This window comes from Xanthomonas sp. NCPPB 3959 (assembly GCF_056675575.1).
The window spans coordinates 114302-169554 of sequence record NZ_JBWWVR010000004.1 but is presented as its reverse complement, the minus strand read 5'-3'; the positions used below and the strand labels follow the sequence as shown (position 1 = coordinate 169554).

Sequence of the window (55253 nt, the reverse complement as noted above, 5' to 3'; positions counted from 1 at the left end):
GAGCCGATCCGCGCGCTGGATATCGACGGACGTCGCCGCCTGGCCGACACCTCGCGTCAACGCATCATTGCGGCCATGGAGTCCTAGCCCGCGATGCGTATGCTCATCACTCCTGCGGCCGACGCGACAGTGCCTGGCCCGATGAGCGCATGAACGTCTCCGACTACTCGCCGCCCCGCTGGTTGCGCAATCCGCATGTGCAGTCACTGCTGGGCAGCAGTGCGTTGCGCCGGATCCGCAGCCGCCAGTTGCTGGCCGCCAGCGGCGCGGTGACCAGCGAACATATTCTCGACGGCGGCGACGGCGTACGCCTGCAGGGCTGGATGAGCATCCCGCCCGGCGATGCACCGGTGCGCGCCACCGTGCTGCTGCTGCACGGCTGGGAAGGCAGCGCCGATTCCAATTACATGCGGCTCACCGCTGCGCGCCTGCTGGGCCTGGGCTATCAGGTGTTCCGGCTGAATTTCCGCGACCACGGCGGCACCCATCACCTCAATGTGGATCTGTTTCACTCCGATCGCATCGATGAAGTGGTCAACGCTGCAGGCGATCTGTGGCGGCGCTTTCCCGCGCCGCAGTTATTGGTGGCCGGTTACTCGCTGGGCGGCAATTTTGCACTGCGGCTCGCCTTGCGCGCGCCGGCGGCCGGTCTGCCGGTGGCGCGGGTCGCAGCGGTGTGTCCGCTGTTGGATCCGGCCGCCACCATGCTGCAGCTGGAAAAAGGCCCGCAGTTCTACGATTGGTATTTCCGCCGGCGCTGGCGCGAATCGCTGCTGCGCAAACGCAAGCTGTTCCCCGATCAGCATGGCTACGACGATGCCACCCTGGCGCTGGACATGCGCGGCCTGATGGCCTGGTTAGCCGAGCAGCACACCGGGCACGGCTCGCTGCAGGCGTATTTCGACAGTTATTCGATTGCCGGCGAACGCCTGGCCGGCTTGCAGGTGCCGGTCCACATCCTGATGGCCGAAGACGACCCGGTGATTCCGTTCGCCGATTTCGCCGGCTGGCATCTGCCCGCGCACGCACAGCTGGAAATCGCGCGCTGGGGCGGCCACTGCGGCTTTCTGGAAAATGCCCGTGGCGATGGTTTTGCCGAACGTTGGGTGGCCGAGCGGCTGACCGCGCAGGCCTGAGAGCGGCGACACCCGTCGCGCGAAGTCGCCAGGTGTGCGCGGATGGCGCGCTCCGAACTGCAGTGTACGAGTGGTGCCTGCCAACGAGCATCGGCCGCGCGCCTGGCGGCTGCGCAGCAGTGTTGATAGCCACTCCGAGTCGGCGTCCCACCGCGCATCGTTACAATAGGCGTTTGTCCTGGACACGCCGCCGCCATGCAAGACGCCATTCTTCAAGCCCTGCGCCGCAATGCGGCCGACGATGCGGTGGCGCTGGCCCGCGAGTGGGTCATCAGCGCGCCGGATAATGCCGCCACGCATCGCTGGCTCGGCCTGGCCTTGCAGCAGCAGGGTCAGCCAGCGCTGGCGCTGGCCAGTATCGAAACCGCGCTGACGCTGACGCCGGAAGATGCCGACCTGCATTTGCTGCGTGCCGGCTTGCTACTGGCCACGCGCGATCTGTCTGCGGCCGATGCCGCGTTGTCGCGCACCACCGCACTCGACCCGAACCAGTTCAACGCCTACTTGATGCAGGCGCATCTGGCGGTGGCGCGCGGCGATCTGGATGATGCGCAGCGGCTGAGCCGCACCGCGGCGCGGCTGGCGCCGGAGCATCCGCAGCTGCTGGCCGTCGATGGCGTGGTGGAGCTGCGCCGTGGTCAGAGCGACCACGCGCTGTCGCTGCTGACCCGCGCCGCCGAGCAGTTGCCGGACGATCCGCGTGTGCTGTTCGCGCTGGGCTTTGCGTATCTGCAGAAAGAACACTTCGCGTTCGCCGAGCGCGCCTTCGAGCGCGTGGTCGAGCTCAATCCGCCGGGCACCGCGCTGCGCGCCTTCATCGCCCAGCTCGCCCAGCGCCAGGGTCGCCTGGACGATGCGCTGGCCGCGATGCAGGGTGTGTTCGCCCAGCCCGGTGGCGACATCCCGGCGATGCGTCGGCTCGCGGGCGAAATGGAATTGCAGGCCGGTCGCCCCGACCAGGCCGTGGCGCACTTGCGCCTGGCGCTTGCGCACTGGCCGGCCGACCGGCGCACGCTGCACGCGCTACTGACTGCCTGGGAGCGATTGGGCGCGGTCGACGACGCACGCGACACTCTGGACGCGGCGTTGGCCACCTCGGTCAGTGCGCATGATCTATGGCTGGCACGGCTGGCGGTGGAGCCGGTCGGCGGGCCGCAGGCGCAGGCGGTGATCGAGCGCTGGCTGCTGGGCATGCCCGAGCATCTGCCGGCGCTGGAAGCGCTGATGCGCGTGCACGACATGCAAGGCCATGCCGAAGAGGCCGAAATGGTGGCGCGGCAGATCGTGGCGGTGGAGCCGGGCCGCATCAGCGGCGAGCAGCGCATCGTCGAAGCCTTGCTGGAGCGCGACCCGCCGGCAGCGATCGCCTGCGTCCAATCCTTGATCGACTCGCTGCCGGAGAACCAGCAGACCGTGCTGCGACCGTGGCTGGGCAATGTGCAGGACCGCGCCGGCCAGCCCGATGCGGCGCTGGCCACCTGGATGCAGTTCCAGCGCGAGCAGGCCCAGCACCGTCTGCCGTTGCCGCCGCAGGCCGCGAAGCAGCCGATGCAGTGGCCGGCGTTGGGTACGATTCCCGACGCGGTGACCGCGCGCCCGCTGTTCGTCTGGGGCGTGCCCGGCTCGCATGTCGAACGCTTGATCGCAGTGATGGGCGCGGCCACCCCGCTGGTGCGCGACGACCGCTACGGCACCACCCCGCCGTCCGACGCGCTGCAGAGCTATCGCAGCGTCGAACAGCTGGCCTCCGGCGAACTGGCGCCGCTGGCGCTGGTGGAAGGCTGGAAGGCGCAGCTGCCGCGGCGCGGTATCGACGACGGCAACGTCATCGACTGGCTGCTGTGGTGGGACAACACCTTGCTCACTGCACTGCGCCCGCACCTGCCCGAAGGCCGGCTGGCAATCGCATTGCGCGACCCGCGCGACATGCTGCTGGACTGGTTGTCGGCCGGTGCGCCTGCGCCGTTGGCCGTGCAATCGCCGCAGCAGGCCACCGACTGGTTGCTGGCGGCGCTGGAGCAGCTCGCCGTGCTGCACGAACGCGATCTGTATCCGCACCGGATCATCCGTCTGGACGGCATCGAGAGCGACCCCCAGGGCATTTCCACCGCACTGGAACAGGCCTTCGGGCTGAGCTTCCCGCTGATCGAGCCGCGCGGACCCGCACGTCTGGCCTCGGGCCGCTGGCGCAACTACCGCAACGTGCTGGGCGCGCAATTCGATCTGCTCACGTTGATCGCAGTGCGCTTCGGTTATCCGCAAGACTGAGCGGCGACCGAAATGGCTGCGCTCACTGTCGGGTGGGCGCGGCATTGTTCGCTGGCGTGATGAACCGGCAGCGATACACCCAACCGAGCGCATCAGAGGGTTCCATTGCGATGGCTTCCACTGCTGCGCAGACCCAGGCACCCTGATCAGCATCATCCCTCACGGAGACCCTGCATGCGCCTGACCAGCAACAGCATCGAAAACGGCAAGCCCATCGCGGTGGAGTTTGCGGCCGGCACGCCGGAGGGCTTTGCGCCCAACCGCAACCCGCATCTGGCCTGGAGCGAGGTACCCGAAGGCACGCGTTCGTTCGCACTGCTGTGCCTGGATCCGGATGTACCGACCGTGCCGGAAACCGTAGGCCGCGACGATGTGCAGATTCCGGTCGACCAGCCACGCACCGATTTTGTGCATTGGGCCATGGCCGATATCCCCGCTGAAGTGCACGAGATCGCCGCAGCCAGTTGCAGCGACGGCTTTGTGCCCAAGGGCAAGTCGCAGCCGGCCGGCCCGGCCGGTGCGCGTCAGGGTCTGAATTCGTACACCGAATGGTTTGCCGGCAATGCCGACATGGCCGGCAACTACCTGGGCTACGACGGCCCGTACCCGCCGTTCAACGACCTGCGCATGCACCGCTATTTCTTCCGCGTGTTCGCCCTGGACGTGGCGCAGCTCAGCCTGCCCGAGACCTTCACCGCGGCCGATGTGCTGTCGGCGATCCAGGGCCATGTGCTGGCCGAGGCGGCGTTGCATGGCACCTACACGTTGAATCCGTCGCTGCGCTAAGAGCGCCTAACAACGGCTGTGCCGCCGCCATGCGGGCGCCGTCGCTGCGGGCCGAGTTGCCGGGTGACACGTTGCCCGGCGGCTCGGTCGCGGCATCTATCAATCGATGACTTCACTCCTGCATGCCGTCCGCGTCCGACCTGACGACCGCTCGCTATCTGTTGGTAGTTGCTGTCAGTAGCCTGCATCTGCACGTCGCATCTGCGCGCGTTGATCGCATCGGCGATCACGCTGATTACGCCACGCAGTCAAAACTCGACTGCTAACCGCTGGCTTCGATCATCTGATCGAGCACATACACCGGTACGCCGTCCGCGCCCGCAGCGGCGGGGTAGCGCGTCACCCGCAGCAAGGTGCGGATGCCGGTTTCGTGCTCGAAGCCTTCGATCTTGCCCTCGAAGGTTTGCCAGCGCTGGGTGACGGGCTGTCCCGTTGCATCCTGTTCGCGCAGCTGCAGGCATTGGCGCGACGGGTCGGAGGCGCACGCCACCGTCTCGGCGGCCACTTCGATCAACACCGTCTGGCCGGGGCCGCCATAGCGCGTGTCTGCGGTGGCGACGCTACCGAAGACCAGGCGGGTGCCATCGCTGCGGGTCAGGGTCAGCCGTGGCGCGGTCTGCACGCTGTTCAACGCCACCGCGAAGCGGCCGGACAGCAGCTCGCTGGCGGCGCGTTCCTGCGCCATCCGCCGTGATTCGGCACACAGACGTTTGCTCGACACCACCCGGCCGATCTGCAACTGCGCCGCGGCCACGCTGTAATTGGCGCCCAGCGCATTGCAGGTCTGGCTGACCTGGATGCGTTCATCGCTGAAATCCAGTTGCAGTGGCGCAGTGCCCTCGACGAACAGGCTGCGCAATGCGGTGCCGTGCGCATCGCTGGCCTGCTGCAACTGCCAGTGCTGTGCGCGCAGGGCGGCCCGCAGCGGGGCATTGTCGGCGGCCGGTGCGGCTACCGCATCGGATTGCGCGGCAGCGCTGAGGGAGGAGCCGGGTGCGTCCGGCGAAGCGCCCGACCCGCAGGCCGTCACGCCCGCCGCCAGCAGTGCAGGGGCGAAGAACACGGCACGCATGGGCGGCTCCCGGTGATCAATGCCTCAGTGATACCGCCACCGCGCGGCCAGGGCAATGACGGGCGTCACTGCCTGGGAGCGTGCCACGCATGTCGCGCTCGCTTGAACAGGCATGCCGCGCGGCGACAGTTGAGGCGTCAGGCCGCAGCCGGCAGCCACAACAGCAAGGCCGCGCCAAGCACGATGCGATAAACCGCAAACACCGTGAAGCGATGCTTCTTGATGTAACCCAGCAGCCACTTCACCACCACAAAACCGGTGATGGTCGCCGCCACGAAGGCCACCGCCACATCGGCCCAGTTCTCGCTGCCGAAGCCGCCTTCCTTGTACATCTCCAGCAGCGCATAGCCACTGGCCGCGAACATGGTCGGGATGCCCACCATGAACACGAAATCCGCCGCCGCCGAGCGCTTGCTCAGGCCCAGCAGCATGGCCAGGAAGATCGCCGAGGCCGAGCGCGAGGTGCCGGGAAACACGCCGGCAACGACCTGTGCCAGGCCGACTGCGATGGCCACCTTCCAGGTCACCACGTCGCGCTCGGGCAATTTGCCGGCAAAGTGCTCGGCCACCAGCATCCACAGCCCGCCGATCAGCAAGGCCCAGGCCACCGGATGCACGGTTTCCGGCAGCTGCCAGCCGGCCTTGCGCACGATCAGCCCGACTACTGCCGTGACCAGGAAGGCCACGCCGATCTTGAGCACGTAGTCGCGATTGTCGCGTTCGTCCAGGCCGGTGGCCAGGGTCCACAGCTTCTGCCGCAGCGCCAGGCAGATCGCCAGGATCGCGCCGGCCTGGATGACGATATTGAAGAAGTCAGAACGGCGTCCGAGCCATTGTTCGGCGATCAGCAGGTGGCCGGTGCTGGAGATCGGCAGGAATTCGGTCAAGCCTTCGAGAATGCCCAACAGCAGGGCGGAAATCAGATCGGACATCGGACTGGGGGAGGGATGGGGGAGGCGTCAGGATAGTGCATTGCGGCATGCACCATATCGGTGCGAATTGCGATCAATTGGCACCATTAAGGTGCTATTGCAGCGTGAGCGACCTCTAGCGATACAAGCAAAATCAACGACTTGTGAAAGTATGACGCTTGGCACGGTCCCTGCTGTAGTACCGCCCACGAGCCACTTAACTTCCCCTGAGGTTTCTTCCGATGTCCGTGGAAAATGTTGAAAAGCTGATCAAGGACAACAAGGTCGAGTTCGTCGATCTGCGCTTCGTCGATATGCGTGGTGTACAGCAGCACATCACCTTTCCGGCCAATATCATCGAGCCGGCGTTGTTCGAAGAAGGCAAGATGTTCGATGGCAGCTCCATCGCGGGTTGGAAGGGCATCAACGAGTCGGACATGGTCCTGCTCCCGGACGCAGGCACCGCTTATCTGGATCCGTTCTTCGCCGATCCGACCATCGTGCTGACCTGCGACATCCTCGATCCGGCCACCATGCAGAGCTATGAGCGCGACCCGCGCGGCATCGCCAAGCGCGCCGAGGCCTATCTGAAATCCTCCGGCACCGCCGACCAGGCGTTCTTTGGCCCGGAGCCGGAATTCTTCATCTTCGATTCGGTGCGCTTCGCCAACGACATGGGCCACACCTTCTTCCAGGTCGGCTCGGAAGAGGCTGCCTGGAACACCGGTGCCAAGTACGACGGCGGTAACAGCGGCTATCGTCCCGGCGTGAAGGGCGGCTACTTCCCGGTTCCGCCGACCGACACCCTGCACGACCTGCGCGCGGAAATGATCAAGACGCTGGAACAGGTCGGCATCGAGACCGAAGTGCACCACCACGAAGTGGCCACTGCCGGCCAGTGCGAGATCGGCACCAAGTTCAGCTCGCTGGTGCAAAAGGCCGACGAACTGCTGACGATGAAGTACATCATCAAGAACGTCGCCTATCGCAACGGCAAGACCGCGACCTTCATGCCCAAGCCCATCGTGGGCGACAACGGGTCGGGCATGCACGTGCACCAGTCGTTGACCAAGGGCGGCGTCAACCTGTTCTCCGGCGACGGCTACGGCGGCCTGTCGCAGATGGCGCTGTGGTACATCGGCGGCATTTTCAAGCACGCCCGTGCGATCAACGCCTTCTCCAACTCCGGCACCAACAGCTACAAGCGTCTGGTCCCGGGTTACGAAGCGCCGGTGATGCTGGCCTATTCGGCCCGCAACCGTTCGGCATCGTGCCGCATTCCGTGGGTCACCAACCCGAAGGCGCGCCGCATCGAGATGCGCTTCCCCGATCCGTTGCAGTCCGGCTACCTGACCTTCACCGCGCTGATGATGGCCGGCCTGGACGGCATCAAGAACCAGATCGACCCGGGCGCGCCCAGCGACAAGGATCTGTACGACCTGCCGCCGGAAGAAGAGAAGCTGATCCCGCAGGTCTGCTCCAGCCTGGACCAGGCGCTGGAAGCGCTGGACAAGGACCGCGAGTTCCTCAAGGCCGGCGGCGTGATGAGCGACGACTTCATCGACGGCTACATCGCGCTGAAGATGCAGGAAGTCACCAAGTTCCGTGCTGCGACCCACCCGTTGGAGTACCAGCTGTACTACGGCAACTGAGTTCCACCGCGGTGATGGCGGAGGCCCCCCCTCCCACCTCCGCCATCGCCGCCCATGTTCGATAGGTCCATGGCCCATGCCGTGGACTTGCAGGGGTCTTGATAAGGGTATTGAGAGAGCACTGGATCGCGACGCGCGGGCCTGACCTCTCCCACGAGGCGGATGCACTGGCATCCGCTGGGGTCTGCGTGCTCGCGAACGAGCGGATGCCGGGGTTGGCATCCAGGGGAATGACACCGCCGGGCGGCGCAATGCCGGCCGGTTTTTTCCACCATTCGGGGTATGCGCATGAAATTGATCACCGCCATCATCCGGCCGTTCAAGCTCGACGAGGTCCGTGAGGCCTTGTCCGCAGCGGGCGTGTCGGGCATCACCGTGACCGAGGTCAAGGGTTTCGGACGCCAGAAAGGCCACACCGAGCTGTACCGCGGCGCCGAGTACGTCGTCGACTTCCTGCCCAAGATCAAGATCGAGACGGTGGTGACCGACGACCGGCTGGACGCAGTGGTCGAGGCGATCCAGAACGCCGCCGGTACCGGCAAGATCGGCGACGGCAAGATCTTCGTGACCGCGATCGAGCAAGTCGTGCGCATCCGTACCGGCGAGATCGGCGCCGATGCGCTCTGAATCCCCCACCCCAGGAGTCCTTATGAAGACAGGTCTTTTCGCCGGGTGGAAAGCCCGGTTCTACAGCGTCTGCATGCTGATGCTGTTCAGTGCGCTGGTGGTGGGCGGCATGGGTAGCGCGCATGCGCAATCCACCCCGCAGGTCACCCCGTTGCCGACCGAGCCAGTCACCACCGAACCGCTGCCGTCCGCGCAGCCGGAAGCCGCCCCCGTGGCGGCCGCCGAGGCTGCACCCGTGGTCGAGAAGGGCGATGTCGCCTGGATGCTGACCTCCACGTTGTTGGTATTGCTGATGGTGGTGCCGGGTCTGGCGCTGTTCTACGGCGGCATGGTGCGCGCCAAGAACGTGCTGTCGGTGCTGATCCAGGTCGCTGTGGTGTTTTCGCTGCTGACCATCCTGTGGGTGCTCTACGGCTATAGCCTGGCGTTCTCCGGCGAAGGTCCGTGGATCGGCAATCTGGACAAGGCACTGCTCAAGGGCGTGACCATCGAAACCCTGTCGGCCACCTTCACCAAGGGTGTCAGCCTGCCGGAATACGTGTTCGTGGCGTTCCAGGCGACCTTTGCCGGCATCACCGGCGCGCTGATCGTCGGTGCCTTTGCCGAACGCGCCAAGTTCGCTGCGGTGCTGTTGTTCTCGGTGATCTGGTTCACCTTCGGCTATCTGCCGCTGGCGCACATGGTCTGGGCCACCGGTGGCTATCTGTTCGGGCTGGGCGCGCTGGATTTTGCCGGTGGCACGGTGGTGCACATCAACGCCGGTATCGCCGGGCTGGTGGGCGCCTACTTCGTCGGCAAGCGTGCCGGGTTGGGACGTGAGGCGATCAAGCCGCACAACGTGACCCTGACCTTCGTCGGTGCGTCGCTGCTGTGGGTGGGCTGGTTCGGCTTCAACGCCGGCTCCAACCTGGAAGCCAATGCCGGTGCGGCGCTGGCCTTCCTCAATACCTTGCTGGCCACTGCCGCGGCGGTGCTGGGCTGGTCGTTGACCGAGAAGATCATCAAGGGCAAGTCGTCCGCCCTGGGTGTGGCTTCGGGCATGGTCGCCGGCCTGGTCGGCATCACCCCGGCCTGCGGCACGGTGGGTCCGTTCGGCGCGATCGTCATTGGTCTTGCCGCTGGCGTGCTGTGCGTGTGGGGCGTTACCGGTCTCAAGCGCCTGCTCGGTGCCGACGACAGCCTGGACGTGTTCGGCGTGCATGGCCTGGGCGGCATCATCGGCGCGATCCTGACCGGCGTGTTTTCGGCGGCCTCGCTGGGCGGCCAGAAGGGCGGCGATTACGACATCGTGCATCAGGTCGGCATCCAGGCATTGGGCGTGGGCATCACCCTGGTGTGGATCGGCGTTGTCTCGGTGGTGGGTTTCCTGGTCGCCAAGCTGGTGTTCGGCCTGCGCGTCACCGAAGAAGCCGAACGTGAGGGGTTGGACATCACCTCGCACGGCGAAGCCGCATACGAGTCTTGAGTATGAACACCCGCAGCCATGCCGCTGCGGGTGGCACGACGACCCGGCCGGGACTGCCCGCCGGGTCCGTTTTTCCCCGCGGCGCTGGTTGGCGCGGGTCAACTGCCGAGGTGTCTGCATGACCAGCCCCACGCCTGTCCCTGTCGGCGCGGATGTGCGCTGGATCGGTGTACGCCACCGCTCGTCGGCCCCGAATTCTTTTCTGCACGCTTCGTCTAGCGCGACATCCGCGCACGTCGATGCTGCTTGCACTAAATTGGTGCAATGGTGATTTCTTCTTCGATGCCATCGCTGGACAGCCTGGGCACCCCGGTGGCCTGGGCCGACCGCGAGGGCCGTGTGCTGGGCGTCAATCCAGCCTTCGCGCGCTGGCTTGGCGTCAGCGCACGGCGACTGGTCGATCAACCGCTGGCCGCGCTGGAAGTACAGGGCGATGCGCTCGCCCGCTTCCTGCTCAACGACGAACGCGATGTGCTGCGTCTGCATCGGCTGGCCCTGGGCCTGCCCAACGACGCACCGCGCTTTGCCGAAGGCTGGCTGTCGCGGCTGGACGACGGCGGCTGGCTGCTGGAAACCCACCCGGTCGACGAATTCCCCGCGCTGGATCCCACCCATGCACTGCCTAACGCCCTCAGCGCTGCGCTCAAGGGTCTGGCGCACGAGCTGCGTAATCCGCTGGCCGGGTTGAAGGGCGCCGCACAACTGCTGGCACGCCGTTCGGCCGGGCGCGACGAGGACGAGCGCGAGCTGATCGAATTGATCGGTACCGAGATCGAACGCCTCAATACCTTGCTCGAGCGCCTGCTCTCGCCTACACCGGCGCGCCCGCACGACCGCCTCAATATCCATGTCGTGCTGGAGCGCGTGCTGCGCCTGGCCGAAGCCGAGGGTGGCTGGTCGGTGCAGGTGCAACGCGATTACGACCCCAGCATTCCCGACATCCTTGGCGATGGCGATCGCCTCACCCAGGCGGTGTGGAATCTGGTGCGCAACGCGTTCCAGGCCGGCGCCACCCGGGTGACGTTGCGCACCCGCGTCGAACATGGTCAGCGCATCCGCGACCGCGTGCATGCGATGTCGCTGCGGCTGGAGATTATCGACGACGGCGGCGGTGTGCCCGAAGAGCTGGCCGAGCACCTGTTCCTGCCGCTGGTCAGCGGGCGCGCCGAAGGCAGTGGGCTGGGTCTTGCGTTGGCCCAGCAGGTCTCGCGCGAACACCACGGCACCCTGACCTACCGCTCGCGCGCCGGCCATACCGTTTTCACCCTGCTGCTGCCCGAGCTGGCCGGCGATCACGACAAGGAGCATCTGCATGGCTGAGGCCGCCGCCGCATCCCACCATATCTGGGTGGTCGACGACGACCGTTCGGTCCGCTTCGTGCTGTCCACCGCGTTGCGCGATGCGGGCTACGCCGTGGATGGCTTCGAGAGTGCCGCCGCTGCGCTGCAGGCACTGGCCATGCGGCCCACGCCCGATTTGCTGTTCACCGATGTGCGCATGCCCGGCGAAGACGGCCTGACCCTGCTCGACAAACTCAAGGCCAAGCACCCGCAATTGCCGGTGATCGTGATGTCGGCCTACACCGATGTGGCCAGCACTGCCGGCGCGTTTCGCGGCGGTGCGCACGAGTTCCTCTCCAAGCCGTTCGACCTGGATGACGCGGTGGCCCTGGCCGCACGCGCGCTGCCGGATGCCGATGCCGGCGTCGACGCATTGGTCGGCGTGCCGGTGGCGCAGGGCTCTGCCGCACTGATCGGCGACACCCCGGCGATGCAGGCGTTGTTTCGCGCCATCGGCCGGCTCGCGCAGGCACCGCTATCGGTGCTGATCAACGGCGAAACCGGCACCGGCAAGGAACTGGTCGCACGCGCGCTGCACAATGAATCGCCGCGCGCGCGCAAATCCTTCGTTGCCCTCAACACTGCCGCCATTCCTGCAGAATTGCTGGAAAGCGAATTGTTCGGCCACGAAACCGGCGCTTTCACCGGTGCCACCAAACGGCACATCGGCCGCTTCGAACAAGCCGACGGCGGCACACTGTTTCTGGACGAAATCGGCGACATGCCGCTGCCGCTGCAGACCCGTTTGCTGCGCGTGCTGGCAGAGAACGAATTCTTCCGTGTCGGTGGGCGCGAACTCATCCGTGTCGACGTGCGCGTGATCGCCGCCACCCACCAGGACCTGGAAGCGCTGGTTGAACAAGGCCGCTTCCGTGCCGACTTGCTGCATCGCCTGGACGTGGTGCGTCTGCAATTACCGCCGCTGCGCGAACGCCGCGGCGACATCGCGCAACTGGCCGAAAACTTTCTGGCGATGGCCGGTCGCAAGCTCGACATGCTGCCCAAACGGCTGTCGTCGGCCGCCTTGGAAGGCCTGCGCCACTACGACTGGCCCGGCAACGTGCGCGAACTGGAAAACGTGTGCTGGCGCCTGGCCGCATTGGCCACCGCCGACATCATCGACGTGGTCGATGTGGAAGCCGCACTGGCGCGTGGCGGCCGTCGCCAACGCGCCGGCCGCAGCGATGGGCAATGGGACGAGATGCTCTCCAGCTGGGCCGCGCAGCGCCTAAGCGAAGGCGCCCAGGGCCTGCACGCCGAAGCCCGCGAACGCCTCGACAAGACCCTGCTCGAAGCCGCCCTGCAACTCACCCAGGGCCGCCGCGCCGAGGCCGCCGCACGCCTGGGCCTAGGCCGCAACACCGTCACCCGCAAACTCGGCCCAGGACGCAAACGCCGCTGATCTAGCCTGGTTCTCTGCTAAAGCCTGCTGCGCTGGAAGAAGGAACGGCGCGTAGGCGATACAGGCTTACCGCAATCGTGCATCAGACCGCACGCGGAGTTGAGCCCCTCTCCCGCCGGGAGAGGGGTTGGGGTGAGGGTACGGGGCGAAGCCTACACGCACCCAAACGTCACTAGCGCTTCGCCCGTACCCTCATCCGACGCTACGCGCCACCTTCTCCCGGCGGGAGAAGGAAACAACGCGCGATCCAGGCTTATCGCAATCGCACATCGGTGCTACCGCGCATCCGTCGACCCGCACCTCAAAACAACCCGACCACCCACACCAACCCCGTAAACTCTCGATCAGCCGGCAAGCGCATTTCATGACACGTGAACATGTGCCCGCATAGGTTTCCAGCCTGATCAGGAGAACAGCTCGATGCGTTACCGGTCGTCCACGATCGTCGCCCTCACCGCTCTGGCGCTGGCCGCCTGCAGCAGCACGCCACCCCCGCCGAAGACACTGCCACCGCCCGTGGCGCGTGTTGTGCCCACCCGTCCGGTGCAACAGGCCGAAGCGGCGCTGGCCTCGGCCTCGGGCAGTCTGGTCAGCGGTCGGGTGGTGCTGGTGCCTGCGTTACAGGGAATCCGCATCACCGGCACCGTCGGTGGCCTGCGCCCGGGCGGTGTTGCCGGCTTCCATGTGCACGAGCGCGGCGATTGCAGCGCCGCCGATGCCAGCAGCGCGGGTGCGCATTTCAATCCGACCGGTGCACCGCACGGGCGCGCCGGTAGCAATCCCCACCACGCGGGCGACATGGACAATCTGCGCGCCGATGCCGAAGGCGTTGCGCACCTGGACATGATCATTGCCGGCATCACCCTGGGCGATGCCGCGCCCACCGATGTGATCGGCAAGGCGCTGATCGTGCATGCCGATCCAGACGACTATCGCAGCCAGCCCAGCGGCAATGCCGGCGCGCGTCTGGCCTGCGGCGTCATTCGCGTCACCCAATGGCGCACACCCCCTTCGCAGCCCTGAGTTGGGGCATCCATGGCCGCAACTGCGGCCTCTCTACAGGAGTTTTCCCATGCGCATTCTTCCCACGACGTTGTTCCTGGCCACCGCGTTGGTGCTGACCGCGTGCAAGCGCGACGAACCGGCACCGGCCGATCCCGCACCCGCACCGCAGGCCGGCACGCCAGCCGAAGCGGCGCATGGTGGCGAGCATGCCGCCTCCATGGTCACCGAAGCGGCAGCCACTACCACCGCAACCGCCGAGCTCAAGGCGACCAAGGGCAATGAGGTGAAGGGCACGGTGAGCTTCAAGACCGTCGACGGCGCGCTGCGCGTCACCGGCCAACTGAGCGGCCTCAAGCCCAACAGCGAGCACGGCTTCCACATCCACGAAAAGGGCGATTGCAGCGCACCGGACGGCAGCAGCGCCGGCGGCCATTTCAACCCGGCCCAATCCGATCACGGCACCGTCAGCGCCGACCCGCATCACGGTGGCGACATGCCCAACATCAAGGCCGACGCGCAGGGCAATGCCAGCATCGATGGCCCGGTCTCGAGTAACGTCAATCTCGGCAAGGCCGACCAGTTCGATATTGCCGGCCACGCCGTGATCGTGCATGCCGACGCGGACGACTACAAAACCCAACCCACCGGCAACGCCGGCGGCCGTCTGGCCTGCGGTGTGATCACTACCGACAACGCGCCGGCTGCGACCAAGTAAGCCAAAGAAACGGGCAGACAAACAAACGCCGCATTGATCGATCACTGCGGCGTTATTTGTTTGGTACACACCTGCCAAGCACTGGTGCTGGTTTCAGTGCACGGACCAGTTCAGCACATGGATGTAAGGCGCGTAGGCGCGTGCCATGTTTGTCACCAAAAACGCCGGTTTTCCAGTACGCGCCAACAGTTCAAAGTTCAAAGTAACCGGCGCGTTGCTTAAGCAGCCAACGCCTGACGCGGATCCTGCCCCGGTTCCACATGCACATACAGCACTGGCAGCCCATGCGCTTCCAGCACGGCGGCCATCTGTCGCTGGCGTGAAAGATACTGTTCGTACACCCCGCGCAGACGCTCGCAGTTTTCGCGGTCGTGGGTGTAGTAATCGCACCAGCCGGCCGGGTCGAACAGCGCGATGCGCACTTCGCCGTCGACATAACGCAGCACCGGCTCGGGCGGCTGTTGCAGCCATTCTTCGGTCTGCGGGGCGAGCAGGGCGGCTTCGATCAGCGGCCATAGCGGCGCCAACCCTTGATTGTCGTACTGCATCGAAATCATCGCCGCCAGATCGTTCGCGGTGAGATAGCGCGCGTGTTCGATGCGTGCGCCGAAGCTTTCCTGCGCCAGCAAGGCGGTGTCGGCCTGCGCCATGCCCTGGGCCAGCAGCACTTCCTCCATCGCATCGGCCACGGTGGCGACGATTTCCGGATCGCCGGACAGCAGGAACGGCAGCACGCGCAGGCCGCCGCCAGTGAGTTGTGCATCGGCCTGGAACGGCAACGGAATCTCGCCCTGCGCATCGGCACCGAAGGCCAGCACGCGCGGGCCTTGATCGCGTCCGGGTGCGCGCGCCTGCAGCTCTTCCAGCCGGCGATGCAGCGGCCAGCCTGGCCGCAGCACTTCGGCCGGGTCGAAATGCGCCATCGCCACGCTCAGCTCCAGCGCGCGGATCTCCGGGATCCACTGTGCCAGGTCGCGGCCGATACGTTCGGCCAGCATGCCGGCCTGCTCGGGCGCCAAGGCGCCGCGCTCGGGGGCGCTGCCGCCCGTCAATTCCAGCGCCATCACACCCATGGCGGTCACGCCGTGTTCGGTCTTGCTCATGATTCGCGGTTGGCCCATCACGGGGTCGAAGCTACACTGCGGCCATTATGCCTGCCGGCCCTGTGCAGGCCATGTCCCCGAGTCCTCCATGCCAGGTCAACCGATGCCAGCAGCCCGTCCCGTCGCCATCTTGGGCGGCGTTCGTATCCCGTTCTGTCGTCAGAACACCGCGTACGCGGATGTGGGCAACCTGGGCATGTCGGTGCGCACGCTGGGCGCGCTGGTCGAGCGCTTCGGGCTGCATGGGCAGCAGCTGGGCGAAGTGGCGATGGGGGCGGTGATCAAGCACTCCTCGGACTGGAACCTGGCCCGCGAGGCGGCGTTGTCGTCCGGCCTGTCGCCGCTGACGCCGGGCATCACCCTGCAGCGCGCCTGCGGCACCAGCCTGGATTCGGTGATCACCATCGCCAACAAGATTGCGCTGGGGCAGATCGATTCGGGCATCGGCGGCGGTTCGGACACGACGTCCGAAGTGCCGATCGTCTACGGCAAGAAGCTGCGCGCGCGGCTGCTGGCCGCCAACCGGGCCAAGGCCACCGGCGACAAGCTCAAGGCGCTGCTGCGTGGCTTCAAGTTCGGCGAGCTCAAGCCCGAGTTCCCCGGCGTGGCCGAGCCGCGCACCGGCAAGAGCATGGGCGACCACTGCGAGGACATGGCCAAGGAATGGAACATCGCGCGCGATTCGCAGGACGCGTGGGCGGTGGCCTCGCATCACAAGCTGGCGGCAGCGTATGAGCGCGGCTTCTTCGATTCGTTGATCGCCCCGTTCCGCGGTGTCTCGCGCGACAATATTTTGCGTGCGGACACCTCGCTGGAAAAACTCGCCACGCTGCGCCCGGCGTTCGACAAGACTTCCGGCCGCGGCACGCTGACCGCGGCCAATTCGACCCCGCTCACCGACGGCGCTGCTGCGGTGCTGTTGTCCAGCGAAGCCTGGGCGCTGGCGCACGGCCACACCCCGATGGCCTATCTGCGCGATGCCCAGGTGGCAGCGGTGGATTTCGTACATGGCGAAGGCCTGCTGATGGCGCCGACCATTGCAGTGCCGCAGATGCTGGCGCGCCAGGGCCTGACCTTGCAGGACTTCGACATCTACGAGATCCACGAGGCGTTTGCCGCCCAAGTGTTGTGCACGCTGCGCGCCTGGGAAAGCGAAGAATACTGTCGCAATCGCCTTGGTCTGGATGCGCCGCTGGGCCGCATCGACCCGGACAAGATCAATCCGCTGGGTTCGTCACTGGCCACCGGCCACCCCTTCGCCGCCACCGGCGCACGCGTGGTGGCAACCGCCGCCAAGCAGCTGGAAGAACGCGGCGGCGGGCGTGCGTTGATTTCGATCTGTACGGCCGGCGGCATGGGCGTGGTCGCCATCGTGGAGCGCTGACGCTGCTGCGCATGTTCGATTTGGCATTCGGGATTGGGGATTCGCTAAGGCGAAGTTCTTTTTGCGAATCCCGACATCCCCAAATCCCCAATCCCCAACCTGCAAGGACGCATGGATGTCGAACGATGATGTTCGTGAACCACCCACCCTTTACCTGACACCAGCGCAAGGCGAGGTATGGCGCGAAGGAGATGTGCTGGTGTGCACGCCGGGCGCCGATCTGCCGCCGCGTTGCGTCAAGTGCAATGCGCCGTTCGACGACTTGCCGCGTCGCTATATCTTTCATTGGCATCACCCGGTGATCTATCTGGCGCTGTTGATGGGCATATTGCCGTATCTGATCCTGGCCATCGTGTTGCGCAAGCGCAGCGCGCATCTGCTGAGCTTGTGCGCCCAGCACGAGCGGCGCCGCGTACGCTATGTCGTCATCACGAGGGCATCGGTCTTGCCGTTGCTGCTAGGCGGTCTTGCGCTGGATGGCGCGATCGGCTGGCTGGCCGGCGCTGCTGTGATGGCGCTTATGCTGTTGATCGGCAGACTGGGCTCGCGGGTGTTATCGCCGCAATCGGTTGACCATGAGCAGGCGCGTTTCCTGGGTGCCTGCGATGCGTTCTTGCGCGAGCTGCCAGCGCCGCCTTGGGCATCGCGCGATCGATGATCTGCGGTGCGGCACGTATCTGCAGATATTTTTGTAGCGTTCTTACGTTGCCGTCGCTGCAGATGTCATCGCAGGCCGGTGAATTTTGGTGGCAGCACTCCCGCTCAGACCCACAAAAACAAAAAGCCCCGGACATGCCGGGGCCTTTCAGTTAATCCACACATCGCCGCAGAATCGATCAGCCGTGATCGATGACAGCGTGATCGATTACAGCACGCGATCATCCGGTGCGAGCGGGTCGGCCGGCGGTGTTGCATACGCCGAGACGATCGGCCCACGCAGCGATTGCTGCGGCAAACCCTCATGCACCGGTTCGCCGCGTGCAGCGCGCAGGGCATTGGCATAGCAGTGCTGCGCCGACAGCAGATCGCCCGCTGCGGCAAAGGCATGCCCGAGTTCTTCCCAGGCCTCGCTGCCGGCGCCATTGGCTACGGCGCGATGCAGGAATTCTTCGGCCTGCGACCACTGCTGTTGGTGACGCGCCAGGCGCGCCATCGTCAATAACAGGCCTGGGCTGTCCGGATACTGGGTGAGCCAACGCTGCGCACTGGCGCGGCGCGAATCATATTTTTCCAGCGGCAGCACGCCGTACAGACGCACCAGCGATTCGTCCCATTGCGTATCCAGCGCCTGTTCCAGGCTGTGTACGGCCGCATCGTCCCAATGCAGAATCGCCGCGCGCTGTGCATAGGCGCCGACGACTGCCGGATAGGTGCGCAGCGGCTTGGGCAGCGCTTCCCAGCGTTCGGCCAGGGCATTCGCATCGCCGGCCTGCAACAGCGTCTGTTCGGCCAGCGTGGCCTCCAGCGCGTTGTAGGCATCGGGGGCCAGCACCGCCTGCTGCCGCAATGCGCCGAGTTGACCGTAGGCCTCGTCGGCACGGCCGATCTGCGCCAGGGCCTGCGTGCGCAGCAACAGCCCGCGTGCCGGCAGCGGTTGCGCGGCGGCACTATCGAGCGCATTGATCGCCTCGACCGGGCGTTGCCGCGCCAGATGCCGTTCGCCCTGCAGCAGCGCATGTGCGGTGGGGTCGCGCTCGGCCAGTTGCTGGGCCAGCGCATTGGCCGAGGCGTCATCGCCGCGCGCATCGGCCACACGGACTGCACTTGCCAGTGCGATACCGCTGACGTCGTCGTCCTCGCTGGCAGTGACCAGCAGGCGCTCGGCACGCTGCCACTGACCGTGATCGGCCGCGCGCAGGCCTTCGATCAGGCGGGCGCGGCCCTTCTTGCGGCGGTACTTGCCCCAGACCCGGAACGGCAGGCTGATCAGCGTCCACACCAGCCACAGCACCAGCAGCGCGATGACCAGGATCAGCAGCGCCTGCGGCATCGCCGCGCGGTAGTCGTTGCCGCCGACGCTGACCACCACATTGCCCAGGTCGTAACTGTTTTGATGCGACAACCATTGCGCACCGAGCACGCCCAGCGCCACGGCAACCAACAGGATCAAGACGGTACGCAACACTTTCATTGGGTGGATCTCCCTTCACGCATGGCCTGCAGTTGCAGCAGGGTGGTGCCCAGTTCCGGCAGGCGCGGACGCAGTGGCGCTTGTTGCAAGGTGCGCAGGCGCGTGCGGGCCTGGCGACGTTGTGGCGAATCCGGCCACAGCCGGGTGGTCCAGGTGTCCACGCGCCGCAGCGATTGGGCGAAGCCGGCGGCATCGCCGCGTTCGGCCGCAGCGCGGGCCAGGCTGACTTCGATCTGCAAGGCATCGCGCGCGGCGTTGCGGTCGCCGCCGACGAGCAGTGCATCGCCACGGCTGGGGCGAATGTCCACCAGCGGTGCGAGCACTTTCTGCCACCACGGCTGCGCGGCTTCGCTCTCTTGCGCGGTGTGTTCCGGCAGGCGCTGCAGATCGGCGGCGAGTGTGTCCAGCAGTTGACCGGCTTGCGCTTGCGGGCCAGCGCCGAGGCGGTCCAGTGCGTCGCGTTCCTGCACCAGCGCCTGGCGCAGATTGAGGTAGCCCGGGTCGTCCACGCCGTTGAGTGCGGCATTGGCCAGCGCATAGGCACGGCGTGCGCCGTCGGCGTCGCCGGCAATACTCAGGCGTTGCTGGCCGAGCCGCAGCAGCAGTTCCACTTCATCCAGGCGCAGCGCCTGCGCGCCATGGCGATTGGGATCGGCCAGTTTTTGTACAGTTTCTTCAAGCAACGCGCTGCGCTGGCTCAGCCCGAGCATTTCATCGCGTAAGACACGATTGGTCGCTGCGGCATCCTGCAGGCGTTCGTTGGCCAGGCGCTGATCGCGGCGCAAGGTTTCCAGCATCTGCTGCGTGCCATCCCAGCGTTGCTGCTGCGCCTGGGCCGCCTGCAGCTGCCCGCTTTGATAGGTCTGCCATGCGCGCCAGCCCAGAAACAGCGCCACGCCCACTGCCGCCACGGCAACCGCAAGCAGCAGCCAGGCCACGGGGAAGCGTCGCGTGGAAGCGGGCATTTCAGTCATTGGGACATCCTCGGGCGGTCACGACTGGCGCATGCGCCGCAGTCATCTGGTACAGCATGGCGTGCTGCAGCAGACGCCCGCAAGCGGTGAATGGATTCGGAGTTCAGCAAGGTCGTGATGGTGTCACGATAGCTGCAGCGGCGGCGGCCAATTGCTCGGGCAGTGGACCTGCGGCGCGCACCACATGCGTGAAGCCGGCGGCATGTGCGGATGCGCGCATGCGCTCGCTGGAGGCCACCACCGGATGGAGTTGCCAGGCATCGACCAACGCTGCGGGCAGTTGCTCTAACACCAGCGATAGCGCTTCGGCGCTGCTCAATGCCAACACGCTGCGTGGCAGTGCACTGGCCAGGGCCTGCACAGCCGATGCGCGCAATCGCAACGCAACGCGTTGATAGACATCGGCGCGCAGGACACAGGCGCCACGCTGCTCCAATGCCGGTGCCAGCATGCCGCGCCCGCCTGGCGCAGTGATCAGTGCGACTGTCTGCAATGGCGGCTCGAACAGCGGCAGTGCCAGCAGTCCTTCGCTATCCATGCGCGCAGGGCGCACCACTGCATCGATCCCGCAGGCCTGCAATGCGCGCGCGGTGCCCTCTCCCACGCTTACCCATTGCGCCTGCGCTGGCCGCTGCAGCGGTGAAAGACGCTGCGCGGCGTGCACCGCTGCCGGGCTGGTGAATACCGCGATCGGTGCCTGCAGCGCTTGCTCCAGCGCAGCCCGTGCCTGTGCGGTGTCGTTGGTCTGCAGCCGCCACGGCGACAGCGCGAGCAGCCGTCCGCCATGTCGGGCGGCGGCCCGCCGCAGTGGCGCGTGCTCACCGCTGGGTCGCAGCGAGATCAGGGTCCAGGCGTCGGTCGAGGAGGTGGGCCGGGTCATCTCACGATTATGCGAGAACGTTGCGGCGTCAGGGCAAGATGGCACCGCGCCGATGTCGCCGGTGGCGATCTCATCGGACCGGAATGCCGTCAATCGCAGCAGCGTTTGCAGGCGAAATCGCCAGCGTTCATGAATGAGACGGGCGTCTCATTTCGTAACCTCTTGTAAATCTCGTGGATCCGGCCACGATCCGCCTCGACAGCCACGCCGGAGTAGTACCGTGATCAAGTCCTACCTCATCAACATGCAGCGCAGTAGCGACCGTTTGCAGGCCATGTCGGCGCGGTTCCAGGCGCTGGGCATGCCGTTCGAGCGCATTCCCGCCTTCGACGGCGCCACGCTGACGCCCGAGCAGATCGCCGATTTCGTGCGCGAACGCCCGCTGGAGGGTTCCGGGGATGGCTTCAGCACCGGCCCGCGCAAGTGGACCGCTTCCAACATCGGCTGCTTTCTAAGCCATCAGGCCGCGTGGCGCATTGCGGCGGACTCCGATGACGCCTACACCGCCATCTTCGAAGACGACATGCATCTGTCCGACGCGCTGCCGGCGCTGTTGCGCAGCATCGAGTGGCTACCGGCGGGCAACAGCATCGTGCGGCTGGAACCGTCCTACAACCGCATCAAGCTCGATAGCAAGGTCGCCGACATCGGCGGGCGTCAGCTGCGCCTGGTGCGTCCATCCACCTATCAGCACTGCTGGCCGGTGTGCGCCGGCGCGCTGATCATCAGCCGCGATGCGGCACGCTTGTTGCTGGCCGCCGAAGCGCGCTGGCACACCATGGCCGATATTTTTCTGTTCGGTTGGAACGAATCGCCGGTCGCACAGCAGTTGTCCACCTATCAGCTCTCGCCGGCGGCCTGCATTCAGGACAAGTTCTTCCACAACGCCCCGGAGCAGATCGTGTTCACCAGCACCATCGATGCGCCGCTGACGCAGGCGCAGAAGCAGCGCAGTGCGCATTGGAAGGCGAAAGCGACCGCGTTGTTGCGTGTGGCGCAGGGCTATCGCAAGGTGGTGTTCGCGCCCTAAGCGGCGCGATAGCGAAGGCCTGCAACGAGACAGCGCTGAACGTGTTTTACCATGCGGTACCGCATGTATTTCAGTGCACAAGACGCTCGCAGAACATTGCGGCATGATGCCGCCCTTCGCCGTCTTTCAGCCTTCGCCGATGACTCCTTCGTGCACGCTCGCATCCGCCCTGCAGTCGCTGCAGCAGCAATTCATTGCCATGCCGCCGGTGCTGTCGATGGGCATCGCCGTCGATGGCTTGCATGACGGCGCGCTGCGCTTGCGTGCGCCGCTGCAGGCCAACGTCAACGACAAGGCCAACGCGTTCGGCGGCAGCCTGGCCTCGCTGATGACGCTGGCCAGTTGGGGCTGGCTGACCCTGCAGCTGCAATTGGCCGGGCACAGCGCCGATGTGTATGTGGCCGACAGCCAGCTGCGCTATGTCGCGCCGGTGTACGAAGACCTGGTCGCCAATGCCGAGCCATCCGAGATGGGTAGTTGGGATGCGTTTTTGGCCACCTTCCGCCAACGCGGCAAGGCGCGCATCGGCATGCGTGCGCAGATTGCGCTGGGGTCGGGCGCGGCGGCGGCGACCTTGAGCGGGCGCTTCGTGGCGTTTCCAAAACGGTAGGATGCGGGCTGGATTTAGGGGAATACGCATGCGTGCAGTGATGGGGGCAATGCTGTTGCTCGGGCTGGCGATGATGAGCGGTGTGGTGTGTGCCGGCAGCCGTGCCCAGGCACGCGCGCTGGAGACCACCCAGGCCGCCTACACGGCCGCCGTGCGCTGGAGCGACTTCGACGCCGCGCAGGGCTTTGTCGAACCCACGTATGCCTTGGCGCATCCGCTCAGCGATCTGGAGCGCTCGCGCTACGAACAGGTGCAAATCTCCGGCTACCGCGAGGTGCGGGTGGGCGAAGATGCCGCGGGCGACCTGCGCCGCGAGGTCGAGTTGCGCGTGATCAACCGCAACACCCAGGCCGAGCGGCTGGTGCGCAGCATCGAGCTGTGGCGCTGGGACGCCGAGCGCAAACGCTGGTGGCTGGCCAGCGGCCTGCCCGATCTGTGGCAGGGCCAATAGCCCGCACCGCTGCGCCCTGGCCGTCGCGTGCGCCAGCTGTGCGACAATTCCCGCCCGCTTGAACGACCCTGACCCCGTGAATTTCGAAGAGCTGCAGGCCTTTGTCGGCCGCAACCCCATGTTGTCGCTGGCCCTGGTGGGCCTGACCATCGCCCTGATCGTCACCGAGGTCGCGCGCCTGTTTCGTGGGTATCGCGCACTCACGCCGGCCGAGCTGACCCGTTTGATCAACAGCGAGAATGCGCTGGTGATCGACCTGTCGCCTACCGCCGATTTCGAAAAAGGCCATATCGCCGGCAGCCGCAATGTGGCGCTGGCCAAGTTCGACCCGGCCGGCAAATTGCTTGCCAACGCCAAGGCCTCCCCCGTGGTGGTGGTCTGCCGTAACGGCAACGCCTCGGCAGGCGCGGCCAAGACGCTCAAGAAGGCCGGCTTCGAGAAGGTGTACTGGCTCGATGGCGGTGTGGCTGCCTGGCAGATCGCCGAGCTGCCGCTGGTCAAGGGTCGCGCCTGATCTCACCTTGTACGGCGGCAGGCAAGTCCCCATTGCTTGCGTGAGAGACTCGCGCTTTCACGCCTGCATCATTCAACGCTGCATCCACCGAACCGTTTTTTGGAGTTAGGAATGTCCGACGAAATCATCAACGGCGCCGTTGCGCCGGCCGACGCCGCTGCTGGCCCCGCTTTCACCATCGAGAAGATTTACGTCAAGGACGTTTCTTTCGAATCGCCGAACGCACCGGCCGTCTTCAACGACGCCAACCAGCCCGAGCTGCAGCTGAACCTCAATCAGAAGGTGCAGCGCCTCAACGACAACGCCTTCGAAGTCGTGCTGGCCGTGACCCTGACCTGCACTGCCGGTGGCAAGACCGCCTATGTGGCAGAAGTGCAGCAGGCCGGCGTGTTCGGCCTAGTCGGTCTGGAGCCGCAGGCGATCGACGTGCTGCTCGGCACCCAGTGCCCGAACATCCTGTTCCCGTATGTGCGCACCCTGGTCAGCGACCTGATCCAGGCCGGCGGCTTCCCGCCGTTCTACCTGCAGCCGATCAACTTCGAAGCCCTGTACGCAGAAACCCTGCGCCAGCGCTCGCAGGGCGAAGGCACCTCGCTGGCCGATTCCGAGCCGGCTGGCAACGCCTAAGCGTTGCGTGCGCCGATGAGCGATTCGAAGCACAAGATCGCCGTCCTCGGCGCCGGTTCCTGGGGCACGGCCCTGGCCGCGCTGCTCGCCAGACACGGTCACCCGACCGTGCTCTGGGGGCGCGATGCGGCGATGGTGGACGCCATCGACCGCAATCACGAAAACGTGCGCTATCTGCCGGGTATTCCATTGCCCGAGAGCCTGCGCGCGACCACCGACCTGCAGCTGGCCGTTGCCGATGCAAGTTGGATCCTGGTCGTGGTGCCCTCGCATGCGTTTACCGAAACGATCCAGCTGATTGCACCGTTGCGTCCGGCCAGTGCCGGCGTGGCGTGGGCGACCAAGGGATTCGAGCCCGGTTCCGGGCGGTTCCTGCATGAAGTGGCGCGCGCCATCCTCGGCCCCAGCGTGCCACTGGCCGTGGTGACCGGGCCGTCCTTCGCCAAGGAAGTCACGCTTGGCTTGCCGACCGCCATCACCGTGCACGGCGACGATGCGGCGTTCGCGCAGGTCGTGGCCGATGCCATGCATGGCCCCACCTTCCGCGCCTATACCGGCGATGACATGGTGGGCGCCGAGCTCGGTGGCGCGATGAAGAACGTGCTGGCCGTGGCCACCGGGGTGGCCGACGGCATGCAGCTCGGTCTCAATGCACGCGCCGGTCTGATCACGCGTGGCTTGAACGAGATGCTGCGCCTGGCGGCGGTGATCGGTGCGCGTCCGGAGACCTTGATGGGCCTGGCCGGATTGGGCGATCTGGTGCTGACCTGCACCGGCGATCTGTCGCGCAACCGGCGGCTGGGATTGGCATTGGGGCGTGGCCAGAGCTTGAACGATGCGATCCGCGAGATCGGCCAGGTGGTCGAGTCGGTGCAAACCGCCGACGAGGTCATGCGCCAGGCCGAGCATCACGGTATCGAATTGCCGATCTCCAACGCGGTGCGTGCCGTATTGCATGGCGAGATCACACCGGAAGCCGCATTGAAGGAACTGTTGGCGCGCGAGCGCAAGCCCGAGTATCCGCAGGCGTTGTTTACCTGATTGGTCGGTATCGCGCCTCGCGCGTGGTGGAGTGAAGACACTAAAAAGCCCGGCAATGCCGGGCTTTTTAGTGTTTGCGCACTTGTCGTTGCGTGCATCAAGGCAAAAGCTTGTCGCGTCGCAGCCACGTAAACGTGCTGCGCACTACGTTCCAGCGCAACAGCCCGTACACACGGGATCTAGCGATCGAGTGCGCTGCATCGCAATCATCCAATCGCACAAAAGAAAGAAGCCCGGTCGTGGGACCGGGCTTCCAATGCAACGCGGGAGAGAGAGTCGCGTTGCGTTAAACGTGCGGCTTACCAGCTGAAACGCGGGCCGACCGACCATTCCTTGTTGCCGTCGCCATCCATACGGATGTCGCCGTTGATGCCCCAGTTCTGGTTCAACTTCACCTGGGCGCCAAGGCGGCCGTAGAAGGTGTCGTCCAGATCGATGCCACGCTTCTTGGAGAAATCTTCGTAGCCAGCCAGAGCGTAGACTTCGAAATGCTCGCCGAACGAGTTACGCAGGCCAGCTTCGACGCTGAAACCATCGAAGTTGATGTTCGGGGTGTCCAGGTCCAGCTTGCGATAGGCAACGCGCGCCAGCAGGTCGGTGCTGGTGGCCACTTCGTAGTTGTAGCCCACGCCCACACCCCATTGCTGGAAGTCGGTGTTGGAGCTTTCGAACACGTTGTTGTTGTCGTCAGCGTTCTGCTTGCTGTAATCGCCAAAAACGTGGATGTTCGGGGTGATGGCGTAGGAGCCCTTCACGCCCCAACCATCGGCGTCGCGACCTTCGGTCGGAGTGCGCACATAGTCGCCTTCGACGAAGTTGTAGGAGATGTTTTCAGCAGCGGAGGCCGCAAACGGCAGAGCTGCGAGAAGGCCGAGGGCCAGCAAAGAAGTCTTCATGATCGAGATACCTGTACTTATTGATTTGGGCCGGCGCTGAGGCGGATGCCGTTCGCTGCCGAGATGTAAATTCTCCGTTATTCGATGGAACGCGACATGAATTTTGAACTGACTGGTGCATGAATCATCGCGCCCGGTTCAGTTCCGGTTTTTGTCATCAAGCTGCAATGCGTGTAGCGCACACGCAAAGAGTGATGGGGTGTGAGTTACCTCGCGCCAATGTGAGATGCGCGTGTAGAAGCACCTGTTTTGCAGCGATTTTTGCCATCTGCATCGAGGCGAGGACATTGTACTGACGCTGCGACTGGGACCATGCAGGCTTGTTGAACATCTCTGGAGCTGCATCGTGGCGAAGAAAAAGACGTTGGCGCGGTTTCTGGCCGAGACGCTGCAGAGCGCGGGTGTGGAGCGGATCTGGGGTGTGACCGGCGACAGCCTCAACGGCTTGACCGATGCCTTGCGTGAGATGCAGACGATCGAGTGGATGCATGTGCGCCACGAAGAAGTCGCCGCATTCGCCGCTGGCGCCGAGGCGGCAGTGACCGGCCAGCTGGCCGTGTGTGCGGGCAGCTGCGGGCCGGGCAATCTGCACCTGATCAACGGGCTGTTCGATTGCCATCGCAGCCGTCAGCCGGTGCTGGCGATCGCCGCGCATATTCCCTCGTCCGAGATCGGGCTGAGTTATTTTCAGGAGACCCATCCGCAGGAGTTGTTCCGCGAGTGCAGTCACTTCGTGGAGTTGGTGACCAACCCGGCGCAGCTGCCGGAAGTGCTGCATCGGGCGATGCGCACCGCCATCCTGCAGCAGGGTGTGGCAGTGGTGGTGATCCCCGGCGATATCGCGTTGCTGGAAATGGACAAGCACGTGTCCAGTGCCTGGCCGCAACTGCGCCAGCCGCGCGTGCTGCCAGCCGCCGAAGACGTGGCGCAGTTGGCCGAGCTGTTGCAGCAAAGCGAGGCGATCACGCTGTTGTGCGGCAGCGGCTGCGCGGGTGCACACGATGCGGTGGTGGCATTGGCCGACACCCTGGGTGCGCCGATCGTGCACGCGCTGCGCGGGAAAGAATATGTGGAGTGGGAAAACCCGTTCGATGTCGGCATGACCGGTTTGATCGGTTTTAGTTCCGGCTACCACGCGATGCTCAACTGCGACACCTTGATCATGCTGGGTACGGATTTCCCGTATCGGCAGTTCTACCCGAAGGACGCGACCATCGTGCAGGTGGACCGCGACCCGAGCGCGCTGGGACGGCGCACGCCGTTGCAGCTGGGCATCGCAGCGGACGTGGGCGAAACCATTGCCGCCTTGCTGCCGCAGCTGCAGCGACGAGAGAAACGCGACTTCCTGGACAAATCGCTTGCGCATTACCGCAAGGCGCGCGAGGGGCTGGACGATCTGGCGGTGCCGGCAGACCCTGGCGAGCCGCTGCATCCGCAATTCGTGGCGCGAATGATCAGCCAGATTGCCGACCAGGACGCAGTGTTTACCTGCGATGTCGGCACGCCAACAGTGTGGGCCGCGCGCTATCTACGCATGAACGGACAACGCCGTTTGCTCGGCTCGTTCAATCACGGTTCGATGGCCAATGCGATGCCGCAGGCGCTGGGTGCACAGGCGGCGTTTCCGGGACGCCAGGTGATTTCGCTCTCTGGCGATGGTGGCTTTGCGATGTTGATGGGCGATTTCATCTCGCTGGCGCAGCTGCGTCTGCCGGTGAAGATCGTGGTGTTCAACAATGCCTCGCTGGGATTTGTGGCGATGGAGATGAAGGCCGCGGGTTATCTGGATACCGGCACCGAGTTGCGCAATCCGGACTTCGCTGCGATGAGCAATGCGATGGGCATTTTGGGCATCCGTGTGGATGAGTCGTCGCAGCTGGAACGTGCATTGCGGCAGGCCTTTGCGCATTCCGGCCCGGCGTTGGTGGATGTACGCATCGCCACGCAGGAACTGGCAGTGCCGCCGGCGATCAAGCTGGAACAGGCCAAGGGGATGGGCCTGTATCTGCTCAAGGCGGTGATGAGTGGGCGCGGCGATGAGGTGATCGATCTGGTCAAGACCAATATGCGTTAACGCCATCGCCGCGTTCGCCACTGCACGTCTTCATCGGATCCTTTCGCATGCCTCGTTCGTTGTTGCGCCAACTGCTGTTGATCTGGGTGGTGATCCTGGCCGCCTGTGTCGGCGTGGCCACGATGTTGTATGGCCTGTACCGACAGACAGAAGGCGTGCGGCTGGATGAGGCGCGCCAGCAATTGACCGCGCAGTGCACGCGCATCGTGCAGCGCTACGCCGGTGCAAGCGAGGCCGCGCGCAGTGGCGACAACGGGGCCGGGCTGGCGGCGGTGGTTGTGCAGTTGGTGCTGGCCGATGCGCCCGGCGTGGAAGGTGGGGTGTGGAATCTCGACAAAGGATTTATTGCGTACGCCTATCCCACTTACGACGGCAGCGATCACAAGACCGATATCCCCGCCGCCGAATGGACCACGATTGTCAGTACCGCACGGCAAAGTGCGATGGGCAACAAGGCGGTGGATTTTCGCCGCGATGGCAGCCGCGAAGTGGTGTTGATCAGCGCCTGCCCGCTGGCTTCGGGCACCGCCGCATGGACCATGTCGCGGGTGCCGGCGAGCACCTCCGATGCCTGGCGGCCGTTGGTGATCGGCATGCTGCTGATCTTCGCCATGGTGGCGGTGTCGGCGATTGCGTTAGGCGTGGTGGTACGGCGTTGGAGTCAGCGCCTGCAGCGGATCCAGCAGGCGATCGCCGCCGATACCGAGCTCCCGCAGATTCCTGTCACCGGCGCACCCGAGCTGGATCGGTTGGGCGCTGCGGTGAGCGACTACGCACAGCGCAATGCGCAAGCGCTGGCGCAGACACGGCGGCTGGCCGACGAGCTATCCCGGCACGAACGTCTGGCCGCGCTTGGCCGCCTGACAGCGACGGTGGCGCATGAGATTCGTAACCCGATCGCTACCATGCGTTTGGCGGTGGAAAACGACATCGCCAGCCGGCAGAGCACGCCGGACGATGCAGCACATGGCGAGCTGATGCTGGGCCAGATCCGCCGCCTGGATGGAGTGGTCGAAAGTCTGCTCGGCATGGTGCAGCCGATCCGTCTGCAGTTGGAAACGGTGGTGGTGCAGGACTGGTTGGCGAACTTGCTGGATCCGGCCTTGCTACCGCCAGGCACGCCTGCGCCACAGCTGCGCGTGCCTGCTATGCCGTTGCAATGGACGCTCGACCCGCAGCAGCTCGGGCGCGCCGTGCACAATCTACTGCGCAACGCGTTGCAGCATGCCGACGCAGGCAGCACGGTGACGTTGGAGGCCAGCGCCAGCGATGATTTGTTGCAGCTACAGGTCTGCAATCGCGGCGCAGCGATTGCCGACACCATTACAGTGCAGTTGTTCGAGCCGTTCGTCAGCGGTCGCAGCGATGGCAATGGCCTCGGCCTTGCGCTGGTGCGCGAGATCGCGCGCGCACATGGCGGGCAGGTGCGTTACGTACATGCCGACGGCATGACCCATTTCATTGTGGAGCTGCCATGGCGCGCATCCTGATCATCGATGACGACGTGGCGTTTCTTGCCACCTTGCAGGCCACGCTGCGCTCGCTCGGCCATACGGTGATTGCGGTCGATAACGGCGCCGATGGATTGGCGCGCTTGAGCGAGGGCGGTATCGCGTTGGCGTTCGTGGACTTCCGCATGCCCGGGATGGATGGCATTGCGGTGTTGCGCGCGCGGGCGGACGATGCCCGTGCGCGTCAGGTGCCGTTGGTGATGCTCACCGCGTACGCGTCCAGCGGTAACACCATCGAAGCGATGACGCTGGGTGCGTTCGATCACCTGGTCAAACCGGTGGGGCGTGCCGATATCGTCGAGGTGGTGGAGCGTGCATTGGCAAGTCGCGCTGACACCGACGCCGATACCACGGCGACCGGGCTGCCTGAAGACGACGATGCCCTGGTCGGCCACAGCCCGGCGATGCGTAACGTGCACAAACGCATCGGGCTGGCGGCAGCCTCCGATTTGCCGGTGTTGATCACAGGCGAGACCGGCACCGGCAAGGAGCTGGCCGCGCGCGCCCTGCATCGTGCCAGCGCACGCGCGAATGCGGCGTTCGTGGCGGTCAATTGCGCCGCGATTCCGTTGGAGTTGATGGAGAGCGAGTTGTTCGGCCATCGCAAGGGCGCGTTTTCCGGGGCGACCGGCGACCGCATTGGCCTGATTCGCGAGGCCGATGGCGGTACCTTGTTTCTGGACGAGATCGGCGACATGCCGCTGCCGATGCAGGCCAAGTTGCTGCGCTTTCTGCAGGAAGGTGAAGTCACGCCCCTGGGTGGCCGCGGCGCGCAGAAGGTGGATGTGCGCGTGCTGGCGGCCACGCATCGCGATCTGGCCGCGTGGGTGGCGGCCGGGCAGTTTCGCAGCGACCTGCGTTATCGCCTGAATGTGGTGCCGATCGAGCTGCCGCCGCTGCGCGAACGCGGGCAGGATATCGTGCTGCTTGCGCAGTATTTTCTGCGCACCGGCGAAGGCGCAGCGCGTGCGTTATCGCCGGACGCGCAAGCGCGGCTGCTAGCCTATCCGTGGCCCGGCAACGTGCGCGAGCTACGGAATGTCATGCAACGCAGTCAGCTGCTGGTGCGCGGCCACAGCATCACCGCCGAGGATCTGGACGAGGCGCTTGGTCACAGTGCCGAGCAACCCATGACGACAGCGCCGCTGGAAGGCACCTTGCCCGAGGCAGTAGCGCGACTGGAAAAGCAGATGATCCGGGACGCATTGGCGCACAGCGGCGGTAACCGCGCCGAAGCCGCGCGCCGGCTCGGCATTCATCGCCAGCTGCTGTATCGCAAGCTCGATGAGTATGGGTTGCAGTAGTCGCAGCGATAAAAACCGAATGCGATGTTTGCATGCTGGTGTAGTCGGCGCTTTGGCTGCGATGCAGTACGCGCAGAGCAACACACGCACATGTGGGTGATTGCATGCCGCCGCCACACGCAGTGCTTGACCACTGATGTCCACAGCAGACCTTGCGTCGAGAGAGTGCTTGCTTTCGCACGGTCATGCATAACGGGGGCTGCAAAGTGTCTGCAAAGCGGACAGTGGTGTATGAAACGCAGACGCTCATTCGTCCAACTGCATGTACAAAACCCCTGAAAAACAACGCATTCGACGTTGGCACGATTGCTGCTTTGTCTTCAGGGCAAGCGGCGCTCCTGCCGCCCTGGAGACATCACATGATTCGTCAGACCGCACTCGCTTTCGCACTGGCCTGCAGCGTGGCGACTGCCGCCGCGCAGGTTCCTGCAGCGCCGGCCGCACCGGTTGCCCCGCGTCCGCCGGTTGGCACGCCACCACCGGCGGCGCCGATGCCGCCCGCACCACCTGCACCGGTCGCCGCTACCCCGGTGAGTGTGACCGGCACCGTCGAGCGCTTCATGCTCAATCCCAACGGCGAGGTCGACGGCCTGTGGCTGCGCGATGGCACCCAGGTGGCGTTTGCGCCGCATCTGTCCGGCGAACTGCAGGCAGCCGTGCGCCGTGGCGATGCGGTCACCGTGCAGGGGTATCGCCTGGGCAGCCTGCCGGTGCTACGTGCCAGCAGCATCCGTTCCACGCGTGGTGGGCGCGAGGTGGTCGACCGACCGCCGACGACCGCTGCCATGCCGCCCGCGCCTCCGGCACCCGCCGCATTGACTCCGTTGCAGGCCGAGGGACGCATCGAGCGGTTGGTCTACGGCCCCGGTGGCGAGACCAATGGTGCGTTGCTGAGCGATGGCACGCTGGTGCGGATGCCGCCGCATCTGGCGCTGCAGTTCGGCGATTTGTTGCGCACCGGTGCGCCGCTGAGCGTAAGCGGATTCGGTGTTGCCACGGCCACCGGCCGCGCCATCGAAGCGACGCAGTTGGGTCGCGATCGTGCCTCACAGCGCGCCTTGTTCAGTCCTCCGCGCCCGGATGGTCCGGTGCCGCCGGCACCACCGGCGCCGCCTGTTCCGCCGGCCGCACCGCCACCGCCACCGCCGGCTCCGGCGCCGCGTTGATCCAAAGCGCCGTCGCACACGCGGCGGCGCTCACACCGTTTCTCTCTATGCGCCTGTCCTGCCACGTGTCATGCGTGGCGACGGGCGCGGCTTGCCGGCGTTGGCCGGTCCTATTTTCGTTGGAGTTCTTTCATGCATTGGGTCGATCCTGATTTCCTTCCCGAAACCCGCGGCACGCTGGCGCGCTTTCTGCTCAATCCCAAGGCCGATATCGATGGCCTGCTGCTGACCGACGGCACCGAGGTGCACACGCCGCCGCATCTGTCTGCCGCCTTGCTCAAGGCGCTCAAGCCCGGCAGCGCGTTGACCGTGCGTGGCCTCAAGCCGCGCGATGTAGACATGCTGGTGGCACTGGCGATCGATCCGGAAGGCGGCAAGCGCATTCTCGATGAAGGCCCGCATGGGCCGCACGTCAAACCCAAGCCCAAACCGCCTGCCGGCAAGCCACCCAAGCCGCAACGTACCCAGCACAGCGGCACCATTGCGCGGTTGCTGCACGGCCCGCACGGGCAGGTGCACGGCGTGTTGCTGGATGACGGGGTCACGGTGCGGTTTCCACCGCATGCTGGCGCCGACTTTTCCAAGCAGCTGATCGTTGGCAAGGCGCTGGTGGCAGAAGGCGATACCCAGGCGACGCCGCACGGCGTGCTGATCCACGCGCATGCGTTGGGCGCCAAGGCCGCATCGCTGAAGCAGATCGAGCATCCGCATGGCCCGGGTGCACATAAGCCCAAGCCCAAGCACTAGGCGCCCGCGATGCGGCTGCCGCGTTGGTGCGATGCGATCGCAATCGGGTCGGCCATGCACGCCAGCGTGCGCAGTCGCTTTCCATCGTGTAACGGAGAACGCCGATGCGCATGAGCACACCGCGCCCACGTGGCAGCCGCGCACTGGAGGCGCTGCATTTCAGCGTGGCCGATGTGCAGGACGGGCTGGGGCCGTTTCTCAGCGTGTTTTTGCAATCCAAGGGCTGGTCGGTGGCGGCGATCGGTACGGTAATGAGTGTGGGCGGCATCGCCGGCATGCTTGCCACCACGCCGGCTGGCGCACTGGTCGATACCACCCGGCGCAAGCGCGCCGTGGTGGTGGTCGGCTGTCTGGCGATTCTGCTGGCCACTGCACTGATCTGGCTGCGGCCGACGTCCTCCGGTGTGGTCGCCGCACAGATCGTCTCGGCGTTGGCGGCAGCCGGTATCGGCCCGGCGCTCACCGGCATCACCTTGGGGCTGGTGCATGCGCGTGGGTTCGATCATCAACTGGCGCGCAATCAGGTCGCCAACCATGCCGGCAACATGCTGGCCGCACTATTGGCCGGCTGGCTGGGATGGCGGTACGGGTTTGCGGCGATCTTTGTGCTCACCGCAGCTTTCGGCATGCTGGCGATCGTGGCGGTGTGGCTGATTCCGTCGGCGGCCATCGACCATCGCGCCGCGCGCGGTCTGGGCAACACCGACGGCACGGACACTCTCAGTGGTTGGCGCGTCTTGCTGACCTGCCGACCGCTGGCGTTGCTGGCCGTCACCCTGGGGCTGTTCCATCTGGGCAATGCAGCGATGTTGCCGCTCTACGGCATGGCGATCGTAGCCGCGCATGCGGGCGACCCGAGTGCGCTGACGGCCACCACCATCGTAGTTGCGCAGGCCACGATGGTGGTGGTGGCGTTGTTGGCGATGCGCTGGATCCGCGTGCACGGACATTGGTGGGTGTTGCTGGTGGCGTTCATGGCGTTGCCATTGCGCGCGCTGGTCGCCGCATCGCTGATCCAGGGCTGGGGCGTGTTTCCGGTGCAGATGCTCGATGGACTCGGTGCCGGCCTGCAGGCCGTGGTGGTGCCGGCGCTGGTGGCGCGTTTGCTGCAGGGCACCGGGCGCGTCAATGTCGGTCAGGGTGCGGTGATGACGGTGCAAGGTGTGGGCGCGGCACTGAGCCCGGCATTCGGTGGCTGGCTGGCGCACGCCTTCGGCTATCGCGTCGCGTTTTTGGCGCTGGGCGCGATCGCGTTGTTGGCGGTGGCGCTGTGGGCAGGCTGCCGCGGCATGTTGCGGTCAGCGATCGATGTGCAAGCGGTGCAGTGAAGCGGTGGCATGAGCGCGGCGCCCAGGCACAACATCGCAAGCAACAATCGAGTGGTGCGGATTGCGCGCAGAACCATCACCGTCGCGCGATACGCCGCTTTCCGGCAGCGATCAGCCGCCCGTCAGTTGTGCAGTCGTATCGATCATTGCGACTTACTGACCGCCGCTGAAGTCCCACTGCCGCCAGGCTTCGAACACCATGACCGCAACCGTGTTGGACAGATTGAGGCTACGGTTGTCCGGTCGCATCGGCACACGCAGCCGGTGCTGTGGCGGGATGGATTCCAGTACATCGGCCGGCAGGCCGCGGGTTTCCGGACCAAACAAAAAGGCATCGCCATCTGCGAACTGCGGTGTGTCGTAACGCACGCTGCTACGCGTACTCAGTGCAAACACGCGCTTGGGCGCAATTGCGGCCAGTGCGGTGGGCAGGTCGGCATGCACCTGCAGGGTTGCGTACTCGTGATAGTCCAGGCCGGCGCGTTTGAGCTGCTTGTCGCTGAGGTCGAAGCCGAGCGGCTCGATCAGGTGCAGGCGCGCGCCGGTATTGGCGCACAAGCGAATCACATTGCCCGTGTTAGGCGGAATTTCTGGTTGAAACAGGATGACATCGAGGACGGGTGCTGACATGCGCGCAAGTGTAGCTGCGCGCGTGCTTAAAGGCCGAGGGTGGCGTTGACCAGCGCTTCCAGCTCGACCGGCGAGGGCTGCAATTGCGGCACAGGCAGGTTGACGATGACCTGGCCCATCAGCGCGCCGATGGCGGCAGCGGCCTGGCCCGAAGCGGTGTGTGCGCTGGCGGCGGTGCTGCGAACCACCAGGTCGGCGCGCTGTTCGGCTGAGGGGCGGACCTGGACGGTCGCCAGGGTGACGATGCGCGGGCCAGCCTGTTCGGCAGCGAGTGCGGCCAGTTGCTCGGCCGACGGACGCACCTGTACGGCGCTCAGGGTGCGGATGTCGCTGCTGCGCTCCAGTGTCTGCTGGGCGATCTGGTCGGCGGCCGGGCGAACCTGCACGGTGTCCAGCGTGGTCAGGGTGGCGGCCTGGGCAAAGCCGGCCAGGGCGGTGCCGGCGAGCAGGGCGGCGGAGAGGGCGATGCGCAGGGTCTGGGTCTTCATGGCGAGGTCTCTTGGTGTGGGTGATCAGTGGTGTGGTAGTAAGGTAGAACACCATTTCGGTATGCGCAAGAACTTTCTGGGTGTTTTTTTATTTATTCAGCTGGAAGTCAGATTCAGGTGAATGTGTGATGTGGCTGGCTGCTTGCCGATGAACTAGAGCAAATGGCGTGCCAGCATCAGTACATTGATTTAAAAGGGATTTTTTGTTCGCGGCAGTGTCCGCGGCCGGACACCCGGACGCGCGCGGCGTCTGCGGACAGCGCGGCGGAGAGGTCGTCAGGGCGATGGAGGTGATATTCGGCGCGCTGAATGAGTCGGTGGCCGGCACACGGCACGCGCTGATTGCCGGCAGACAACTGCGGCACAATCCGGCTTTACCCACAGGTGTCTAAGACTTATGCGCGTGCTCATGCTGTCTGTTCTGGTTGCCGCTACCACCGCGGCCTGCACCTGGGTGCCGATCGAACAAAGCGGCAAGAGCGTGCAGGTCCTGCCCGCAGGCCCTGTGCCAGCTGGCTGTCAGCAGCAGGGCGAGGTCGTGGTGTCGGTCAAGAGCAAGGTCGGCTTCTATAACCGCAACCCGTTGCGGGTGCAGGAAGAGCTGGAGACGCTGGCACGCAACGAGGCCCCCGGCGCCAATGCCAACACGGTCCAAGCGCAGGGCCAGCCGGCCGATGGCAGCCAGCGTTTCAACGCGTTCCGCTGCCCGCCGCGCTGAACCGTTGGGCTAGAGCGAGGCCGGTTCAATTGTAAAGATGCGGTAAAAGCGGCCAGCAGCTAGACTGACGCCCCCTCGCCTGACGCCATGGCGCTATTTCGATGCTCTTCCAGAATGTCTCCATCGCGGGACTGGCTCATATTGATGCGCCGCACACGCTGACTTCCAAGGAAATCAACGAGCGCCTGCAACCGACCTACGACCGTCTCGGGATCAAGACCGACGTGTTGGGCGACGTTGCCGGTATCCATGCACGGCGCCTGTGGGACCAGGATGTCCAGGCATCGGACGCCGCCACGCTGGCCGCACGCAAGGCCCTGATCGACGCCGGCATCGGCATCGAAAAGATCGGCCTGCTGGTCAACACCTCGGTGAGCCGCGACTACCTGGAGCCGTCCACGGCCTCCATCGTGTCCGGCAACCTGGGGGTCGGCGACCACTGCGTGACCTTCGACGTGGCCAACGCCTGCCTTGCCTTCATCAACGGCATGGACATCGCCGCCCGCATGCTGGAGCGCGGCGAGATCGACTACGCGCTGGTCGTGGATGGCGAGACCGCCAACCTGGTCTACGAAAAGACCCTCGAGCGCATGACCTCGCCGGACGTCACCGAGGAAGAGTTCCGCAACGAACTCGCCGCGCTGACGTTAGGCTGCGGCGCTGCGGCCATGGTGATGGCGCGCACCGAGCTGGTGCCCGACGCGCCGCGCTACAAGGGCGGCGTGACCCGCTCGGCCACCGAGTGGAACAAGCTGTGCCGGGGCAACCTGGACCGCATGGTCACCGACACCCGGCTGCTGCTGATCGAAGGCATCAAGCTGGCGCAGAAGACCTTCCTGGCCGCCAAGCAGGCGATGGGCTGGGCGGTGGACGAGCTGGACCAGTTCGTCATCCACCAGGTCAGCCGCCCGCATACCGCTTCGTTCGTGAAGTCGTTCGGCATCGACCCGGCCAAGGTCATGACCATCTTCGGCGAGCACGGCAATATCGGCCCGGCGTCGGTGCCGATCGTGCTCAGCAAGCTCAAGGAACTGGGCCGCCTGAAGAAGGGCGACCGGATCGCGCTGATGGGCATTGGGTCGGGGCTGAATTGCTCGATGGCGGAAGTGGTTTGGTGAGTTGCACCTAGCGACGTGTTAAAAAAAATGGATTTTTAGTACACGTCATTGCATCATGTTCGTTCTTGCAACATGACCGGTGTAGGCATGGACGACACGCTGGTGTTCAACCCCGAGCAGCCCTACAACGCGCTCCCGCCGCTTCCTCCGGCGGGAGACATCGAAACGCGCAGCCTGCTCAAGGCCTGCATCGTTGCACGCACCGCGCTGGCCGAGCTGAAGCAGGCCACCGCGCTGTTGCCCAATCCGGCAGTGCTCATCAACACGATCCCGATCCTGGAAGCACAGGCCAGTTCGGAGATCGAAAATATCGTCACCACAACGGACGATTTGTTCCGTTATGCAGACGACCAGGAACGCGCCCAGAACCCGGCAACCAAAGAAGCCCTGCGTTACCGCAGCGCGCTCTACGAAGGGTTCCAGTCGCTGCGGCGACGACCGCTATGTACCGACACTGCCGTGGTGGTGTGCAGCCGCATCAAGGCCGTGCAGATGCAGATCCGGCGCGTGCCCGGGACTGCGCTGGCCAATGAGCAGATCCATCAGATCATCTATACCCCGCCCGTTGGCGAGGCATTGCTGCGCGACAAGCTGGCGAACTGGGAGCGCTTTATTCACGAGCACACCGACATTGATCCGCTGATCCGGATGGTGGTGGCGCACTACCAGTTCGAAGCGATCCACCCGTTCACCGATGGCAATGGGCGCACCGGACGTGTCTTGAATCTGCTGATGCTGATCGAGCAAGGGTTGCTCGATGTTCCCGTGCTGTACCTGTCGCGCTACATCATCCGCCATCGCAGCGACTACTACCGCTTGCTGCTGGATGTCACACGGCATGGTCGCTGGGCCGAATGGATTCAGTACATGCTCGCAGCTGTTGCCGAGACCGCTGCATGGACGACGGCAAAGATCCAGGCAATCCGCGAATTGGAAACGCAGGCGCGTGACCACGTGCGAGAACACGCTCCCAAGGCCTACAGCCGCGAACTCGTTGAAGTGATCTTCAATCAGCCGTACTGCCGCATCCAGAATGTGGTGGACGTGATGGGCGTCACCCGGCAGACCGCTGCACGCCATCTCAAGGAACTGGTGGATATCGGCATGCTGCAAGAGCAGCGCCTGGGTAAAGAAAAATTGTTCCTGCATCCGGCGTTTCTGCACCTGCTATCCAGTGATGGGCATCAACTGCCGACTTATCGGATGCATTTGCGGGAAGCGGAATGACGCTGGCTGTGTACTCCTACATCTGCTACGCGTTGGAGATGTCGCAATGCGGCGATCACCGTGGTGCTCCTCGTCTGTACGTGCCACGTCAACATCTGCATCACGCAGCTTCTCTTGAAACGAATTGGATACCTTTGCCATGACCTACCCCGGCTATCCCTTCACTCCCAAGCGCCTTGAGGTGCGTCCCGGCATTGCGATGTCGTATCTGGACGAAGGTCCGCGCGATGGCGAAGTCGTCGTGATGCTGCACGGCAATCCGTCGTGGAGTTATCTGTGGCGGAATCTGGTGAGTGGCCTGTCGGATCGTTACCGCTGCATCGTGCCCGACCATATCGGCATGGGGCTGTCCGACAAGCCGGACGATGCGCCCGACGCGCAGCCGCGTTACGCGTACACGCTGCAGTCGCGCGTGGACGATCTGGACACGCTGCTGCGGCATTTGGGTATCAGCGGGCCGATCACGCTGGCGGTGCACGATTGGGGCGGCATGATCGGCTTTGGCTGGGCGTTGTCGCATCACGCGCAGGTCAAGCGGCTGGTGATCACCAACACCGCTGCATTCCCGTTGCCGCCGGAGAAACCGATGCCGTGGCAGATTGCGATGGGCCGGCATTGGCGGCCGGGCGAGTGGTTTATCCGCACGTTCAATGCGTTTTCCTCCGGCGCTTCGTGGTTTGGCGTATCGCGGCGCATGCCGGCCGCCGTGCGTCGCGCGTATGTAGCGCCGTACAACAACTGGCGCAACCGCATCTCCACGATTCGCTTCATGCAGGACATTCCGCTGTCGCCCGCCGACCAGGCGTGGTCGCTGCTGGAACGCTCGGCGCAGGCATTGCCCTCGTTTGCCGACCGCCCGGCTTTCATCGCGTGGGGGTTGCGCGATATCTGCTTCGACAAGCATTTCCTGACGGGCTTCCGTCAGGCATTGCCGAATGCCGAAGTCACCGCGTTCGACGATGCCAATCACTACGTGCTGGAAGACAAGCACGAAGTGCTGGTGCCGGCGATCCGTGCGTTTTTGGAGCGCAATCCGCTGTAAGCGTCGCTGGTTTACTCATGCAGGCGCACAGCAGGTGGGTGCAAGCTGCGCGCAAAAAGCGGATGGGCAAGTGGATCGCATCGGCCAGGCAGTCGTTCTGTGGGTCGCTGCGAGTGGATGCCGCACTTAATCGCAGCTATCAGCCGTTACTGCGGCGGCAGCGGATTGCGCTGTGCGTCGTCCACGCCGAGCCAATCGGCCTCGGTGAGCGCGTGCAGGCCGTGCGCCAATCGCGACTTGTCGCATTGCGCACTGCGCTCACCAAACTCCAGCGAGGCCGGCACGGCGGCGCAGGAGGAGGGGCGCCGGTCGTGGATGCTGCAGCGGCTGTAGCGACCGATGTCCGCATCGAGTGCGATGCAGCGCGGCTGCGATTGCGAGGTGCCGCGCATGACGCGCTCGTGCGTGCGCAATGACTCTGTCAGCTCGATCGGCACCCTGCCGCCCAATGCGGGGTCGGCTTCGCTCCAGTGGAAACTGACGCGGAAGTAGGCGCAGCAAGCGCCGCAGGTGAGGCAGGGATGTGCCATGGCATGCCGGGCCTTGCGCGGCGAAACAACGTGGAGAGCGCGGCATTCTGACCGAACCACGCCACGATACAAGTAGCACGGACGCGCGCCTGTTAGCGGTTCATCCGCGTAAGTTGGGCAAGCGCATGTACGCGATGGAGCGAGTCGCCCATTGGGCAGGGCGTGTAGTGAGAACCCTGCGCCACATCGTGACGGCCGCATTGCGCGTCAGCAGAGCAACTCGGGATAGGCGATGCCGGCGCGCTCCATCGGGCGTGTGACTTTTGAAATGACGCAAGCGGGGCGGCACCGTCTGCGCATGGGTGATAATGCGCCAATGACAACTCTTCTCTGCAATATCGCCGCCACCCTGCCGGAACTCGCGCGCGAGCGCCCCGAGCAGATCGCCATCCGCTGCCCGGGCCGTCGCGCCGCCAACGGATTTGCTGCCTACGATGTGACCTTGAGCTATGCCGAGCTGGACGCGCGCAGCGATGCGATCGCCGCCGGGCTGGCATTGCATGGCATCGGACGTGGCGCGCGCGCGGTGGTGATGGTGCGGCCGTCGCCGGAATTCTTTTTGTTGATGTTTGCGTTGTTCAAGGCAGGTGCGGTGCCGGTGCTGGTAGATCCGGGTATCGACAAGCGCGCGCTCAGGCAATGCCTGGACGAAGCGCAGCCGCAGGCATTTATCGGGATTCCGCTGGCGCAGCTGGCGCGTCGTCTGTTGCGTTGGGCGCGCTCTGCCAAGCAGATCGTCACCGTCGGTGGCCGCTACGGCTGGGGCGGGGTGACGCTGGCGCGTGTGGAGCGCGATGGCGCCAACGCCGGCAGTCAATTGGCCGACACTGCGCCGGACGATGTGGCGGCTATTCTTTTCACCAGCGGCTCCACCGGCGTGCCGAAGGGTGTGGTGTATCGGCATCGGCATTTTGTCGGGCAGATCGAGTTGCTGCGTAATGCCTTCGACATGCAGCCCGGTGGTGTGGATCTGCCGACGTTTCCGCCGTTTGCCTTGTTCGATCCGGCATTGGGGCTGACCTCGGTGATTCCGGATATGGATCCGACCCGCCCGGCCACCGCCGATCCGCGCAAATTGCACGATGCGATCAACCGCTTCGGTGTGACGCAGTTGTTCGGCTCGCCGGCATTGATGCGTGTGCTGGCGGACTATGGCCAGCCACTGCCCAACGTGCGCCTGGCCACCTCGGCCGGTGCGCCGGTGCCGCCGGATGTGGTGGCCAAGATCCGCGCGCTGCTGCCAACAGATGCGCAATTCTGGACGCCGTACGGCGCCACCGAATGTCTGCCGGTGGCAGCGATCGAAGGCCGCACCCTGGATGCCACCCGCGCAGCCACCGAGGCAGGTGCCGGCACCTGCGTGGGCCAGGTGGTAGCGCCCAATGAAGTGCGCATCATCGCCATCGACGATGCGGCCATTCCCGAGTGGAGGGGCGCGCGCGTGCTGGCGGTGGGCGAGGTCGGCGAGATCACCGTTGCCGGTCCCACCACCACCGATACCTACTTCAATCGCGACGCGGCCACGCGCATCGCCAAGATCCGTGAGCGCAGCAGTGATGGCAGCGAGCGCATCGTGCATCGCATGGGCGATGTGGGGTATTTCGATGCCGAAGGGCGCTTGTGGTTCTGCGGCCGCAAGACCCATCGCGTGGAAACTGCAACGGGGCCGCTCTACACCGAGCAGGTGGAGCCGGTCTTTAACGTGCATCCGCAGGTGCGGCGCACCGCGTTGGTCGGTGTGGGCGCAGCCGGACAGCAGCAACCGGTGCTGTGCGTGGAGTTGCAGCCGGGTGTCTCGGCATCGGCGTTTGCGGAGGTGGAAACCGCATTGCGTGCGTTGGGCGCTGCGCACCCGCACACTGCAGGAATCGCGCGGTTTCTGCGCCATTCCGGGTTTCCGGTGGATATCCGCCACAACGCCAAGATCGGTCGCGAAAAGCTGGCGGTCTGGGCGGCGCAGCAGTCGCACTGAGCCCCAACGATGCGCGCGCGTTATCGTCTGGATGACCTGCGCATCGATGTGGCGCGTCAGCGCGTGGAGCGCGGCGGTGTCGCGCTCGAGGTTGGCGGGCTGAGTTTCCGCCTGCTGCACTATTTGCTGCAGCAGGGGCAGCGGGTAGTCGATTTCGACAAGTTGATCCAGAACGTGTGGGCACCAGCGCTGGTCAACGAAGAAACCGTCACCCAGCGTGTGCGCCTGTTGCGGCAAGCCTTGGGCGACGACTCGCGGCAACCGCGTTACCTGCGCTCGGTGCGCGGGCAGGGTTATCAGCTGTGCGTGCCGGTGCAGTTGGACGAAGCACCGCCTGCGGGTGCGGTGCCGCGCCGTGGTGCCTGGATCGTTGCGGCAGGTGCGCTGCTGCTCTGCGTTGGCGTTGGCGCGACCTGGTGGCTGCAAACGCGTGATGCGCCACCAGCGCAAACCGCATTGTTGCAGCGTGCCGATTACTACGCCGGCATCGGCCAGCGCGACGACAACGAACGCGCTATCGGCTTGTATCGCCAACGCCTGCAGGAAGCACCGGACGATCGACAGGCGCAACTCGGCCTCAGCCGCGCCTACAGCGCGCGAGTGTGCCAGTACGACGGGGATGCAGCGTTTGCGCTGCAGGCCTTGCGACTGGCCGATGCTGTTGTGGCCGTGCAACCGGGTCTTGCGGCAGCGTACGCCGCGCGTGGTTATGCGCTGGATTGCCAGGGTCGCAATGGCGATGCCTTGGCTGCCTACGAACAGGCGTTGCAGCTGGATCCCGGTGCCGACGCGGTGCGCGGCTCGGCTGCGTATCTGTACGAGCGCCAGGGAAAATTGGTGCAGGCGCTGTCGGCCAACCTGGCGGTGCACGACCCGACGCGCGTGCGCTTTTTGCCGATCCAGATCGCCAGCAATCTGAGTCTGCTCGGTTATGCGAGTGCAGCCGAGGCGCGCTACCGAAAGAATTTTCAGCTGTACCCGGACGACCCGTTCTCCAATCTGGCCTGGCCTACGTTCCTGTTCGAACATGGCCGCGCGGCCGAAGCGCAGACGGCGTTGAGCGAGGCGCAGAGCCGCGGTACCGAATATGCCGGGCTATCGTTGCTGCAGGCCGAGCTTGCGTGGCTGCGTGGCGACAAGGCGCTTGCGCGCGCAGCGGCGCTGCGTGCAGTGCAGCTCCGACCGCAGGGCAGCTTCGCGCAGACCGTGGCGTGGACGCTGCAGGCGCAGCCGCTACCGGCAGCCGCGACGCTGCATGCGCGCGCGCAGGATTTGTTGGTCAGCGTGGAGCATGGCGGTGACCCGTTCGATGCAGTCGATGCGGCCATGCTGTTGCTCTGCGCGCAGGCGCCGGACGCGGCGATGCGCGCCCTGCAGCGCGCCGAAGCCGCCGGCTACCGTAACGCCGGCTATCTGCGTCAGTCGCCGCTGCTGCAACCGCTACGCACCTTGCCGGAGTTTGCTGCGTTGCTGACACGTATCGATGCCGATCTCGCTGCCCAGCGTGCACACCTGCACCGCCGCGATCTGTTGCCGGCAGATGCGACTTCCGAGCGTGGCTGAGACACCCTAGCCAGTGAGTTAGCTCGGCAGCGTGCTCAAATCGCAGCGTATGCGTGCTGCATCGAATAACTACGCTCGCTTGCAGGCGCGGCTGGGTTTGTGGTTTCCATCAGCACATGACCACGTTGGCAGGTGCGATGTCCTCACCGCTTGCGGGACCGTGTGGCGGCATGGATGCCGCCACCGAGCCTCCACGGATGGATTCACGGCGTGTCCTGCAAGCGGTGAGGGCATCGCGCCCTCGACCCGCTTGGCTTGGAACATTCAAGCGCCGCTGAAGCTCAGGATCTCGTTCGCCTTGAGAGGTATCGAACGGTGCGGATGCCTCGGGTGTAGAGCGCTTGGTCTGCGGTTTTTCTGCAGGGCCCTTGCCCGGCCACCATCGCGGGACACGCTGCAAGTACGTCCTTGTAAGCTCTTACGCGGCATCCATGCCGCGTAAGGTCCCGCGACGGTGGCCGGGCAAGGACCAGTCGAGAGGGTCGGTGTGCGTGGTTACAAGCAGTGTTGCGAGCATTGCATGCAGCGCGGCCTTCAGATGCGGTGGGGTCTGATCGGCTCCTTTCGATCTGCAATGTCACTGCCATTCCTGACATCACTCCACTCGTCAACGCAGGCGAGTGCGGCCAACACGTTGCCTCCATCGATACAGCGTTAGAGATGTTTTATCAGCGTGCCTGGTTGCTCTCAGGCAGCGCCTTGAGCACATAGTCGGTCAGCAACCGATGTGATTGCTGGTGCATCTGCCGGGTGTTGTAGGCGCTGCGCGTGAGCACTACCACCAACCGTTCTGCGGGTACGACGAAGACGTAGTTGCCGCCATTGCCGGACATCGCCCAGGTGTCGCGTTGCACGCCGTGCACCGGGAACAGGAAGTGCCAGAGTTGGTAGCCATAATCGGCATCGTCGCGTGCCTGCGCATGTACGCTGGTCATCGTGCGTATCCAGTTGGCGGCAATCACCTGGCGGCCTTGCCAACGTCCCTGTGCAAGTAGCAACTGGCCGAATTTGGCCAGATCGCGGCTGCGGTAACGGGTGCCGCCACCGCCCATGCCTACTCCTTCGGACGACACATTCCACTGCGCCTGCTCGATCCCGAGCGGCTTTTCGAGCACCTGTGCGGAAAACGCCTGCAGCCGCTGTCCGCTGGCTTTTTCCAGCACCGCACCGAGCAGGAAGGAGCCTGCGGTGCAATACGAAAACGCGCGGCCGTGCGGGCTTTGCGCGGGCCGCTGCATCCATGGCGCGTAGCCACGAATCGGCAGATCCAGGGCGAACTGCGTCCAGTCCGCACTGACGTACATGCGTTCTTCGTTGCCGGCGGAGAAGGCGTTGTCGTCGTTGCATTCCAGCTGCGAGCTCATCGTGAGCAGGTCTTCGAGGGTGATGTCGCGCTTGCGCGGATCGGGATGCTGCCATTGGCGATCGCCGAAGTAGTCGTAAACCTTGGCTTGCGCGTTGGGGATCAACTTGCGCTCGATCGCCGCACCGACCAGCAGCCCGGTGACGCTCTTGGTCAACGAGCGGGTGTCGTGCAAGGTCTGGCGATCGGCATCGCCCAGGTAGTGTTCGTAGACCAGCACGCCATCGCGCACGATCAGCACGCTGGTGGTGGATGGCGCCAGATCGGCAGCCAGTGCCTGTTCCATCTGTGCCAGCACGGGCAGGTTCCAGCGGCTGGCGGCAGCGTTGGCGACCGGCCAGCCGTCATCCAGGGCCGGCGGCGGGGTGGCCGCTGGAGGCACAGTCGGTGACGCGGCAGCCGATGGACCTGGTGTGGCAATGCCTGGAGTGGCGGCTCTTGGAGAAGCGGCTCCTGGAGAAGCAATAGGCGGGGCGGCATGCAGCGGGAAGATGACGAGCAGGGCGGACAACAGCAGCGACAGGCGGGTCATGGTGACTCCAGCGATCCAGGGTCCCGCCATGACGCCAGCAGCGCGAATGAACTGCCTGATGTCTCAATGAAGATTTATGAAGCTCTTTGCGATCAATGGCTTGCGTAAGCCGCAGGCGGTTGCCTGCGCGCGTCGCATCGCGATAACGGTCCGGTCCGGCTATTGTGTGCGCCCTGCAGGAACAATGGATGTGGCGCAATGAAGGTGCTGGTGACCGGTGGTGGTGGCTTTCTCGGCCAGGCGTTGTGCCGCGGCCTGCGCGCGCGCGGGCATGAGGTGGTGAGTTTCCAGCGCGGCGATTACCCGATTCTGCAGACCTTGGGCGTGGGCCAGATCCGTGGCGACCTGGCCGACCCGCAAGCGGTGCGGCACGCTTTTGCCGGTATCGATGCGGTCTTCCACAACGCGGCCAAGGCCGGTGCGTGGGGCAGCTACGACAGCTATCACCAGGCCAATGTGGTCGGTACGCAGAACGTGATCGACGCGTGTCGTGCCAATGGCGTGCCGCGCCTGATCTACACCTCCACACCTAGCGTCACCCATCGCGCCACCAATCCGGTGGAAGGTCTGGGCGCCGACGAAGTGCCCTACGGCGAAGACCTGCGCGCAGCGTATGCAGCCACCAAGGCGATCGCCGAGCGCGCAGTGCTGGCGTCCAACGATGTGCAGCTGGCGACGGTGGCCTTGCGTCCACGTCTGATCTGGGGGCCGGGCGACAATCATCTGCTGCCGCGCCTGGCAGCACGTGCGCGCGCCGGGCGACTGCGCATGGTCGGCGATGGCAGCAACCTGGTGGACAGCACCTACATCGACAACGCCGCACAAGCGCACTTCGATGCGTTCGAGCACCTCGCGCACGGGGCTGCCTGCGCAGGCAAGGCGTACTTCATTTCCAATGGCGAGCCGTTGCCGATGCGCGAGTTGCTCAATCGCTTGCTGGCCGCGGTGGATGCACCGGCAGTGACGCGTTCGCTGTCGTTCAAGACCGCCTACAGAATCGGTGCGGTGTGCGAGACCATGTGGCCACTGTTGCGTCTGCCAGGCGAAGTGCCGTTGACGCGTTTTCTGGTGGAACAATTGTGCACGCCGCATTGGTACAGCATGGAACCGGCGCGTCGCGACTTTGGTTATATACCTAGTATCAGCATCGAAGAAGGCCTGCAGCGGCTGCGATCCTCATCTTCCAACGACATCGCCATCACCCGGTAAAGACCGCCATATCTTCAGGATACGTCTGCGCCGATTCGGCACGACAACTTCTGGAATCCTTGCCATGCTGCATTACGCCATCATTTTCTTCGTCATCGCCATCATCGCCGCTGTGCTGGGCTTCAGTGGTATCGCCGGTGCGGCGACCAACATCGCCTGGATCCTGTTTGTGGTGTTCCTGATCCTGGCAGTGATCTCGATGTTCCGTCGCGGCAAGGTTTAACCACTTAGCTGCGATACGTCACGGCAGCGGCGCTGCCGATTGACGCTCAGATGGCCCGCTTCCGCAAGGAGCGGGCCATCTGCGTTATGAGGGCTCTACCGTTGCGTTGTGGCTGTTTTAAAGCAGTTTTTCAAGATATTGCACGTGCCTGCTGAACGACAATTCGGTGGCATGCGCATTGTTGAGTGCAAGCAGTGCCGGATGATCGTGCAACTGCACCTCGCGCACCTGCGATGGACTCATCAGCGCGGTTCCACCGCACTACGCAGCAGTTGATCGTCAGCGTGCCGCTGCAACGCCAGCTCCATCAACTGCGTGATCAAACTCCGATAGTCCAGCCCGCTTGCCTGCCATAGCTTGGGATACATGCTGATCCGGGTGAAACCCGGCAGCGTGTTGACCTCGTTGATCATGATGCGGCCATCTGCGCAGAGAAACACGTCCACACGCGCCATGCCGGCGCAGTCCAGCGCCTGATAAGCCTGCACGGCAATCTGCTGGATGCGCTGCTGCGTCTGCGCATCGATCTCGGCCGGAATCACGATCTCGGCGCCGTGTTCGCTGATGTACTTGGTCTGGTAAGAGTAAAACGCGTCGTGCACCACTACTTCGCCGCATACGCTGGCCTTCGGCGTAGCATTGCCCAGCACGGCACATTCGATCTCGCGCCCGGTCACCGCTGCTTCCACCAGCACCTTATGGTCATACGCCAGCGCCAACGCGAGTGCGGCGGCAAACTCCTCCGCAGTGCGCACCTGGCTGACGCCGACGGATGAGCCTTGATTGGCCGGTTTGACGAACAACGGCAAACCGAACTGCGCAACCAACGCATGCACGTCGGCGTGTGCGGCGGTGTGGCGGTTGAAACACACGAACGGCGCCACCTCCAGTCCGGCATCGCGCAGCACGCGTTTTGCCATGTCTTTGTCCATCGCCACTGCCGAGCCGAGCACGCCGGAGCCGACGAAGGGCAGATTGGCCATGCGCAACAACCCTTGCAGCGAGCCGTCTTCGCCCAGCGTGCCGTGCACGATCGGAAACACCACATCGATCTGCGCCAGCGCCTGCTCCGGCTGGGTCGGACGCAACTGCTGCTGCTGTGCACCCGGCAGCAGCGCCACGCCGCGACCGCTGCGCTGCAAGGCGATGCGCGCCGGGTCGTCGGCATTGAGCAGGAAGCTGTCGGGGTCGTTGACGTGCCACTGGCCTTGCTTGTCGATGCCGATCAGCACCGGCTCGAAGCGCTGCGGATCGAGCGCATCCAGAATATTTCTCGCCGATTGCAGCGAGACCTCGTGCTCGGCCGATTTGCCGCCGAAGATGAGACCGACCCGGATCTTGCGCATCGCCTGCTCCTGCCACCTGTTCAATGAGGTCGCCAGCATGCCCGCGGCCGGCGCGCTGAAGGAAGTCCTCCACGACCGACGCAAGCGGCCTTGCCACCAAGGTGACCTGCCATGACCGCCGCATCCGCCTCCGGCGTGCACTCGCCAGCTCACCATCAAGCAGTTGCGACATGCGGGGACGGTAGAATGGGCCCATGCCCGGATCACTGCTCAACTCACTCAAGCCGCTCGCCGGCCAGGCCCTGCAAGCCGCGCTCAATCGCGCGCTGGCGCTGGACCCGGATACCCGCGACGCCCTGTTGCCGCTGGAAGGCCAGCGCATCGCGCTGACGCTGGAAGCCCCCGCGCTGGCCTTGCAGATCCGCGTGCACGAGCGCCGGCTGCTGGTCGGCCCGGTGGACCAGATGCAGGAGCCAGACCTCGCCGTGCGCAGCACCCTGGCCGGCCTGCTCGGCCAGCTGCCGTTTCTGGCCAATGCGCGCCGCAATGGTGCGCCGGCGGGCCGGCTCAAGGTCTCCGGCGATGCCGAGCTGGCGCGCCAGCTGCAGCAATTGGCAGGGCGGTTCGATCCGGATTGGCAACTGCCGTTCGTGGCGGTGTTTGGCGACATCCTGGGCGTGCAGATCGCCGGCGCGGTGCGTGCAGCGCTGCAGCAGGCGCGCCGCAGTGCGGTGGATCTGGCGCACAGCGCGGCCGAATTCGTGACCGAAGAATCGCGCGATGTGGTGCCACGCGCCGAACTCGACGCCTTCCACGACGATGTCGACGAACTGCGCGACGACGTCGAACGGCTGGCTGCACGCGTGGCGCGCCTGCGTGCTGCCGGAGGTGCGGCATGAAGGCGCTGCTGCGGGCCAGCCGCATCGGCCGGGTGATCCTGCGTTATCGGCTGGATGTCTTGCTGCAAGGCACGCCGGCCGAGCGCTGGCTGCGCCTGGCCAAGCCATTCGTGCCGCGTGCCAGCGCCGAGATCGCCGCGCAATCGCGCGGTGCGCGCCTGCGCCTGGCGCTGCAGGAACTGGGGCCGATCTTCGTCAAGTTCGGGCAGATCCTGTCGACCCGGCGCGACCTGATTCCGGCCGACGTGGCCGACGAATTGACCCTGCTGCAGGACCGGGTCAAACCATTCGACGGCGAAGTTGCGCGGCTGATCGTGGAGCGCGCGCTGGGCCTGCCGGTGAGCGTGGCATTCGCCGCATTCGACACCGTACCGCTGGCCTCGGCCTCGATCGCGCAGGTGCATGCGGCCACGCTGCCGCCGGACGCCAACGGCGTGCGCCGCGAAGTGGTGGTCAAGGTGTTGCGCCCGGACATCGAGCGCCAGATCGATGCCGATATCGCCTTGCTGCATTCGTTGGCCACGCTGGTCGAGCGCACCCACCCGCGCGCGGACAAGATCCGCCCGCGCGAAGTGGTGGCCGAGATCGAAGCCACCTTGTCGGCCGAACTCGATCTGCAACGCGAAGGCGCCAACGCCAGCGTGCTGCGCCGCTTCTGGGAAGGCTCGGACGATTTGTACGTGCCCGAGGTGATCTGGTCGCACACCGCCGAGCGCGCGCTCACCCTGGAGCGCGTGTACGGCATTCCTTCCGACGACATCGCAAAGCTCGATGCGGCCGGTATCGATCGCAAGGCGCTGGCGGCCAAGGGCGTGCGCGTGTTCTACACGCAGGTGTTCCGCGACAACTTCTTCCATGCCGATGCGCACGCCGGCAACATCTGGGTCGACTCGGACCCGGAGCGCCGGCTCAATCCGCGCTTCATAGCGCTGGATTTCGGCATCATGGGCCAGCTCTCGCAGGAAGATCAGTACTACCTGGCCGAGAACTTCATGGCGATCTTCCACAAGGATTATCGCCGCATGGCCGAGTTGCACGTGGAAGCAGGTTGGATGCCGGACAACGTGCGCATCGACGAACTGGAAGCGGCCGCGCGCTCGGTGTGCGAGCCGTACTTCACCCGGCCGTTGTCGGAGATTTCGCTGGCCGAAGTGCTGATCAAGTTGTTCCGCGTCGCGCAGCGTTACGAATTGACGCTGCAGCCGCAGCTGATCCTGTTGCAGAAGACCTTGCTCAATATCGAGGGTGTCGGCCGCCAGCTCGATCCCAAGCTGGATATCTGGGCAGTGGCGCGGCCGGTGCTCGAACGCATCCTGCGCGAGCGTTACAGCCCGCGCCGGGTGCTGGGCGAATTGCGCAAGCGGCTACCGGAAATCATGACGCATGCGCCGGACATGCCGCGCCTGGTGCACAGCTGGTTGAAGCAGCAGGTGGAAGGCCGCCATCAGCTCGATATCCGCTCGGCCGAGTTGCGCGCGCTGGATGTGAGCCTGCGCAAGTTGCAGACGCGCGTGGTCACCGCCATCACCGGCAGCGGCCTGCTGGTGGTCGCCGCCGTGCTGTATGGCCTGCACCCGAACGGCTGGTATCTGGGCACTGTGCCGGTGTGGAGCTGGGTCAGCGGCACGGCCGGTTCGGTGGCCTTGCTGATCGCCTGGCTGCGCCGCTGACACATTGCGATAGGTGGCCCGCTGCATTCGGCTGCATTTCGGCAATACCTGCAGCGGGGCACCAGCGCGGCCTTCGAGTCGTGGCGCGCCAACGCAGTGGCATGCGGTGTCAGCGATGCGGATAATCGGCCGGTGAGCATATCGACCGACCCGCTGCAGATTCTCCACCAGGACGATGTCCTGGCCGTCGTCAATAAACCTGCGGGCCTGATGGTCCACGACAGCAAGCTGGCGCGCGGGGAGGACGACTTTCTGGCCGACCGCCTGCGCGAGCAATTGGGCCGGCCGATCTTTCTGGTGCACCGGCTCGATCGCGCGACCAGCGGTTGCTTGCTGCTGGCGTTCGATCGCGAGAGCGCTAGTGCGCTGGGCAAGGCCTTGATGGCCGGCGAATTGGAGAAGGACTATCTGACGGTGTGCCGCGGCTGGCCGGCCGAGGAGCGCTTCATCGTCGATCACGATCTGGACGGTGGCCCCGGCAAGCCGGTCAAGAAGCCGGCGGTGACCCATTTCCAGCGGCTGGCCACCGGCGAGCTGGAGATTCCCTCCACCGGCTTTGCCACCTCACGTTATGCGCTGCTGCGCTGCCAGCCGCAGACCGGGCGTTTCCGGCAGATTCGCCGGCATATGAAGCACTTGTCGCATCACATGATCGGCGACACCAGCCATGGCGATGGCCGGCATAACCGCAGCTTCCGCATGCTTGGGATCCACCGCATGTTGCTGCATGCCGAGCGCTTGGGGTTCCCGCATCCGGCCGATGGGCGGCGCATCAGCGTGGTGGCGCCGCTGGATGTGGAGTTTGCGAAAGCGTGTGCATTGTTCGGGTGGGACGTGGCGGGGTTGCAAGGCACGACACACGTGCAGTGATGCGACGTGGTCATGGATCTGTCAGTGCACCAACGTCGAGCGGCAACGTTTTCAGGCAGCCGTACCCTCACCCCAACCCCTCTCCCGGCGGGAGAGGGGCTTGACTGCTCCTTCTCCCATCGGGAGAAGGTGCCCCGTAGGGGCGGATGAGGGTGCGAGCGAAGCCTGGTGGAGTTTGGATGCACGTGCTGCTTCGCCGCTTACTGCCTTCACCCCAACTCCCTCTCCCGGCGGAGAGGGGCTGGAGCAGGCTTCTCCCACTGAAGGAAAGCTGGGGCACCGCCGGAATCGTCAACGCAATCGACCTAGCATCCGCATCCGTTGCAGGAACCACGCTGTTACGAATCCCCAATCCCCAATCCCGATTCCCCAATCCCAGCCCTTCAGGGCTTCTGCGCCGCCGCCGGCTCATTGACGATCTTCTCCAGATCCTTCTGCAGATCGGCAAACAGCGGCAGCATCTTCTGCTGGATCGCGCCCATCAGGTTCTGGGTCAGTGCCGGGGTCTTGTCGAGCAGGCTCTGGCCGGCCGAACTCTCATAGAACTCGGCCATGGCCAGCACGTCCTCGCGCGAGAACGAGCGCTTGTAGATGTCCACATACATCGGGCGCAGCTCCGACCACGACAGCGCCTTGCGCACGGTCTGGCGGGTGCGGTCCTGGATGCGCTGCAACTGCGCCTGTTGGGCGGCATCGAGTTGGCGCTGCGCGGTGAGCTGGGCGAATTGCTGCTGCTGCATCGCTTCGATCTGCGGCAGCATCGTGTCCAGCATGGTCTGCGCGCGTGAGGCGGCCAGTAGACGGTTAACGTCGGCATCGCTGGGCGCTTGCGCGAACGCGGCGGGCGTGGCGAGTGCCAGCGCGGCCAGCACGATCAGGCGGCGCGCGAAGGCGCGGACGGCGGCAACGGAACGGGGTGGTGTCATCGGAGCATCCTGCAAAACTGGGGACCGGCCGCAGCATACGGGAGCCCGCGTTCGCGCGCGCGTCCACGCCGCTGCCGATACAATCGCCGGACAATGGCCAGCGACCCGATCCAGATCACTCCCAGCCTGACGATCCCGCCCAGCGAGATCGTCGAACGCTTCGTGCGCGCCAGCGGCGCGGGTGGGCAGAACGTCAACAAGGTTTCCACCGCGGTGGAGCTGCGTTTCGACGTGGCCGGATCGCCGTCGCTGCCCGAACCGCTGCGCGCGCGGCTGCTGTCGCGGCGCGACCGCCGCATGACCGCCGAGGGCGTGCTGGTGATCGACGCGCAGCGCTTTCGCACCCAGGACCGCAACCGCGAGGATGCGCGCGAGCGGCTGGTCGAAATCATCAATGCGTGCCTGTCGGTGCCCAAGCGCCGGGTCGCCACCAAACCGAGTCATGGTGCCAAGCTGCGGCGGCTGGATGCCAAGCGTGAGCGCAGCCATATCAAGCGTGGACGCTCTGCGTCCCACTGGGAGTAAGCGTGAGTCACACCGACCCGTCGTTGCCACCGGTAACACAGGCCAACATCCTGCTGCAGTCAACCCCGCCCAGAATGCCGCGTGCCCACGGCCGCTTCGGCCGCTGGCTGGGCCGCACCGCACTGCGCCTGACCGGATGGCGCCTGCTCGGGCGGCTGCCCGACGAACCCAAGCTGGTGATGATCGTCGCCCCGCATTCGTCCAACTGGGACGGCTTTGTGGGCTTTGCGGCCAAGTTCGCGCTGGGCTTCGATGTGCGCGTGCTGGGCAAGGCGCAGTTGTTCTGGTGGCCGCTGGGCCCACTGCTGCGCAAGCTGGGCGCCATCCCGCTGGACCGCAGCTCGCCGCAGGGCACCATCGGCCAGGCGGTGCGGCTGATCCGCAACTCCGAGCAGATGTGGTACGTGATCACCCCCGAAGGCACCCGCAAGCGCGTGGAAAACTGGAAGGCGGGCTTCTGGAAGATCGCCTCCGACTCCAAGGTGCCGATCCTGCCGGTGTATTTCGACTATCCCAGCAAGACCGTGGGCATCGGCGAGCCGTTCTGGACCGGGACCGACATGGCCGCCGATATCGCCGCCATCCGCACCTGGTACCGGCCGTGGCGCGGCAAGCATCGCGATACGCTGTGAGGATGCGGCCACGCGCTTGAAAGGTTTTGTCACTGCCGGTCGCCTGCATTCATGACCGGCGCCGCCGGGCACCTCGCTGCCTCCACCGAGGAAACACCATGATGGGCTTGTCCGCACGCGCACTGTGTTTGTCGCTCTCCCTCCTGCTTGCTGCCGGCCCGGCGCTGGCGGCCACGCCGATGCTTGTGATCCACGGCGGCGCCGGCGTGGAGAAAGCCGGCCTGTCCGCAGACGAACAGGCGCAGGCGCGCGAGGCGATGCAACGCGCGCTGCGAGCCGGTCACGCGGTGCTGCAACGTGGTGGTAGCGCAGTGGATGCGGTGGCCGCCACCATCACCGTGCTGGAGGACGCGCCGCAGTTCAACGCCGGGCGCGGCGCGGTGTTCACCCATGACGGCAAGAACGAACTGGATGCGGCGATCATGGACGGCGCCACCGGCAAGGCCGGCGCGATTGCCGGCGTGCACACGGTCAAGAACCCGATCCAGCTGGCACGCAGCGTCATGGACCGCTCCAAGCACGTGATGCTGGTCGGCGACGGCGCCGAACAATTTGCGCGCGAGCAAGGCGTCACCCTGGTCGACCCAAGCTATTTCCGCACCGACAAGCGTTGGCAGCAACTGCAGAAAGCGCTCAAGGCCGAGGCCGGCGACCGCAAGGCGCAGGCCGAACTCGATCTGGAAACCGCCAAGCACTTCGGCACTGTCGGTGCGCTGGCGCTGGATCGCGAGGGACACTTGGCCGCCGGCACCTCCACCGGCGGCATGACCAACAAACGCTACGGCCGCGTCGGCGATGCGCCGATCATCGGCGCCGGCACCTATGCCAACAGCCAGTGCGCGGTGTCCGGTACCGGCTGGGGCGAGTTCTATATCCGCGCGGTGGCCGCCTACGACATCTGCGCCCGCATGAAATACGCCGGCCAGTCGTTGCAACAGGCGGCCGAAGCAGTGATCGACCAGGAGATTCCCAAGGCCGGTGGTGACGGCGGCGCCATCGCGCTGGATGCGCAGGGCAATGCTGCGTTCCCGTTCAACACCGAGGGCATGTATCGCGGCTGGATCGGCGCCGATGGCACGCCGCACGTGGCGATCTTCAAGGACGAGACGTTGTAGCGCACATCCTCAACCGAACCCGTCCATCCAATCCAACGGCACATGCCAGCGGCCCGCAAACCCGCTAGCGTGACCGGCTGCTCTACCCACTCAGGAATTACACGCCATGTCGCGTACCGTCGTTCTGGCCGCTGCCATCACCCTGGCACTGGCTGCTTGTTCTGGAAAAGATTCGTCCGGTAAGGAGTCCACCACCGTGCCCGAGAAGACCGCCGCCACCCCGGCCGCCGATGCCGCGCCGAACCCGCTGCTGACCGCCAGCACGCTGCCGTTCCAGGCGCCGCCGTTCGACAAGATCAAGGACAGCGATTACCTGCCGGCCTTCGAAGAAGGCATGCGCCTGCAGTTGGCCGAGATCCGCAAAATTGCCGACAACCCCGAACCGCCCACCTTCGACAACACCATCGAAGCGATGGAGCGTGGTGGCGAAACGCTCTCGCGCGTGTCGCGCATCTTCTTCGGGCTGGTGCAGGCCGATACCAGCGACGCACGCCAGAAGATCCAGGAAGAGATCGCGCCCAAGCTGGCCGCGCACCAGGACGAAATCAATCTCGATCCCAAGCT

At 65.2% G+C, this 55253-nt stretch carries 54 protein-coding genes (2 of these 54 running past the window's edge); 40 read left to right on the top strand and 14 right to left on the bottom strand.

Features of this window, described 5'->3' with window-relative positions; all coding sequences use genetic code 11:
* From AC1KVG_RS06815 to AC1KVG_RS06800, 4 genes are all read left to right on the top strand, one after another.
* Positions 1-87: the final stretch of a lysophospholipid acyltransferase family protein gene (locus AC1KVG_RS06815; RefSeq protein WP_172839254.1), read on the top strand. 813 nt of this gene lie to the left of the window's left edge; only the last 87 of its 900 coding nucleotides appear in the window; its start codon lies beyond the left edge, outside the window; it ends in the stop codon at positions 85-87.
* A 62-nt stretch (positions 88-149) separates the two neighbouring features.
* The gene (locus AC1KVG_RS06810; RefSeq protein WP_023902104.1) at positions 150-1136 is read left to right on the top strand and encodes a YheT family hydrolase; all 987 of its coding nucleotides are present in this window, start codon (positions 150-152) and stop codon (positions 1134-1136) included.
* 195 nt (positions 1137-1331) lie between these two features.
* On the top strand, positions 1332-3404 hold the full coding sequence (locus AC1KVG_RS06805) for a tetratricopeptide repeat protein (protein ID WP_481093883.1): 2073 nt from the start codon (positions 1332-1334) through the stop codon (positions 3402-3404).
* 174 nt (positions 3405-3578) lie between these two features.
* The gene (locus tag AC1KVG_RS06800) at positions 3579-4190 is read left to right on the top strand and encodes a YbhB/YbcL family Raf kinase inhibitor-like protein (protein ID WP_481093882.1); all 612 of its coding nucleotides are present in this window, start codon (positions 3579-3581) and stop codon (positions 4188-4190) included.
* A gap of 262 nt (positions 4191-4452) precedes the next feature.
* Here AC1KVG_RS06800 and AC1KVG_RS06795 read toward each other — a convergent pair whose 3' ends face one another.
* Together AC1KVG_RS06795 and AC1KVG_RS06790 are read right to left on the bottom strand one after the other, a co-directional pair.
* Positions 4453-5262, bottom strand: a complete 810-nt coding sequence (locus AC1KVG_RS06795; protein ID WP_481093881.1) for an META domain-containing protein — start codon at positions 5260-5262, stop codon at positions 4453-4455.
* A gap of 137 nt (positions 5263-5399) precedes the next feature.
* Positions 5400-6194 (bottom strand): undecaprenyl-diphosphate phosphatase, encoded by a 795-nt coding sequence (locus AC1KVG_RS06790; protein WP_481093880.1) that lies wholly within the window; start codon positions 6192-6194, stop codon positions 5400-5402.
* 221 nt (positions 6195-6415) lie between these two features.
* Here AC1KVG_RS06790 and glnA point away from each other — a divergent pair, with 221 nt between their 5' ends.
* From glnA to AC1KVG_RS06755, 7 genes are all read left to right on the top strand, one after another.
* Positions 6416-7825, top strand: coding sequence for a type I glutamate--ammonia ligase (gene glnA / locus AC1KVG_RS06785; protein ID WP_006449210.1), 1410 nt, complete (start codon positions 6416-6418; stop codon positions 7823-7825).
* A 288-nt stretch (positions 7826-8113) separates the two neighbouring features.
* Entirely contained in the window at positions 8114-8452 is a 339-nt protein-coding gene (locus AC1KVG_RS06780) for a P-II family nitrogen regulator (RefSeq protein ID WP_002808480.1), read from the top strand.
* 22 nt (positions 8453-8474) lie between these two features.
* Positions 8475-9917 (top strand): ammonium transporter, encoded by a 1443-nt coding sequence (locus AC1KVG_RS06775; RefSeq protein ID WP_006449209.1) that lies wholly within the window; start codon positions 8475-8477, stop codon positions 9915-9917.
* Between the two features lie 264 nt (positions 9918-10181).
* Positions 10182-11237 carry a two-component system sensor histidine kinase NtrB gene (locus tag AC1KVG_RS06770; protein WP_006449208.1) on the top strand — a complete coding sequence of 352 codons (1056 nt, stop codon included), beginning with the start codon at positions 10182-10184 and terminating at the stop codon, positions 11235-11237.
* Positions 11230-12660: a nitrogen regulation protein NR(I) gene (gene ntrC / locus AC1KVG_RS06765; RefSeq protein ID WP_481093879.1), complete on the top strand. Its 1431-nt coding sequence runs from the start codon at positions 11230-11232 to the stop codon at positions 12658-12660. The genes AC1KVG_RS06770 and ntrC overlap by 8 nt, the downstream gene beginning before the upstream one ends.
* A 420-nt stretch (positions 12661-13080) precedes the next feature.
* The gene (locus tag AC1KVG_RS06760; protein ID WP_481093878.1) at positions 13081-13683 is read left to right on the top strand and encodes a superoxide dismutase family protein; all 603 of its coding nucleotides are present in this window, start codon (positions 13081-13083) and stop codon (positions 13681-13683) included.
* Positions 13684-13732: 49 nt separating this feature from the next.
* On the top strand, positions 13733-14380 hold the full coding sequence (locus AC1KVG_RS06755) for a superoxide dismutase family protein (RefSeq protein WP_481093877.1): 648 nt from the start codon (positions 13733-13735) through the stop codon (positions 14378-14380).
* Between the two features lie 218 nt (positions 14381-14598).
* Here the strand turns inward: AC1KVG_RS06755 and AC1KVG_RS06750 are convergent, their stop codons facing one another.
* Positions 14599-15483 (bottom strand): hypothetical protein, encoded by an 885-nt coding sequence (locus AC1KVG_RS06750; RefSeq protein ID WP_074058642.1) that lies wholly within the window; start codon positions 15481-15483, stop codon positions 14599-14601.
* 88 nt (positions 15484-15571) lie between these two features.
* Between AC1KVG_RS06750 and AC1KVG_RS06745 the strand changes: the two genes are divergently transcribed.
* Both AC1KVG_RS06745 and AC1KVG_RS06740 read left to right on the top strand, forming a co-directional pair.
* Entirely contained in the window at positions 15572-16867 is a 1296-nt protein-coding gene (locus AC1KVG_RS06745) for an acetyl-CoA C-acetyltransferase (RefSeq protein ID WP_481093876.1), read from the top strand.
* A gap of 115 nt (positions 16868-16982) precedes the next feature.
* Positions 16983-17525: a hypothetical protein gene (locus AC1KVG_RS06740; protein WP_481093875.1), complete on the top strand. Its 543-nt coding sequence runs from the start codon at positions 16983-16985 to the stop codon at positions 17523-17525.
* 207 nt (positions 17526-17732) lie between these two features.
* Here the strand turns inward: AC1KVG_RS06740 and AC1KVG_RS06735 are convergent, their stop codons facing one another.
* The 3 genes from AC1KVG_RS06735 to AC1KVG_RS06725 all read right to left on the bottom strand — a co-directional run bounded on the left by AC1KVG_RS06735 (position 17733) and on the right by AC1KVG_RS06725 (position 20852).
* Positions 17733-18998 carry a heme biosynthesis HemY N-terminal domain-containing protein gene (locus tag AC1KVG_RS06735; RefSeq protein ID WP_481093874.1) on the bottom strand — a complete coding sequence of 422 codons (1266 nt, stop codon included), beginning with the start codon at positions 18996-18998 and terminating at the stop codon, positions 17733-17735.
* A complete protein-coding gene (locus AC1KVG_RS06730) occupies positions 18995-19972 on the bottom strand; it encodes a uroporphyrinogen-III C-methyltransferase (RefSeq protein WP_481093873.1) in 978 nt (325 codons plus the stop codon). Before AC1KVG_RS06730 ends, AC1KVG_RS06735 begins: the two co-directional genes overlap by 4 nt.
* A 103-nt stretch (positions 19973-20075) precedes the next feature.
* Complete coding sequence (locus tag AC1KVG_RS06725) at positions 20076-20852, bottom strand: uroporphyrinogen-III synthase (RefSeq protein WP_481093872.1); 777 nt, start codon at positions 20850-20852, stop codon at positions 20076-20078.
* Positions 20853-21072: 220 nt separating this feature from the next.
* Between AC1KVG_RS06725 and AC1KVG_RS06720 the strand changes: the two genes are divergently transcribed.
* The 6 genes from AC1KVG_RS06720 to AC1KVG_RS06695 all read left to right on the top strand — a co-directional run bounded on the left by AC1KVG_RS06720 (position 21073) and on the right by AC1KVG_RS06695 (position 25125).
* A complete protein-coding gene (locus AC1KVG_RS06720) occupies positions 21073-21882 on the top strand; it encodes a glycosyltransferase family 25 protein (RefSeq protein WP_481093871.1) in 810 nt (269 codons plus the stop codon).
* Between the two features lie 139 nt (positions 21883-22021).
* Positions 22022-22492, top strand: a complete 471-nt coding sequence (locus AC1KVG_RS06715) for a YiiD C-terminal domain-containing protein (protein ID WP_043889635.1) — start codon at positions 22022-22024, stop codon at positions 22490-22492.
* Positions 22493-22520: 28 nt separating this feature from the next.
* Positions 22521-22943 carry a hypothetical protein gene (locus AC1KVG_RS06710; RefSeq protein ID WP_481093870.1) on the top strand — a complete coding sequence of 141 codons (423 nt, stop codon included), beginning with the start codon at positions 22521-22523 and terminating at the stop codon, positions 22941-22943.
* 76 nt (positions 22944-23019) lie between these two features.
* Entirely contained in the window at positions 23020-23457 is a 438-nt protein-coding gene (locus AC1KVG_RS06705) for a rhodanese-like domain-containing protein (protein WP_023902123.1), read from the top strand.
* A 111-nt stretch (positions 23458-23568) separates the two neighbouring features.
* Complete coding sequence (gene secB / locus AC1KVG_RS06700; protein ID WP_006451124.1) at positions 23569-24084, top strand: protein-export chaperone SecB; 516 nt, start codon at positions 23569-23571, stop codon at positions 24082-24084.
* Between the two features lie 15 nt (positions 24085-24099).
* The gene (locus AC1KVG_RS06695; RefSeq protein ID WP_481093869.1) at positions 24100-25125 is read left to right on the top strand and encodes an NAD(P)H-dependent glycerol-3-phosphate dehydrogenase; all 1026 of its coding nucleotides are present in this window, start codon (positions 24100-24102) and stop codon (positions 25123-25125) included.
* A gap of 299 nt (positions 25126-25424) precedes the next feature.
* On the opposite strand, the gene AC1KVG_RS06690 is transcribed toward AC1KVG_RS06695, so the two are convergent.
* Complete coding sequence (locus AC1KVG_RS06690) at positions 25425-26021, bottom strand: OmpO family porin (protein ID WP_023902125.1); 597 nt, start codon at positions 26019-26021, stop codon at positions 25425-25427.
* A gap of 364 nt (positions 26022-26385) precedes the next feature.
* Here AC1KVG_RS06690 and poxB point away from each other — a divergent pair, with 364 nt between their 5' ends.
* The 6 genes from poxB (at position 26386) to AC1KVG_RS06660 (ending at position 34151) form a co-directional block, all read left to right on the top strand.
* Positions 26386-28095, top strand: a complete 1710-nt coding sequence (gene poxB / locus AC1KVG_RS06685) for a ubiquinone-dependent pyruvate dehydrogenase (RefSeq protein WP_481093972.1) — start codon at positions 26386-26388, stop codon at positions 28093-28095.
* Positions 28096-28142: 47 nt separating this feature from the next.
* A complete protein-coding gene (locus tag AC1KVG_RS06680; protein WP_481093868.1) occupies positions 28143-29585 on the top strand; it encodes a sensor histidine kinase in 1443 nt (480 codons plus the stop codon).
* Positions 29570-30910: a sigma-54-dependent transcriptional regulator gene (locus AC1KVG_RS06675; protein WP_481093867.1), complete on the top strand. Its 1341-nt coding sequence runs from the start codon at positions 29570-29572 to the stop codon at positions 30908-30910. The genes AC1KVG_RS06680 and AC1KVG_RS06675 overlap by 16 nt, the downstream gene beginning before the upstream one ends.
* A gap of 359 nt (positions 30911-31269) precedes the next feature.
* On the top strand, positions 31270-32076 hold the full coding sequence (locus tag AC1KVG_RS06670) for a hypothetical protein (RefSeq protein ID WP_481093866.1): 807 nt from the start codon (positions 31270-31272) through the stop codon (positions 32074-32076).
* Between the two features lie 132 nt (positions 32077-32208).
* Positions 32209-32823, top strand: coding sequence for a hypothetical protein (locus AC1KVG_RS06665; RefSeq protein WP_481093865.1), 615 nt, complete (start codon positions 32209-32211; stop codon positions 32821-32823).
* 104 nt (positions 32824-32927) lie between these two features.
* Entirely contained in the window at positions 32928-34151 is a 1224-nt protein-coding gene (locus AC1KVG_RS06660) for an MFS transporter (protein ID WP_481093864.1), read from the top strand.
* A 153-nt stretch (positions 34152-34304) separates the two neighbouring features.
* Here the strand turns inward: AC1KVG_RS06660 and AC1KVG_RS06655 are convergent, their stop codons facing one another.
* Positions 34305-34781, bottom strand: coding sequence for a tRNA (cytidine(34)-2'-O)-methyltransferase (locus tag AC1KVG_RS06655; protein WP_104549545.1), 477 nt, complete (start codon positions 34779-34781; stop codon positions 34305-34307).
* Between the two features lie 26 nt (positions 34782-34807).
* Positions 34808-35269, bottom strand: a complete 462-nt coding sequence (locus tag AC1KVG_RS06650) for an XAC0231 family protein (protein WP_481093863.1) — start codon at positions 35267-35269, stop codon at positions 34808-34810.
* A gap of 397 nt (positions 35270-35666) precedes the next feature.
* On the opposite strand from AC1KVG_RS06650, the gene AC1KVG_RS06645 reads away from it, so the two are divergent.
* The 4 genes from AC1KVG_RS06645 to AC1KVG_RS06630 all read left to right on the top strand — a co-directional run bounded on the left by AC1KVG_RS06645 (position 35667) and on the right by AC1KVG_RS06630 (position 39374).
* Positions 35667-35987: a DUF4156 domain-containing protein gene (locus AC1KVG_RS06645; RefSeq protein WP_229011602.1), complete on the top strand. Its 321-nt coding sequence runs from the start codon at positions 35667-35669 to the stop codon at positions 35985-35987.
* Positions 35988-36088: 101 nt separating this feature from the next.
* Positions 36089-37105 (top strand): 3-oxoacyl-ACP synthase III, encoded by a 1017-nt coding sequence (locus AC1KVG_RS06640; protein ID WP_023902138.1) that lies wholly within the window; start codon positions 36089-36091, stop codon positions 37103-37105.
* An 87-nt stretch (positions 37106-37192) separates the two neighbouring features.
* Complete coding sequence (fic, locus tag AC1KVG_RS06635) at positions 37193-38332, top strand: protein adenylyltransferase Fic (protein WP_481093862.1); 1140 nt, start codon at positions 37193-37195, stop codon at positions 38330-38332.
* A gap of 139 nt (positions 38333-38471) precedes the next feature.
* On the top strand, positions 38472-39374 hold the full coding sequence (locus tag AC1KVG_RS06630) for an alpha/beta fold hydrolase (protein ID WP_481093861.1): 903 nt from the start codon (positions 38472-38474) through the stop codon (positions 39372-39374).
* A 146-nt stretch (positions 39375-39520) separates the two neighbouring features.
* Here AC1KVG_RS06630 and AC1KVG_RS06625 read toward each other — a convergent pair whose 3' ends face one another.
* A complete protein-coding gene (locus tag AC1KVG_RS06625) occupies positions 39521-39904 on the bottom strand; it encodes a YkgJ family cysteine cluster protein (protein ID WP_115037089.1) in 384 nt (127 codons plus the stop codon).
* 298 nt (positions 39905-40202) lie between these two features.
* Between AC1KVG_RS06625 and oleC the strand changes: the two genes are divergently transcribed.
* Both oleC and AC1KVG_RS06615 read left to right on the top strand, forming a co-directional pair.
* Entirely contained in the window at positions 40203-41876 is a 1674-nt protein-coding gene (gene oleC, locus AC1KVG_RS06620) for an olefin beta-lactone synthetase (protein WP_481093860.1), read from the top strand.
* Positions 41877-41885: 9 nt separating this feature from the next.
* Positions 41886-43439 carry a winged helix-turn-helix domain-containing protein gene (locus AC1KVG_RS06615; protein ID WP_481093859.1) on the top strand — a complete coding sequence of 518 codons (1554 nt, stop codon included), beginning with the start codon at positions 41886-41888 and terminating at the stop codon, positions 43437-43439.
* A 668-nt stretch (positions 43440-44107) separates the two neighbouring features.
* Here AC1KVG_RS06615 and AC1KVG_RS06610 read toward each other — a convergent pair.
* Positions 44108-45088 (bottom strand): serine hydrolase domain-containing protein, encoded by a 981-nt coding sequence (locus AC1KVG_RS06610; RefSeq protein ID WP_481093971.1) that lies wholly within the window; start codon positions 45086-45088, stop codon positions 44108-44110.
* 444 nt (positions 45089-45532) lie between these two features.
* Here AC1KVG_RS06610 and oleD point away from each other — a divergent pair, with 444 nt between their 5' ends.
* Both oleD and AC1KVG_RS06600 read left to right on the top strand, forming a co-directional pair.
* Positions 45533-46543, top strand: a complete 1011-nt coding sequence (oleD, locus tag AC1KVG_RS06605) for a 2-alkyl-3-oxoalkanoate reductase (protein ID WP_481093858.1) — start codon at positions 45533-45535, stop codon at positions 46541-46543.
* A gap of 64 nt (positions 46544-46607) precedes the next feature.
* On the top strand, positions 46608-46766 hold the full coding sequence (locus tag AC1KVG_RS06600) for a DUF1328 domain-containing protein (RefSeq protein WP_003468167.1): 159 nt from the start codon (positions 46608-46610) through the stop codon (positions 46764-46766).
* A gap of 117 nt (positions 46767-46883) precedes the next feature.
* On the opposite strand, the gene AC1KVG_RS06595 is transcribed toward AC1KVG_RS06600, so the two are convergent.
* Both AC1KVG_RS06595 and ddlA read right to left on the bottom strand, forming a co-directional pair.
* Positions 46884-47009, bottom strand: a complete 126-nt coding sequence (locus tag AC1KVG_RS06595; RefSeq protein WP_255086373.1) for a hypothetical protein — start codon at positions 47007-47009, stop codon at positions 46884-46886.
* A complete protein-coding gene (ddlA, locus tag AC1KVG_RS06590; RefSeq protein ID WP_481093857.1) occupies positions 47009-48112 on the bottom strand; it encodes a D-alanine--D-alanine ligase in 1104 nt (367 codons plus the stop codon). Before ddlA ends, AC1KVG_RS06595 begins: the two co-directional genes overlap by 1 nt.
* 194 nt (positions 48113-48306) lie before the next feature.
* On the opposite strand from ddlA, the gene AC1KVG_RS06585 reads away from it, so the two are divergent.
* From AC1KVG_RS06585 to AC1KVG_RS06575, 3 genes are all read left to right on the top strand, one after another.
* A complete protein-coding gene (locus tag AC1KVG_RS06585; RefSeq protein ID WP_481093856.1) occupies positions 48307-48951 on the top strand; it encodes a ubiquinone biosynthesis accessory factor UbiJ in 645 nt (214 codons plus the stop codon).
* Positions 48948-50621, top strand: coding sequence for a ubiquinone biosynthesis regulatory protein kinase UbiB (ubiB, locus tag AC1KVG_RS06580; protein ID WP_481093855.1), 1674 nt, complete (start codon positions 48948-48950; stop codon positions 50619-50621). The genes AC1KVG_RS06585 and ubiB overlap by 4 nt, the downstream gene beginning before the upstream one ends.
* Before the next feature lie 96 nt (positions 50622-50717).
* Positions 50718-51491, top strand: coding sequence for a pseudouridine synthase (locus tag AC1KVG_RS06575; protein ID WP_481093854.1), 774 nt, complete (start codon positions 50718-50720; stop codon positions 51489-51491).
* A 383-nt stretch (positions 51492-51874) separates the two neighbouring features.
* Here AC1KVG_RS06575 and AC1KVG_RS06570 read toward each other — a convergent pair whose 3' ends face one another.
* Positions 51875-52417 (bottom strand): DUF2059 domain-containing protein, encoded by a 543-nt coding sequence (locus tag AC1KVG_RS06570; protein ID WP_481093853.1) that lies wholly within the window; start codon positions 52415-52417, stop codon positions 51875-51877.
* A 93-nt stretch (positions 52418-52510) separates the two neighbouring features.
* Between AC1KVG_RS06570 and arfB the strand changes: the two genes are divergently transcribed.
* The 4 genes from arfB to dcp form a co-directional block, all read left to right on the top strand.
* Complete coding sequence (arfB, locus tag AC1KVG_RS06565) at positions 52511-52942, top strand: alternative ribosome rescue aminoacyl-tRNA hydrolase ArfB (RefSeq protein WP_104549913.1); 432 nt, start codon at positions 52511-52513, stop codon at positions 52940-52942.
* A 2-nt stretch (positions 52943-52944) separates the two neighbouring features.
* Positions 52945-53574 (top strand): lysophosphatidylcholine acyltransferase, encoded by a 630-nt coding sequence (locus AC1KVG_RS06560; protein ID WP_104549914.1) that lies wholly within the window; start codon positions 52945-52947, stop codon positions 53572-53574.
* 98 nt (positions 53575-53672) lie between these two features.
* Positions 53673-54689 carry an isoaspartyl peptidase/L-asparaginase family protein gene (locus tag AC1KVG_RS06555; protein ID WP_481093852.1) on the top strand — a complete coding sequence of 339 codons (1017 nt, stop codon included), beginning with the start codon at positions 53673-53675 and terminating at the stop codon, positions 54687-54689.
* Positions 54690-54795: 106 nt separating this feature from the next.
* Positions 54796-55253, top strand: the start of a protein-coding gene (gene dcp / locus AC1KVG_RS06550; RefSeq protein ID WP_481093851.1) for a peptidyl-dipeptidase Dcp. 1726 nt of this gene lie beyond the right edge of the window; 458 of the gene's 2184 nt are visible here — the first part of the coding sequence; it begins with the start codon at positions 54796-54798; its stop codon lies off the right edge, out of view.

What these genes read in the sequence shown, in the direction of transcription:
- AC1KVG_RS06810 (WP_023902104.1), top strand. Translation starts at nt 150, where the DNA reads ATGAACGTCTCCGACTACTCGCCGCCCCGCTGGTTGCGCAATCCGCAT.
- AC1KVG_RS06805 (WP_481093883.1), top strand. Translation starts at nt 1,332, where the DNA reads ATGCAAGACGCCATTCTTCAAGCCCTGCGCCGCAATGCGGCCGACGAT.
- AC1KVG_RS06800 (WP_481093882.1), top strand. Translation starts at nt 3,579, where the DNA reads ATGCGCCTGACCAGCAACAGCATCGAAAACGGCAAGCCCATCGCGGTG.
- AC1KVG_RS06795 (WP_481093881.1), bottom strand. Translation starts at nt 5,262, where the DNA reads ATGCGTGCCGTGTTCTTCGCCCCTGCACTGCTGGCGGCGGGCGTGACG.
- AC1KVG_RS06790 (WP_481093880.1), bottom strand. Translation starts at nt 6,194, where the DNA reads ATGTCCGATCTGATTTCCGCCCTGCTGTTGGGCATTCTCGAAGGCTTG.
- glnA (WP_006449210.1), top strand. Translation starts at nt 6,416, where the DNA reads ATGTCCGTGGAAAATGTTGAAAAGCTGATCAAGGACAACAAGGTCGAG.
- AC1KVG_RS06780 (WP_002808480.1), top strand. Translation starts at nt 8,114, where the DNA reads ATGAAATTGATCACCGCCATCATCCGGCCGTTCAAGCTCGACGAGGTC.
- AC1KVG_RS06775 (WP_006449209.1), top strand. Translation starts at nt 8,475, where the DNA reads ATGAAGACAGGTCTTTTCGCCGGGTGGAAAGCCCGGTTCTACAGCGTC.
- AC1KVG_RS06770 (WP_006449208.1), top strand. Translation starts at nt 10,182, where the DNA reads ATGGTGATTTCTTCTTCGATGCCATCGCTGGACAGCCTGGGCACCCCG.
- ntrC (WP_481093879.1), top strand. Translation starts at nt 11,230, where the DNA reads ATGGCTGAGGCCGCCGCCGCATCCCACCATATCTGGGTGGTCGACGAC.
- AC1KVG_RS06760 (WP_481093878.1), top strand. Translation starts at nt 13,081, where the DNA reads ATGCGTTACCGGTCGTCCACGATCGTCGCCCTCACCGCTCTGGCGCTG.
- AC1KVG_RS06755 (WP_481093877.1), top strand. Translation starts at nt 13,733, where the DNA reads ATGCGCATTCTTCCCACGACGTTGTTCCTGGCCACCGCGTTGGTGCTG.
- AC1KVG_RS06750 (WP_074058642.1), bottom strand. Translation starts at nt 15,483, where the DNA reads ATGAGCAAGACCGAACACGGCGTGACCGCCATGGGTGTGATGGCGCTG.
- AC1KVG_RS06745 (WP_481093876.1), top strand. Translation starts at nt 15,572, where the DNA reads ATGCCAGGTCAACCGATGCCAGCAGCCCGTCCCGTCGCCATCTTGGGC.
- AC1KVG_RS06740 (WP_481093875.1), top strand. Translation starts at nt 16,983, where the DNA reads ATGTCGAACGATGATGTTCGTGAACCACCCACCCTTTACCTGACACCA.
- AC1KVG_RS06735 (WP_481093874.1), bottom strand. Translation starts at nt 18,998, where the DNA reads ATGAAAGTGTTGCGTACCGTCTTGATCCTGTTGGTTGCCGTGGCGCTG.
- AC1KVG_RS06730 (WP_481093873.1), bottom strand. Translation starts at nt 19,972, where the DNA reads ATGACTGAAATGCCCGCTTCCACGCGACGCTTCCCCGTGGCCTGGCTG.
- AC1KVG_RS06725 (WP_481093872.1), bottom strand. Translation starts at nt 20,852, where the DNA reads ATGACCCGGCCCACCTCCTCGACCGACGCCTGGACCCTGATCTCGCTG.
- AC1KVG_RS06715 (WP_043889635.1), top strand. Translation starts at nt 22,022, where the DNA reads ATGACTCCTTCGTGCACGCTCGCATCCGCCCTGCAGTCGCTGCAGCAG.
- AC1KVG_RS06710 (WP_481093870.1), top strand. Translation starts at nt 22,521, where the DNA reads ATGCGTGCAGTGATGGGGGCAATGCTGTTGCTCGGGCTGGCGATGATG.
- secB (WP_006451124.1), top strand. Translation starts at nt 23,569, where the DNA reads ATGTCCGACGAAATCATCAACGGCGCCGTTGCGCCGGCCGACGCCGCT.
- AC1KVG_RS06695 (WP_481093869.1), top strand. Translation starts at nt 24,100, where the DNA reads ATGAGCGATTCGAAGCACAAGATCGCCGTCCTCGGCGCCGGTTCCTGG.
- AC1KVG_RS06690 (WP_023902125.1), bottom strand. Translation starts at nt 26,021, where the DNA reads ATGAAGACTTCTTTGCTGGCCCTCGGCCTTCTCGCAGCTCTGCCGTTT.
- AC1KVG_RS06680 (WP_481093868.1), top strand. Translation starts at nt 28,143, where the DNA reads ATGCCTCGTTCGTTGTTGCGCCAACTGCTGTTGATCTGGGTGGTGATC.
- AC1KVG_RS06675 (WP_481093867.1), top strand. Translation starts at nt 29,570, where the DNA reads ATGGCGCGCATCCTGATCATCGATGACGACGTGGCGTTTCTTGCCACC.
- AC1KVG_RS06670 (WP_481093866.1), top strand. Translation starts at nt 31,270, where the DNA reads ATGATTCGTCAGACCGCACTCGCTTTCGCACTGGCCTGCAGCGTGGCG.
- AC1KVG_RS06665 (WP_481093865.1), top strand. Translation starts at nt 32,209, where the DNA reads ATGCATTGGGTCGATCCTGATTTCCTTCCCGAAACCCGCGGCACGCTG.
- AC1KVG_RS06660 (WP_481093864.1), top strand. Translation starts at nt 32,928, where the DNA reads ATGCGCATGAGCACACCGCGCCCACGTGGCAGCCGCGCACTGGAGGCG.
- AC1KVG_RS06655 (WP_104549545.1), bottom strand. Translation starts at nt 34,781, where the DNA reads ATGTCAGCACCCGTCCTCGATGTCATCCTGTTTCAACCAGAAATTCCG.
- AC1KVG_RS06650 (WP_481093863.1), bottom strand. Translation starts at nt 35,269, where the DNA reads ATGAAGACCCAGACCCTGCGCATCGCCCTCTCCGCCGCCCTGCTCGCC.
- AC1KVG_RS06645 (WP_229011602.1), top strand. Translation starts at nt 35,667, where the DNA reads ATGCGCGTGCTCATGCTGTCTGTTCTGGTTGCCGCTACCACCGCGGCC.
- AC1KVG_RS06640 (WP_023902138.1), top strand. Translation starts at nt 36,089, where the DNA reads ATGCTCTTCCAGAATGTCTCCATCGCGGGACTGGCTCATATTGATGCG.
- fic (WP_481093862.1), top strand. Translation starts at nt 37,193, where the DNA reads ATGGACGACACGCTGGTGTTCAACCCCGAGCAGCCCTACAACGCGCTC.
- AC1KVG_RS06630 (WP_481093861.1), top strand. Translation starts at nt 38,472, where the DNA reads ATGACCTACCCCGGCTATCCCTTCACTCCCAAGCGCCTTGAGGTGCGT.
- AC1KVG_RS06625 (WP_115037089.1), bottom strand. Translation starts at nt 39,904, where the DNA reads ATGGCACATCCCTGCCTCACCTGCGGCGCTTGCTGCGCCTACTTCCGC.
- oleC (WP_481093860.1), top strand. Translation starts at nt 40,203, where the DNA reads ATGGGTGATAATGCGCCAATGACAACTCTTCTCTGCAATATCGCCGCC.
- AC1KVG_RS06615 (WP_481093859.1), top strand. Translation starts at nt 41,886, where the DNA reads ATGCGCGCGCGTTATCGTCTGGATGACCTGCGCATCGATGTGGCGCGT.
- AC1KVG_RS06610 (WP_481093971.1), bottom strand. Translation starts at nt 45,088, where the DNA reads ATGGAACAGGCACTGGCTGCCGATCTGGCGCCATCCACCACCAGCGTG.
- oleD (WP_481093858.1), top strand. Translation starts at nt 45,533, where the DNA reads ATGAAGGTGCTGGTGACCGGTGGTGGTGGCTTTCTCGGCCAGGCGTTG.
- AC1KVG_RS06600 (WP_003468167.1), top strand. Translation starts at nt 46,608, where the DNA reads ATGCTGCATTACGCCATCATTTTCTTCGTCATCGCCATCATCGCCGCT.
- AC1KVG_RS06595 (WP_255086373.1), bottom strand. Translation starts at nt 47,009, where the DNA reads ATGAGTCCATCGCAGGTGCGCGAGGTGCAGTTGCACGATCATCCGGCA.
- ddlA (WP_481093857.1), bottom strand. Translation starts at nt 48,112, where the DNA reads ATGCGCAAGATCCGGGTCGGTCTCATCTTCGGCGGCAAATCGGCCGAG.
- AC1KVG_RS06585 (WP_481093856.1), top strand. Translation starts at nt 48,307, where the DNA reads ATGCCCGGATCACTGCTCAACTCACTCAAGCCGCTCGCCGGCCAGGCC.
- ubiB (WP_481093855.1), top strand. Translation starts at nt 48,948, where the DNA reads ATGAAGGCGCTGCTGCGGGCCAGCCGCATCGGCCGGGTGATCCTGCGT.
- AC1KVG_RS06570 (WP_481093853.1), bottom strand. Translation starts at nt 52,417, where the DNA reads ATGACACCACCCCGTTCCGTTGCCGCCGTCCGCGCCTTCGCGCGCCGC.
- arfB (WP_104549913.1), top strand. Translation starts at nt 52,511, where the DNA reads ATGGCCAGCGACCCGATCCAGATCACTCCCAGCCTGACGATCCCGCCC.
- AC1KVG_RS06555 (WP_481093852.1), top strand. Translation starts at nt 53,673, where the DNA reads ATGATGGGCTTGTCCGCACGCGCACTGTGTTTGTCGCTCTCCCTCCTG.